A 57,671-nucleotide genomic window follows, 5' to 3' on the forward strand; every position below is an offset into this window, starting at 1 on the left:
AAGCTGGTGAACCCCACGGGGCGGCGCGCGCTGAACGCCCCGCAGCTGACGGTGGAGCGCACCCTCTACCTGACCTCGATCTCCCTGGACTACGGGGCGGACGGCGGGGCCACTCCCCCGTACGGCATGGGCCAGACGCCCGCCCGGGGCGGGCGGGCGCAGAACTTCGAGTGCCGGGGCGGGCTGCGGCTGGACGACGGCCGGTTCGGGGACGCGGTGGACTTCTACGGCGCCCGGTTCGTCCTCGCGGAGGAACAGGAGGTGTCGCTGCGACGGATCCAGACGCCCGAGTTCCGTTTCGTCGGGGGGTATCCGGAGCGGGGGCGGGTGGTGGTGTCCGGGGCGCGGGTGGACAAGCTGGTCGACCGGGCGACCAGCTGGCCGGGCCCGGGCCGCCTCTCCATGGTGGGTTTCGTCTACGGGAACCTGGCGCCGCGCGGGCACTTCCCGCTCGCCCGGCGGCTGGAGTGGGTGGCGGCGGCCACCGTGGAGTACTCCCCGGAGCCGTACGAGCGGCTGGCGGCCGTCCTGCGGGCCGGCGGGGAGGACGCGGACGCCCGGGAGGTGCTGCTGGCCAAGCAGCGGCGGCGCCGGGCGACCCTGCCTCCGGCCGCCAGGGCGTGGGGGTACCTGCAGGACTGGACGGTGGCGTACGGCTACCGGCCGGGGCGGGCGGCGGTGTGGATGCTGGTGCTGTGGGCGGCGGGGGCCGCGCTGTTCTCCCGGCACGAGCCGCCGCCGGTGAAGGAGGGCGAGGCCCCGCAGTGGAACGCGGTGCTGTACGCCCTGGACCTGTTGCTGCCGGTGGTGGACCTGGGCCAGCAGGGCCACTGGAAGGTGCAGGGCGGCTGGCAGTGGGGGGCGGCGGCGCTGGTGATGCTGGGCTGGATCCTGGCGACGACGGTGGCGGCGGGGGCCTCCCGGCTGCTGCGGCGCGGGTGACGGGCCCGGGCCCCGGGCCATTACCCTGTGGCTCGTGACCACCGTTCGCCTGCCGCTGTTCCCGCTGAACACCGTGCTGTTCCCAGGGCTCGTGCTGCCGCTCAACGTCTTCGAGGAGCGGTATCGCGCCATGATGCGCGAACTGCTGAAGTCGGGTGAGGAGGACCCGCGCCGCTTCGCCGTCGTCGCCATCCGGGACGGCCGGGAGGTGGCCGCGACGGCTCCGGGCATGCCGGACGAGACGGCCCTGCCGGAGCGCGGTCCGGCGGCCGGCTTCGGGGCGGACCCGATCCAGGCGTTCCACCGGGTGGGCTGCATCGCGGACGCGGCGACCATCCGGGAGCGGGAGGACGGCAGCTTCGAGGTGCTGGCCACCGGCACCATCCGGGTCCGGCTGCTCTCGGTCGACGCCACGGGCCCGTACCTGGTGGCGGAGCTGGAGGAGCTGCCGGAGGACCAGGGCGAGGGCGCGGGCGCGCTGGCGGACGGGGTGCTGCGGGCGTTCCGGAACTACCAGAAGAGGCTGGCGGGCGCGCGGGAGCGGTCGCTGGCCCACACGGGTGCGGAGCTGCCGGACGACCCGTCGGTGGTCTCGTACCTGGTCGCGGCGGCGGCGGTGCTGGACGTGCCGTCGAAGCAGCGGCTGCTGCAGGCGCCGGACACGGCGACGCGGCTGTCGGAGGAGCTGAAGCTGCTGCGGACGGAGTCCGCGGTGATCCGGCACCTGCCGTCGCTGCCGGCGGTGGACCTGACGTTCGCCCCGACGAGCCCGAACTGAGGTCGCCGCTGCCATGGCGAAGAAGAACAAGGCCGGTGGGGCGGGCGGCGGCGCCGGCACCCCCGCCCTGACGGTGGTCACGTCGGCCGGGGTCCCGCACACGGTCCACGCCTACGAGCACGACCCGGCGCACCCGTCGTACGGCGAGGAGGCGGCCGAGGCCCTCGGCGTGTCGGCCGACCGGGTGTTCAAGACCCTGGTGGCGGACGTGGACGGGGCGCTGACGGTGGCGGTCGTGCCGGTGTCCGCCTCGCTGGACCTGAAGGCGCTGGCGGCGGCGGTGGGCGGGAAGCGGGCCGCGATGGCGGACCCGGTGCTGGCGGAACGCACGACGGGCTACGTCCGTGGCGGCATCTCCCCACTGGGGCAGCGCCGTCGCCTCCGTACGGTCCTGGACGCGTCGGCGTCGGCCCACGCCACGATCTGCGTTTCGGCCGGGCGCCGCGGCCTGGAGGTCGAGCTGGCCCCGGCGGACCTCGCTTCGCTGACCTCGGCGGTCGTCGCCCCGGTGGCCCGCCCGTAGCCGCTGCTCGGCCGAAGCTGCTGCGCGGGCATTCTGCCCCGCCCCGCCCCGCCCCTTCCCGAAACCGGGGCTGTGCCCCGGACCCCCGCCACCGCCGGTGTGGGCAGGCGTCCCGCAGGGCGACGGGGGTCCCCCTGTTCGGGCGGCCCGGGTACGGGGCCAAGCCGTCGTAGCCGGCCTTCTGCCCGGACGTGGCCGGTCGCGCGGTTCCCCGCACCCCTGGCGGACCGGGGTGCAGCCCCGCCGCTCGCGGGGCGGGGCGCGGCCCGGCTAAGCGTCCGGGCCCGGCGGAATGGGGGGCTGGGCGCCCGGGATCCAGGGGGCCGGGACGGGGTCCCGGGGGCCCCAGAGAGCCGTCAGGAGCAGGTGGACGCCGACCGCGGCCGCCGCCCAGGCGAGCAGCGCCCCGTGCGCGAGCAACTGCAGCGGCGCATCGAACGGCACCCCCTTGCCCGCAGCCCTCGCCGCCGCGACCAGGTCCCGCGACGGCCCGAGCCACAGCCCCAGCCGCCATCCGACCAGCGCCGCGAACACCGAACCCACGGCCAGCCCGATCACCAGCGGGACACCGCCCCGGCGCCGCCACAGGAAGACCGCCACGGCGCTCAGCGCGCCCAGCCCGAGGGACAGCAGGAAGAAGGTTCCGTCGGCCCCGATCCGGGCCTCGCTCTCGGTGTCCCGCAGGAACACCGCCTCGCCGTTGGACACGTACTGCACGCGGGGTGCGAGCCACACCCACAGCAGGCCGAGCAGCACCCCGGCCACGCCCACCAGCAGGGTCACGGCCGCCGCGTCCCGTACGTCGGCAGCGGTGATGCCGGCGCCGGGGCCTGCGGGGTCGGGGCCGCGCTCCGGATCGGGCGCGAACGGTTCGGCGGGGGGCGGCGGGGTCACGGCTTCGGTCACCCTCACATCGTGCCAGGTGGCACCGGCAGGGGCAGGGACAGGGGCACCGGCCGGGGCGAGGACAGGGACACCGGCCCGGGCACCGGCACCGGCAGGGAGCGGCGCCCCCGCCGCATCAGCGGACCGCCGCCCGCCGGTACGCCCGGGTGGCGACCGCCAGCGACAGCACGCCGACCGCCGCACACACGCCCAGGTCGGCCGCGACGGTGGCCCAGTCCGGGTGCGGGGCGAAGGTGTGCGCGAAGGCCTCGACCCCGTACGTGGACGGCAGCAGGTCCCGCGCCCACGCGACCACCCCGGGCATCCGCTCCGGCGGCAGCACCCCCAGCAGCAGGGCGGCGGACATGCCCAGCTGCCCGGCCAGCGTGGCCAGCTCCTGCCGGGGCGCCAGCAGTCCCAGCGCCGCGCCGAGCCCGGCCAGGGCCGCCCCGGCCAGGGGCACCACCGCGGCGAGGATCCACAGCCCGCCCATCGGCAGTCCGAAGAGCACGCAGCCGAAGACCGCCGTGACCAGGGTGCCCGGCAGGGTGAACGAGGCGTACGCGGCGGCCGCGCCGAGCACCACCGAGGCGGGCGGCACCGGCAGGGTGGCGTAGTGGTCGAGCCCGCCGCTCGCCCGCAGCTGGCCGAAGTACTGGGCCAGCAGGTTGAGCGCGACGAACGCGACCACCAGCACGGAGGAGCCGGCGACCACGGCGCGGGCCTCCGAGCCGCCGTCCACCACCCCGCGCATCAGGACCATGATCCCGACGGACTGGAAGGTGGCCACGAACAGCAGCGGGATCCGGGCCACCCGGGCCCTGCTGAGCTGCGCCCGGTACACCGCGGCCAGGGCCGGGAAGAACCGCGCCCGGGGCGCGAGCGGCACCTGCTCCGCCGCCGCCCGCGTCGACCGCTCGGTCATCCCTTCACCAGACCCTTCGTCCGCCCGCCGAGGGCGAGGTACACGTCCTCCAGGCTCGGCGTGGCGAGCGTGAAATCGTCGAGGGCCGCGAAGGCCGGACCGCCGGTCACGGCCGCGACGGCCGCCCGCGCCTCCTCCGGGCCCATCCGCAGCACCCATCTGCGCCCCGCCTCGGTGGCCAGCGGCCGCAGCGCGGCCACCTCCGGCACGTCCAGCGGGGGCAGCGAGCGCCACACCAGGTCCAGCCGCACCTCGTCGGCGACCTTGGCCTTCAGCCCGGCGGGGGTGTCGCAGGCGATCACCCGGCCGCGGTCGATGACGGCGACCCGGTCGAGGACCGTCTCGGCCTCGATCACGTTGTGGGTGACCAGCAGCACCGTCGTACCGTGCTCGGCGCGCCGCCGGTCGACGGCCTGCCAGACGGCACGGCGGGCGACGGGGTCCATGCCCGTGGTGGGCTCGTCCAGCACCAGCAGCGGGCGCTCCCCCACCAGGGCGGCCGCGAAGCAGGCCAGCCGCCGCTGCCCGCCGGACAGCTTCTTCAGGGGCCGTCCGGCGATGTCGGTCAGGTCCAGTTCGGTCAGTACGGCGTCCCGCTCGGCGCGCGCCGCGCCGGTGGCGAGCCCGCGCAGCCGTGCGGTGGTCTCCACGGCGAGGGCGACGGTCAGTTCGTCCAGCGCCGTGGACTCCTGCCCGAGGTAGGCCAGGAGCCGGGAGGCCCGCTCGGGGTGTCCCACGAGGTCGTGGCCCAGCAGCCGTACGGTGCCGGAGTCGGGCCGCAGCAGGCCCGTGAGCTGTCGTACGAGGGTGGACTTGCCCGCTCCGTTGGGGCCCAGGAGGCCGAAGACCTCGCCGCGGTGCACGTCCAGGGAGATGCCGTCGGTGGCCCGGACGGACGGCAGGGCGGGGGCTCCGCGCCGGCCCCGCACCGCCGGGTACGTCTTGACGAGGTCGCGCACCACGCAGACCGGGTCGGCGGCAGCGGCGCCCGCCGTGCCGTGTTCCGCCTCTGCAGTGCCCGTACTCACGAGGGAGCAGCCTACGGGGTTACGGCACCTCCCCGACCCCCGGGGTCACCGGCGCGGCGGCCGGGGCGGCGGCGGCACGCACGTCGATCTCCCTCCAGAAGCCGGCCCGGATGGCGTAGCGGTCGTGCTCGTCGATCTGGTCGTCCTTGTGGGCGAGCAGGCCGAAGCGGGCGGCGTAGCGCAGCAGCTCGCCGTCGATGCGGTGCGGGATCCGCGGGTACATGATGGAGAGTTTCTGCAGGTGGACGTTCTCCGGGAGGCGTTCCATCCAGCGGCGGGCGAAGACCTGGCCGACCTCGAAGGGGTCGCCCCCGACGGTGGTGATGTCCTCCTCGCGGTCCGCCCAGCGCTGCTCGGCGCTGGTGAGCTGGGCGAGGGTGGGCAGGGAGGCGGTCTCGGCGGGCTCGCCGAGGGGACCGCCCCGGTCGATCCAGCCCTTGTCGGAGGACCAGCGCAGGGCGCTGCCGGCGGGCGGCAGCGGGCTGGGCACGGTGGCGGTGCCGCCGGGCGGGCGGAGTCCGGCGAGGTCCTTGGGCGTCGGGACGGTCCGGCCGGCCGCGGCGGGGACGGAGGGGGTGCCGGTTCCGGCCGGGTTCTCGGGGGCGGCGGGGCCGGCCAGGCCGGACACGGCCGGCACGGTGCCGTTGCGGGCGGCCTCGGCGAGCGCGGCCTCGGGCAGGGGCGCGGAGAGGATGGCGGCGATCTCGGGGCGCGGGGCGGGCGGGGGTGGGCAGAGCCCGGTGAGGTCCTTGGCGCGGACCGCGCGGGTGATCCAGGACCGGTCCAGGACCCGGCGTTCGTCGGCCTCGGCGACCAGGTCCTCGGACTGGTTGTAGTCGCCGTCGGCGGCCTGTACGGCCCACAGGTGGACGGCGACCCCGTGCTCCTTGGCGGACATCAGGCCGGGCAGCAGGTCCCCGTCGCCGGTGACGAGGACCACGTCGGAGCAGGCGCGGTTTCTGGCCAGTTCGGTGAGCTCGGCGTGCATGGCCGCATCCACGCCCTTCTGGGCCCAGCGGCCGTCGCTGCGGGTCAGGGCGCCGAGCCGGACGGTGACCCGGGGCATCACGCGGAGCCTGCGGTGCTCGGGCTGGGGCACCCGGTCGGGTGCGCCGTCGAACCAGTAGATGCGCAGCAGGGGCTGTGCGGTGTCGGCCTCGGCGCCTTCCCGGAGTCCCTGGATGAGGGAGGCGTGGTCGACGGTGATGCGGGAGCGGGACGGCTCCCCTGCGAGAAGGCTCGCGGCGGCGCCCAGCAGATAGCCGGCGTCCACCAGGACGACGCAGCGGTCCACGCTTTCCACCCTCTTCCGGGAGAGCTCTGCTTTTCACCGAGTCTGCCCGACGGCAAGGGTGTTGACGGCCGGAACTCGATCATCGGCGTGGCGGATCTCACTGCGGGCGCCCGGAGGGCGGCCACTACGCACGGCAATGATCCAAAATGCGGCGTATCCGGGGGTGTGTGAGGGTGAAGGCGGCCCTGGCCCCTACACCCCACATGGAGGCTTCACCATGGCCAAGAACAAGAATCAGAAGCAGCCCGCCAAGCAGCAGCCGCGTTCCGGGCAGCAGAGTTCCAAGGGCAGCACGGAGTCCGTCTCCGAACCCTCGTCGTCGGCACCGAGCCCCATGGACCTGGCGCACAAGAGCAAGCAGCGGAAGTTCGGGCACAACTGACGTCCGACCGCACCACGACGGCGAGGCGCCCCCGGCACACGGCCGGGGGCGCCCTGGTGTGCGGGGAGAGAGCCGGGGCGGGCGGGACCCCGCTCCCCCATGAGCCGGCCCCCTCCCGCGCGGGACTCCGCTCCTGCGACGGGGGCCGCTCCCGCCCCGTTCAGCCCGCCAGACAGCTCGGGCCGAGCAGTACCTTCAGGTCGCCGAAGAGGGCGGGGTCGGGCTGCACCCGGTGCCGGTCGAGCCGGAGCACGGTGGTGCTGCGCGGCCCCTGGAGCTTGATCCGCACCTCGGTGTTGCCCTTGTGGTGGCGCAGGATCTCCCCGAGGCGGGTGACCATCGGCGGGGTGACCTTCAGGGCCGGGATGGTGAGCACCACGGGGGCGTTGGTCCCGGCGGAGGACAGGTCGGGGACCATCAGCTCCATGGCGACCAGCCGGGGCACGTCCTCCCGCTTGTCCAGGCGTCCCTTGACGAAGACCACGGCGTCCTCGACCAGCTGGGTGGAGACCAGCTGGTAGGTGGCCGGGAAGAACATGCACTCGATCGAGCCGGCCAGGTCCTCCACGGTGGCGATGGCCCAGGCGTTGCCCTGCTTGGTCATCTTGCGCTGGAGGCCGGAGATGATGCCGCCGATGGTGACGACCGCGCCGTCGCTGTGCTCGCCGCCGGTCAGCTGGGAGATGCCGGCGTCGGTCTTGTCGGAGAGGACGTGTTCCAGGCCGAACAGCGGGTGGTCGGAGACGTACAGGCCGAGCATCTCTCGCTCCTGCGCGAGCAGGTAGGACTTCTCCCACTCCACGTCGGAGAACTCGACGTCGAGGCCGAAGCCGGGCTCGTCGCTGTCCTCCTCACCCATTCCGCCGAACAGGTCGAACTGCCCCTCGGCCTCCTTGCGCTTCACCGCGACCACGGTGTCGATCATCGACTCGTGGTGGGCGACCAGGCCCTTGCGGGTGTGGCCCATCTCGTCGTACGCGCCGGCCTTGATCAGCGACTCGACGGTGCGCTTGTTGCAGACCACGGCCTCGACCTTGTCCAGGAAGTCGGGGAAGGAGCTGTACTTCCCCTTCGACTTCCTGGTCTTGATGATCGAGTCCACGACGTTCTGGCCGACGTTGCGCACCGCGGTGAGGCCGAACAGGATCACGTCGTCGCCCTGGGCGGCGAAGTTGGACTCGGACTCGTTCACGTTCGGCGGGAGCACCCTGATGCCCATGCGCCGGCACTCGTTCAGGTAGATCGCGGACTTGTCCTTGTCGTCCTTGACCGAGGTGAGGAGGCCCGCCATGTACTCGGCGGGGAAGTTCGCCTTGAGGTAGGCGGTCCAGTAGGAGACCAGGCCGTACGCGGCCGAGTGGGCCTTGTTGAAGGCGTAGCCGGCGAAGGGGACCAGGACGTCCCAGAGGGCCTTGATCGCCTGGTCGGTGAAGCCGTTCTTCCGGGCGCCCTCCTCGAAGATGACGAAGTTCTTCGCCAGCTCCTCGGGCTTCTTCTTGCCCATGACGCGGCGCAGGATGTCGGCCTCGCCGAGGGAGTACCCGGCGATGATCTGCGCGGCCTTCTGCACCTGCTCCTGGTAGACGATCAGGCCGTAGGTGACCGCGAGCACCTCTTCGAGGGGCTTCTCCAGCTCCGGGTGGATCGGGGTGATCTCCTGCTGCTTGTTCTTGCGCAGGGCGTAGTTCGTGTGCGAGTTCATGCCCATCGGGCCCGGCCGGTAGAGGGCGGACACGGCGGAGATGTCTTCGAAGTTGTCGGGCTTCATCAGGCGCAGCAGGGAGCGCATGGGGCCGCCGTCGAACTGGAACACGCCGAGGGTGTCACCGCGGCCGAGGAGCTCGAAGGTCTTGGCGTCGTCGAGCGGGAGGGCCAGGAGGTCGATGTCGATCCCCTTGTTGGCCTTCACCATCTTGACGGCGTCGTCCATGATCGTGAGGTTGCGGAGGCCGAGGAAGTCCATCTTCAGCAGGCCGAGCGACTCGCAGCTCGGGTAGTCCCACTGGGTGATGGTGACGCCGTCGGTGTGCCGCACCCAGACGGGCACGTGGTCGGTGATCCGCTCGCTGGACATGATCACGCCGGCGGCGTGCACGCCCATCTGGCGCACCAGGCCCTCGACGCCGCGGGCGGTGTCGATGACCTTCTTCACGTCCGGCTCGTTCTCGTACATGCCGCGGATCTCGCCGGCCTCGCCGTAGCGGGGGTGCTGCGGGTCGAGGATGCCGGAGAGCGGGATGCCCTTGCCGAGGACGTCGGCGGGCATGGCCTTGGTGAGGCGGTCACCCATGGCGTAGGGGTAGCCGAGGACGCGGGCGGAGTCCTTGATCGCGTTCTTGGCCTTGATGGTGCCGTAGGTGCCGATCATGGCGACCTTGTCGGCGCCGTACTTCTCGGTCACGTACCTGATCACCTCGACGCGCCTGCGCTCGTCGAAGTCGATGTCGACGTCGGGCATGGAGACGCGCTCGGGGTTGAGGAACCGCTCGAAGATCAGGCCGTGCGGGATCGGGTCGAGGTCGGTGATGCCCATGGCGTACGCGACGATCGAACCGGCCGCGGAGCCACGGCCGGGGCCCACCGCGATGCCCTGGTTCTTGGCCCACATGATGAAGTCGGCGACCACGAGGAAGTAGCCGGGGAAGCCCATCGAGATGATCGTGTCCATCTCGTACTCGACCTGCTTCATGCGGTCCTCGGGGATCCCGCCGGGGAAGCGGCGGTGCATCCCCTTCATGGTCTCCTCGCGGAACCAGGTGACCTCGGTGTAGCCCTCCGGGATGTCGAACTTCGGCATCAGGTTCCGGAACTTGAACATGCCCTCGGTGTCGACCTGCTCGGCGACCAGCCGGGTGTTGGCGCAGCCCTCCTGCCAGGCGTCCGAGGAGTCGATGGCGTACATCTCGTCCGTGGACTTCAGGTAGTAGCCGGAGCCGTCGAACCGGAAGCGGTCCGGGTCGGAGAGGTTCTTGCCGGTCTGGATGCAGAGCAGGGCGTCGTGCGCGCCGGCCTCGCTCGCGTAGGTGTAGTGCGAGTCGTTGGTCACCAGCGGCGGGATGTCGAGCTTCTTGCCGATCTCCAGCAGGCCGTCGCGGACCCGGCGCTCGATCTCGATGCCGTGGTCCATCAGCTCCAGGAAGTACCGGCCCTCGCCGAAGATGTCCTTGTAGTCCGAGGCGGCCTTGATCGCCTCGTCGAACTGGCCGAGGCGCAGTCGCGTCTGGACCTCGCCGGAGGGGCAGCCGGTGGAGGCGATGAGCCCCTCGGACCACTGGGCGATGGTCTCCTTGTCCATCCGGGGCCACTTGGTCAGCCAGCCCTCGGCGTAGGCGTCGGAGGACAGCCGGAAGAGGTTGTGCAGACCGGTGCTGTTCGCCGCCCAGATCGTCTTGTGGGTGTAACCGCCGGAACCGGAGACGTCGTCCCGCTTCTGGTGCGGCTGGCCCCACTGGATCCTGCGCTTGTTCCGCCGGGACTCGGGGGCGACATACGCCTCGATGCCGATGATCGGGGTGATCCCCGCCTTCTGCGCGGAGTGGAAGAAGTCGTAGGCGCCGTGCAGGTTGCCGTGGTCGGACATGGCGATATGGGTCATGCCCATTTCGTTGCACGCGTTGAACATGTCCTTCAGCCGCGCGGCACCGTCCAGCAGGGAGTACTGGGTGTGGACGTGCAGGTGCGTGAACGGCGGCTTGGTCACGGCGGGTGGCTCCAGAGCGCGAGGGGGGGGCAGGGGGGCAGCTCTGAATCCTACGTCGATCCGAGCGGCCGGAGGGGGTGACGGGAACCGGGCACGCGGGAGTAGCGTCGCCCGTTGCACAGCCGGGACACCAGTCCCGGAATCGATCAAGCCTGCGCCACCAGGAGGCACCCGCCATGGCGGTCCCCGACACCACGAACGAGCAGCGCGCCGAGCAGATCCTCGACGTGTTCGACACCGCTTTCGGTGAGCTGCTGGCCGCGGACCCCGCCGCCTTCCAGGTGAAGTTCCGCAAGATGGCGGCCTCCGCGTTCGCCTTCTACCGGGGGACGGCCTGCCTCTTCTACGCGGACCTGGAGCACGAGTGCGCCGGGCGGGGCGCCGGGGGCCAGGGGGCCGGGCCGTACCTGGACGACCGGACCGGCCGGGTGTGGATCCACGGTGATCTGCACGCCGAGAACTTCGGCACGTACATGGACTCCACCGGCCGGCTGATCTTCAACGTGAACGACTTCGACGAGGCGTACGTCGGCCCCTTCACCTGGGACCTCAAGCGGTTCGCCGCCTCGATGGCCCTGATCGGCTATGCCAAGGCGCTCAGCGACGAGCAGATCAGCCGTATGGTGCGGGTCTACGCCGCCGCCTACCGGGAGCGCATCCACGTCCTGGCCACCGGCGCCAAGCACGACGACGTCCCTTCCTTCAGCCTGGACACCTCCGAGGGCGCCCTCCTGGACGCGCTGCGCTCCGCCCGGGCCCGGACCCGGTTCGCGCTGCTGGACTCCATGACCGAGATCCGCGACCACGAGCGCCGCTTCTCGGCCGGGGGCGGTTCGATCGAGCTGGACGCCGCGACCCGGTACAAGGTGCTGGCCGCCTTCGACGGCTATCTGGAGACCCTGCCCGAGTCGAGCCTGCTGCGCCCGGACTCCTACCGGGTCAAGGACGTCGTGGGGCGCCGGGGCATCGGTATCGGCTCGGCCGGCCTGCCCTCGTACAACATCCTGCTGGAGGGGCACAGCGACGCCCTGGAGAACGACGTGGTGATCTACGTCAAGCAGGCGCAGACCCCGGCGGTTTCCCGGCACATCACCGACCGCGAGGTCCGTGAGTACTTCCACCACGAGGGGCACCGCACGGTGATCTCGCAGCGGGCCCTCCAGGCGCACGCCGACCCGTGGCTGGGCTGGACCGAGCTGGACGGGGCCGGGCAGCTGGTCGCCGAGGTCTCCCCGTACGCCGTGGACCTGGACTGGTCCGACATCGACGACCCGGAGGAGATCGCGGCCGTGGTCGCGGACCTCGGCCGGGCGACGGCCTCCATGCACGCGGCCGCCGACGCGGACGAGAGCGGCCAGTCCCTGGTGCCCTTCTCCACGGAGCGGGCGATAGACGCGGCGATCGCGGCCGACGAGGAGGGTTTCGCGGAGCTGCTGGTGGACTTCGCCCACGCCTACGGCGCGCGGGCCCGCTCGGACCACCAGATCTTCGTGGACCTGTTCCGCAACGGCCGGATCATGCCCGCGTCGTGATCTGACCCGGCTGCCCACCGGCCACCTCGCCGAGTACCTCGCGCAGCCGTGCGGCCCAGGCCGCCGGGTGCGTGAGGTTCCCGTTGTGCCCGCCGGGGAACTCGGCCGGCTCCGTGCCGAGCAGTGTGCCGAGCTCCTCGGCACACCGGTGGTCGAAGACGGTCCGCGGGGTGGTGCGGCCGGTCACCGGCACGATCCGCGGGCCGGCCCCGCCCCGCGGCCCCGATCCTGCCGGGCCCGCCAGGGCCGCCGGGTCGAAGGTGTCCCCGACGATCGCCGCGAGGTCGTGGGTCAGGAAGAACTCGAAGTCGTCGGCGCGCTCGGTGAGGCCGGGCTGGGGGGTCAGTCCGGGCTCGCGGTCCTGGGAGGCGGGGTCGATGCCCAGCACCCGCGCGACCTCCGCCAGCGCGGGCAGCAGGCCCTCCCGCCGGTAGGTCTCCTGTATCTCCGTGAGCTCCCGCTCGTGCCGGTCCCGCTCCGCGGCGGGCAGCAGCCGCGGGGTCACCGGCTCGTGGGCGACCAGGACCGACACCTGTTCGGGGTGGCGGACGGCGAGGTGCAGTCCGATCGAGGCCCCGAGGCTGAGGCCGACCACGATCGCGGGTTCCGAGGTCAGCTCGGCCAGCAGCCGGTGGACGTCGTCCGCGTGCTCCTCCATCGTCACGCCCCGGCCCTGCGGGAGGGCGCTGCGGGACAGTCCCCGGCGGTCGTAGGTGACCACGGTGTAGTCCTCGGCCAGCCGGTCGACCAGGTCGACGCTCCGGCCGGCGGTCCCCTCGCCGCTCTGGGAGACGAGGAGCAGCGGCCCGCTCCCCCGCACCTCGTAGTACAGCTCGGCGCCGGACACCCGGAGCACCCCCTCCGTGGCCGCGTTCACCTTCACGTCCGACTCGGCCTTCACACCGGTCTTCGTCTCCGCGTCCATGTCCGCCCCCGCGTTCGTCTTCGTGTTCGCCTTCGTCATGCCTCCACGCTAATCCATCGATCTCGATACATCAAGAGAGATGGATCCAAAAAGATGAATCGACAGCGATGTACCGTGGGCCCGTGAGCGACAGCATGAGCGCGGTCGAGCTCTTCCTGCTCGGCCGGACCCTGATGAAGATCGGCGAAGAGGCGCTGCCCGCCCCCGGGGCGGACGGCGAGGGCCCGGCCGCCGCACAGGGCACGCGCGCGGTGCTCATCACGCTCAGCGACGTCACGACCTACCCCGGCAGTGCGGTCGGCGAGATCGCCCGCCGCACCGGGCTGCCGCAGAGCCAGGTCTCCACGGCCGTCGCCCGACTGAAGAAGACCGGTTCGGTGGTCACCTCCCCCGACCCCGCCGACGGCCGCCGCCTCCTGGTCCGGCCCGCCGAGGAGGTCTCCGAGCGGGTCGCACAGGTGCGCGCGACCCGGATCGAGTCCACGCTCGCCGCCGCCCTCGGCACCTCCGACGCGGCCGCGTTGAGCGAGGTCAACGCGGCCCTGCGGGTACTGGCCCGGCACCTCCCGCCGGGCGCGGTGGCCAATCTGCGTTCCTGAACCGGCCGCAGGGGGCGCCGGATCCCCACTGAATCCTCTTTTCACAGGAACGCATGGCACACTCGCCGGGATGGACATATCAGGGGCACGGCTCAGAGGGCTGCGGGCAGCGCTGTTCAGCGCGCTCGTCGTGCTGCTGTCCAGTTGCTCCCACGTCCTGCTGTCCCACGTGCCGCTGCCGCCCTCCCTGGTGCTCGGCGCCTTCGTCTCCGTGTTCGCCATCGCCTATGCGCTGGCCGGGCGCGAGCGCGGCTTCGGCCCGATCGCCGGCCTGCTCGTACCGCTGGAACTGGCCGCCGACACCGTCTTCACCGCCGGACAGCACGTCTGTTACGGCCCCGCGGGCGGTCCGGTCTCCGGGCCGCTGCGCGCCCTGGGGCTGGAGGAGCTCTGCGGCGGCACCCCGGTCGGCGGGCCGCTGGCCGAGGTGACCGGTCCGGCCCGCAGTGCCGCGGCCCTACTCGCGTCCGCCGGTCCGTGGACCCCCTGGCTGCTGCTGGCCGCACACGTCTCGGTCGGGCTGCTGGCCGCACTGTGGCTGTGGCAGGGCGAGCGGGCCCTGGGCCGGCTGCTCCGGACGGTGGCCGTGCTGGCCTTCCGCCCGCTGGCACTGGCGGTGGCCGCGGTCACCGCGGTGCCCCGGCCGGCCCGCCGGGCGCTCCGCACCGCGCGCGCCGCCGCGCGGGCCGTGAGCCGGTTCCCCGCGCACTCCGTGGGACGGCGGGGTCCGCCCGCGTTCGCCGCGTTCGCCACCGCGCCCTCCGGCGCCTGAGCGACGTCGCGACAGGACCCCTTCCCTCCCCCGGGCAGCGCCCGCGCGGGGAGACCCCGCACACCTCATTCACGGAGTACCACCATGAGCGCACGCAACAACAAGGCCAACAAGGCCGCCGCCCGCGACCGGCTGCGCCAGGAGCGCGAGGCCCAGGCGAAGAAGGACAAGGCGCGCCGCCAGGTCATCGTGGCCGGATCGGTCGTCGGCGTACTGGCGCTGGCCGGCGGCGTCGGCTGGGCGGTCATGGAGATGACCAAGCCGGACGCGTGGGAGAAGGCCGGGACCGCGGCCCTGGTGACGCCGAAGAACGCCACCGGGGACAAGGGCACCACCGTGGTCATCGGCAAGCCCGAGGCCAAGAAGACCCTCGACATCTACGAGGACCCGCGCTGCCCGGCCTGCGCCGCGTTCGAGCAGACCATGGGCGACCAGGTCAAGAAGGACGTGGACGCGGGCAAGTACAAGCTGCGGTACGTGGGTGCGACCTTCATCGACAAGGGCGTCACCGGCGAGGGCTCGAAGAACGCGCTGAGCGCGCTGGGCGCGGCGCTGAACGTGAGCCCCGAGGCGTTCCTGGAGTACAAGGCGGCGCTGTACTCGAAGGCGAACCACCCCGAGGAGACCAGCGACAAGTTCGCGAAGGACGACTACCTGATCAAGGTGGCCGACGGGGTGGCCGCGCTGAAGGGCAACACCGGGTTCCAGCAGGCCGTGAAGGACGGCACGTACGACCGGTGGGCGCTGGAGATGTCGAAGACCTTCGACGCGTCGGGCGTCAAGGGCACGCCGACGCTGATGATGGACGGCAAGAAGATCGAGATCCCGCAGACCGCGGCGGCGTTCAACGAGGCGATCGACGGCGCCCTGAAGGGCTGACCCGAGTGCCCTGAAGGGCCCGCCCGAAGGGCGCAGCCCGCATGGGAACGGCCCACATGGGAACGGCCCGAAAAGGGGTGACATACCCCCGCCGGACCGTGAATGAACCTCCTCGCCAACGGGCGGGCGGACTCCTGGAGTTCGCCCGCCCGTTGCCGTTCAGGGGGTGTTAAATTCGTCATACTGGCCAGTAATATGACCGGCCGTGACCAGTCAACCCCCCATTGATTCCGCGGCTTCGCCGCGTCGGCGCACGGTCGTGCTCGCCGCGGCCGCCACCGCTGCCCTCGCCCCGCTGGCCTTCACCGGCGGAACCGCGCAAGCGGCCGAGAACGCCCCGGCGTTCCTGCACGGAGTCGCCTCCGGCGACCCGCTCCCGGACGGGGTCCTGCTGTGGACCCGCGTCACCCCCACCCCCGAGGCGGTGCCCGGCTCCGGCATCGGCCCCGACCTCCAGGTCTCCTGGGAAGTGGCCGAGGACAAGGGCTTCTCCCGGACCGTGGCGCGCGGCAGCCTGACCGCCTCCGCCACCGAGGACCACACCGTCAAGGCCGACGTACGGGGACTGCGGCCCGAGACGGTGTACTTCTACCGGTTCACCGCCGGCACCACCGTCTCCCCGGTGGGCCGCACCCGCACCACCCCGGCCCACGGGGCCACCACCCCCGGGGTCCGCTTCGGCGTGGTGTCCTGCGCCAACTGGGAGGCCGGCTACTTCTCCGCCTACCGCCACCTGGCGGCCCGCGCCGACCTGGACGCGGTCCTGCACCTCGGCGACTACATCTACGAGTACCAGACCGGGGGTTACCCGGAGGCCAAGTACGTCGTCCGCCGGCACGAGCCCGCGCACGAGATCACCACCCTCTCCGACTACCGGACCCGGCACGGCAGGTACAAGACCGACGCCGACCTCCAGGCCCTGCACTCCGCGCACCCGGTCATCGCCATCTGGGACGACCACGAGTTCGCGAACGACGCCTGGTCCGGCGGCGCCGAGAACCACACCCCCGACACCGAGGGCGACTGGGCGGCCCGCGCCGCCGCCGCCAAGCAGGCGTACTTCGAGTGGATGCCGGTACGCGCCTCCGTGGCGGGCACCGTCTACCGGCGGCTGCGCTTCGGCACCCTGGCCGACCTCCACCTGCTCGACCTGCGGTCGTTCCGCTCGCAGCAGGTCAAGGTCGGCAGCGGCGGGGTGGACGACCCCGAGCGCACCATCACCGGCCGCGCCCAGCTGGACTGGCTCAAGTCGGGGCTGGCGGCCTCGGACGCGACGTGGAAGCTGGTCGGCACCTCGGTGATGATCTCGCCGATCGCCTTCGGCTCGCTGCCCGCGTACCTGCTGGCACCGCTGACGAAGCTGCTCGGACTGCCCGAGGGCGGCCTGGCGATCAGCGCGGACCAGTGGGACGGCTACACGGACGACCGCAAGGAACTGCTCGGCCACCTGAAGAGCCGGAACATCAGGAACACCGTGTTCCTCACCGGCGACATCCACATGGCGTACGCGAACGAGGTCCCGGTGAACATGGCGACCTACCCGGGGTCGGGCACCGCCGCCACCGAGTTCGTGGTGACCTCGGTGACCTCGGACAACATCGACGACCTGCTCCACGTGCCGGCGAACACCGCCTCGCTGGTGGCGGAGGCCGCCATCAAGGCCGCGAACTGGCACGTGAAGTGGCTCGACATGGACGACCACGGCTACGGCGTCCTCGACGTGACCGCCGAGCGGTCCCAGATGGACTACTACGTGGTCTCCGACAAGAGGCGGGCGGACGCGAGCTCCTCGTGGTCCCGCTCGTACCGGACCCTGAACGGTACCCAGAAGGTCGAGCGGGTGTACCAGCCCGTCCGTTGAACGGAAAAGACCTGACACAACCGTGACGGGCACTTGATCCTGACACCCTGTCAATTTTGCGGTCCGCAGCGGCACTCGGAAAACCTCCGGCTGCCGCTGTGCGCATTCGGCAACAAATCTTTTACGTCGGACGTCTTGACGTTTCGATGACATGCACACGTAAGCTTCGCGCCAACCGGGAGATCTTTCCCGGCCAGTAACCCCCCACCACTCGCGAGGAGCACACGTGCGCGCCGTCGCCCGCATATCCCCCACTCTCCGCCGCCGCCTGATCGGTTCCGCCGCCCTGGCGGGTGCCCTGGCCCTGTCCCCGCTGACCGGCACCACCTCGGTCGCCGCGGCCAAGACCCCGGCCCAGGCGTGCGTCGAGGCGGCCGATGCTCCGGCCAACGCCCGCGTGGCCAAGCCGCAGGGCCCCAAGACCGCCGAGCCCAACGAGGTCACCGACTCCCAGGCCAAGGCCATGGACGCCGACCTCCAGGTGAAGCTGGACAAGGCCCTCAAGAACCAGCCGCAGCGCAGCCTGCGCGCCGCCGAGGCCGTCAAGACCATCCCGGTCTACTTCCACGTCATCCACTCCGGCACCACCGGCAAGCTGACCGCGACGGACATCGGCAAGCAGATCGCCGTCCTGAACGCCGCCTACAGCGGCCAGGGCACCGGCAACGTGAACAGCAACTTCCAGTTCCAGCTGGTCTCCACCGACTACACGGACAACGCGAGCTGGTACAACCTGGCCGACGGTTCCACGGCCGAGACGAACATGAAGACCACCCTGCGCAAGGGCGGCTCCGACGCGCTGAACGTCTACACCGCCAACCTGTCCGGCGGCCTGCTCGGCTGGGCGACCTTCCCCAGCTCCTACGCCTCGCAGCCCAAGATGGACGGCGTGGTCCTGCTCAACTCCTCGCTGCCGGGCGGCGCCGCGGCCAACTACAACGAGGGCGACACCGCCACCCACGAGGTCGGCCACTGGATGGGCCTGTACCACACCTTCCAGGGCGGCTGTAACGGAAGCGGCGACTCCGTCTCCGACACCCCGGCCGAGAAGACCGCCGCGTACGAGTGCCCCGAGGGCCGCGACTCGTGCACCAGCAAGACCGGCAAGGACCCGATCCACAACTTCATGGACTACACGTACGACTCCTGCATGTACCAGTTCACCGCCGGCCAGGTGGCCCGCATGAACAGCCACTGGACCGCGTACCGCGGCGCCTGACCCGCGAGCGGGGCTTCGGGCCACGAGCGGAGCCTTGAGTCACGAAGGGGCACGGCCCGGCGAACGCCGGACCGTGCCCCTTCACCGTGAGCAGGCCGTAGCGGGCCCGGCCGTCAACCGGCCCGGCCGCGGCCGGCTCACTGCTCCAGCGAGTCCAGGAAGCCGAGCGCAATCATCCAGGTCCGCTCGGCGGCCTCCTCGTCGTAGTCCGGGAGTTCCGGGTCGGTGTACAGGTGCCCGGCGCCCGGGTAGCGGTGCACCTCCACGTCCGCGCCGGCCCGGCCCATCCGCAGGTACCAGGTGTTCAGCCAGTCGTGCGACTCGAACGGGTCCGGGTCGGCGACGTGCAGCTGCACCGGCAGCTCGTCCACCGAGGCGTTGTCGGCGATGTCGGAGGTGCCGTGCAGCAGGAGCAGCCCGCGCGCCTTCTCGTCGTGCAGGGCGAGGTGCTGGGCCATGGAACCGCCGAACGAGAAGCCCGCGTAGACCAGGCCCCGGTCCGAGTAGGGGGCGGCGGCCAGCACGGCCCGCTTGAGCAGCTCGTCCCGGCCGATCTCCTCCTGGTGGGCCATGCCCTCCTCCACGGTGTCGAAGGTCCGGCCCTCGAAGAGGTCGGGCACATGAACCCGGTGGCCGGCCGCCCGGAGCCGGTCGGCCGCGGCGTGCACCGCGGGGCGGAGGCCGTACGTGGAGTGGAAGAGCACGATGTTCATACGCACATCGTGCCAGCCGCCGCCGACAGCCGTCCGCTACGGTCGGGGGCATGGAGACGTCGCTCCGTACGCTGCTGCTGCGCCGCTGCCTGCCGCCGTCCCTGGTGCTGCTCTGCGCCGTCGGGCTGAAGGCGTACCTGCGTCCCGCCGACTGGTGGGGCAGGGCCCTGATCCTGGTGGTGATCGGCACGGCGGCCTGGCTGCTGGTCCGGATCGCCGACGCGGTCATCGACACCTGGTACGCCCGCTACGCCGCCGCCGCGGCCCCCGAACAGGACGCCAGGGTCCGCCGGGTCCGCACCCAGGTCACCCTGATCCACCGGGTGGTGACCGCGGTCGTGGTGGTGGTGACGGTCGCCGCGATGCTGCTGACCTTCCCCGCGATGCGCGCGGTCGGCGCGTCCGTGCTGGCGTCCGCCGGCGTGCTGGGCATCGTGGCGGGCATCGCCGCCCAGTCCACCCTGGGCAACCTCTTCGCCGGGCTGCAGATCGCCTTCGGCGACACCGTCCGGATCGGGGACACGGTGGTCGTCGACAAGGAGTGGGGACAGGTCGAGGAGATCACCCTGACCTTCCTGGTGGTGCGCACCTGGGACGAGCGCCGGATCACCATGCCTGTCTCGTACTTCACCTCGAAGCCGTACGAGAACTGGTCGCGCGGCGGTGCGGAGCTGACCGGCACGGTCTTCCTGCACCTGGACCACCGGGCTCCGGTGCGGCTGCTGCGGGAGAGGCTGGAGCTGATCCTCGCGGAGCTCCCCGAGTGGGACGGCCGGTCGAGCGGACTGCTGGTCACCGACACCACCCCGCACACCGTCCAGGTGCGGGCGGTGGTCACCGCGAAGGACTCCGACGACCTGTGGACCCTGCGCTGCGCGGTCCGCGAACGGCTGATCGCCTGGCTGGTGGCGGAACACCCCTACGCCCTCCCCCGGATCGCCACCGCCCCGGCCGCCCCGGGCCCCGGCGAAGTGCCGGGCGGGATTCCCTACGAGGCCCCCGGTCCGGAGTGACCGGGCGGGGGCGCGCCGCGCGCGTCAGCCGCCGAAGACCACCGAGCGGAGGAGGAGGGAGAGCGCCCCCAGGGCGGCGAGCGTGGCGTTGCGCAGGCGCATGGGTGGATCCTTCGGTTCGCACGGCGGAAGGGTGGTCGACACCTGCACGCCGCCCGACCGGTCGGCGCGGGCCCGCGTCCGCCGCCCGCGCCCGACCGGTCGGCGCGGGCCCGCGTCCGCCGCCCGCCGGATCGATCCGCCGTCACCCGGCCGGCTCAGAGGCCGCCCAGCAGTGCCTCCGTGCACTGTTCGGTGAGGTCCTCGGCGTGCGCCGGCAGCGGGTTGCCCGCGCGCAGGTGGCGGCGTACGACGGTCAGCGGCAGCTCGACGAGGGCCAGGGCGACCCGGTCGCGGTCCTGTTCGTCCGCGGCGCCCAGGGCTCCGGCGAGGCGGGCCAGGGCGCCGAACACCCGCCCGTTGCCCGCGTCGGCGCGCCGGACATGTTCCTCCGACCAGTCCGCGCGGCCGAAGTCGGCGGCGCCGTAGAGGAGGAGGGCGGCCTCGGCCGGGTTCTCCCGGCACCAGGACACCACGTGGCGGGAGGCCGCGCGGGCCGCCCGGTGGGGGTCGGGCTCGCCGTCGAGCACGTCCAGGTAACCCTGCTGGAAGCGCTCCACGGTGCGCAGCCAGAGCTCGGCGAGCAGGGCGGTGCGCCCGGCGAAGCGGTGGTACACCGAGCCGCTCGGCGCGCCGGTGGCCTGGGCGACGGCCGACATGGTCACGGCGGCCGGACCGCGGGCGGCGGCCAGGCCGACGGCGGCGTCGAGGAAGCGGCCGGTGTCGAAGCGGGGTGGTCTCGCCATGAATCAGAGAGTACCCTCCAATTTATTGGAGAGATGTCTCCAATACGGGTGAGGGGAGGGCGCGTGGGCGTCCACAACGTGCACGAGCGGCTGCTGGCGGCGACGGAGAGCGAGGTGGGAGAGCTGCTCGACACCCTGGCGAGCGGGGACGGCGACCGGCTGTGGCCCGTCCCGCACTGGCCGCGGATGGAGTTCGACCACCCGCTGGGGCCCGGCGCGGTGGGCGGCCACGGGCCGGTGCGCTACACCGTGGCCGGGTACGCGCCGGGGCGCTGGATCCGCTTCGAGTTCACCGGGCCGCGCGGCTTCCACGGCTTCCACGAGCTGGCCGTGCTGCCCGCCGGCCCGGACCGCGCCCGGCTGCACCACACCCTGTCCATGTCCACGCGCGGCGCGGCCCGCCTGACCTGGCCCCTGGCCTGGCGCCCGCTGCACGACGCCTGCCTGGAGGACGGCCTCGACCGTGCCGAACTCGCCTGCACCGGCCGGGTGGCCCGCCCCGCGCGCCGGTCGCCGTACGTCCGCCTGCTGCGCGCCGCGGCCGTGCTCGTGCTGCGGCCCCGGCCGTGATCCGCCGGACAGGCCCCTAGGGACTGCGCAGGCTGCGGACGTCCAGGTGGCGCAGGACGCTGTCCACGACCTCCGGGTCGGCGCCCGGTTCGCTGCGCGCCGCGAGCACCTCGTGGCGGGCGGCGGACAGCATCTCCCGCTGGACGTGCTGGATGTGGCGGAGGCGGGAGACCCGTTGCGCGTACGCCTCGCGGCGTTCCTCGTCGACCAGGTCGGGGCTGATCCGGGCGCCCATGTCGTACGCGCGCCGCTGGAGCTGTTCGAGGAGGTCCTCGGGGAGTTCCTCGACTTCCCCGATCTCCTTGAGGCGGCGCCTGGCCGCCTTGGCGGCGCGCAGGGCCAGCTCCCGGCGGAAGGCCCGCTCGGCGTCGGTGTCCGCCTGGACGCCCAGCCGGCGGACCAGCCAGGGCAGGGTCAGCCCCTGGAAGACCAGTGTGGTGATGATGACCGCGAAGGCGATGAAGACGATCTGGTCGCGGGCCGGGAAGGGCGCACCGGAGTCGGTCCGCAGCGGGATCGCCAGGGCCAGCGCCACCGAGGCCACCCCGCGCATCCCGGCCCACCACATCACCACGGTCTCCCGCCAGCTCAGCGGGATCTCCTCGTCGTAGTCGCGCCGCCCGTGCAGCCGCTTGGCCAGCCAGGTGGCGGGCAGCAGCCAGACCAGCCGTACGCCGACCACCACCGCGACCACGGCCGCCGCCCAGCCGGCCATCTCCTGCCATCGGCCCGCGGCCGCGCCGAACACGTGGTGCAGCTCCAGCCCGATCAGGCCGAACGCCACCCCGGTGACCAGCATGTCGACGACCTCCCAGAAGGTGTGCCCGGCCAGCCTCCCCAGGACGTCGTCGGCGTCGCTCGCGTATTCGGCGAGGAAGAGGGCGGTGGTGAGGACGGCCAGCACCCCCGAGCCCATCAGCTCCTCCGCCAGCGCGTACGCCACGAACGGCAGCAGCAGGGACAGCCCGATCTGCAGGGTGGCGTCCCCGAGCCGCCCCATCAGCCGCTGCGCCGACCAGCCCAGGGCCAGTCCGACGGCCACCGCCACCACCGCCGACAGCACGAACTCCAGGGTGGCCTCCGGCCAGGAGAAGCTGCCGCTGACGGCCGCGGCGATGGCCACGTGGTAGAGCACGATCGCCGTCACGTCGTTGAACAGGCCCTCGCCCTCCAGGATCGACACGAGGCGGCGCGGCAGCCCGAGCGAGCCGGCCACGGCGGTGGCCGCGACCGGGTCGGGCGGTGCGACCAGTGCACCCAGCGCCACGGCGGCGGCGATCGGCAGTCCGGGCACCACCGCGTTCGCGACGCCGGCGACGGCCGCGGTGGTGACGAAGACCAGCGCGACGGCGAGCAGCAGGATCGGCCGGACGTTGGCGGCGAACTGGCGCCACGAGGTGCGCTGCGCGGAGGCATACAGCAGCGGCGGCAGCACCAGCGGCAGGATGAACTCGGGCGGGATGTCCACGTTCGGCACGGCCGGCACCAGGGCGAGCACGATCCCGCCGAGGGTCATCAGCACCGGCGCGGGCAGGCCCAGCCGGTCTCCGACCGGCACGCTGACCACGGCACCCAGCAACAGCAGGAAGAGGAGGAGGAGCTGGTCCACTCCCCCACACTGCCAGCTGTGCCCGGTCCGGCCCCTTAAGGCAGGGTGCGGCGCATCGCGCGGTGCGGCATTCCGGCGTCCTCGAACTCGGGGCCGTACGCCACGTACCCGAGCCGCTCGTAGAAGCCCAGGGCGTGCGTCTGCGCGCCCAGGTCCACGGCGGTCAGGCCCAGCCGGACGGCCTCCGTCTCCAGCGCGCGGACCAGGGCAGCGCCCACGCCGAGGCCCCGCGCGGACTTCAGCACGGCCAGCCGGCCGAGCGAACCGACGCCGGGCGTGCCGGTCTTGCCGAGGGCGGCCTGGCCGTGCAGCAGCCGGCCGGTGCCCAGGGGGCCGTCCGGGCCGGACGCCAGCACGTGCACGGCGTCCGCGTCGTAGGCGTCGTACTCGATCTCCTCGGGCACGGACTGCTCGACGACGAAGACCTCGGTGCGGACGGCGAAGCAGGCCGCGAGGTCGGCCTCGCCGACGGCGACCCTGACCTCGTAGGGCGCGGACCCGGGCACGGGTACGGACTCGGGCGAGGTCACTCGCTCTCCGCCCGGATCACGTCCAGGGCGTGCTGCAGGTCCTCCGGGTAGTTGCTCGCGAACTCGACCCACTGGCCGTCCGCCGGGTGCTCGAAGCCGAGCCGCACCGCGTGCAGCCACTGGCGGGTGAGCTTCAGGCGCTTGGCGATGGTCGGGTCGGCGCCGTAGGTGAGGTCGCCCACGCAGGGGTGCCGGTGCGCCGACATGTGCACGCGGATCTGGTGGGTGCGGCCGGTCTCCAGCTTGATGTCCAGCAGGGAGGCGGCGCGGAAGGCCTCGATGAGGTCGTAGTGGGTGATCGAGGCCTTGCCGTCCTGGATGACGGCCCACTTGTAGTCGTGGTTGGGGTGCCGGCCGATGGGAGCGTCGATGGTGCCGCTCATCGGGTCCGGGTGCCCCTGGACCAGGGTGTGGTAGCGCTTGTCCACGATCCGCTCGCGGAACTGCTGCTTGAGCGAGGTGTACGCGCGCTCGGACTTGGCGACCACCATCAGGCCGGAGGTGCCCACGTCCAGGCGGTGCACGATGCCCTGGCGCTCGGCGGCGCCGGAGGTGGAGATCCGGTACCCGGCGGCGGCCAGGCCGCCGATCACGGTGGTGCCGGTCCAGCCGGGGCTGGGGTGCGCGGCAACCCCCACCGGCTTCATGATCACGACGATGTCGTCGTCGTCGTGGACGATCTCCATGCCCTCGACCGGCTCGGCGACGATCTCGACCGGGCGGGGCGGGGCGGGCATCTCGACCTCGAGCCAGGCGCCGCCGTGCACCCGCTCGGACTTCCCGACGACACTGCCGTCGACCGCGACCTTTCCGGCTGCGGCCAGCTCGGCCGCCTTGGTCCGGGAGAACCCGAACATACGGGCGATCGCGGCGTCGACGCGCTCGCCTTCGAGGCCGTCGGGAACGGGCAGGGTGCGGATCTCGGGAATCGTACTCACCCGTCGAGTATGCCGGACTCGCGTGGCGGCCCGTTCTGGATCCCGTTCCGGCGGACACCGCACGGGGCCCGGACACCGTCCGGGACCCGCCCGGCGCCGGGCCCGCCCGGGTCCGGTCAGTCCTTGTGGATCGTGCCGTCGGGGTCCAGGCCCCGGAAGGACAGCAGCACGATCAGGATGCCGCCGCACACGATCGCCGAGTCCGCGAGGTTGAAGACCGCGAAGTGGGCGGGCGCGATGAAGTCCACCACGGCACCGCGGAAGACGCCCGGCGAGCGGAAGATCCGGTCGGTGAGGTTGCCCAGCGCACCGCCGAGCAGCAGGCCGAGCGCGATGGCCCAGGGCAGGCTGTAGAGCTTCCGGGCCAGCCTCACGATCACCACGATCACGGTGGCCGCGATGATGGTGAAGATGATCGTGAACGCCTCGCCGAAGCCGAAGGCGGCGCCGGGGTTCCGGATCGCCTCGAACTTCAGCAGATCACCGACGATCCTGATGGGCGCCTGGTGCTCCAGCTTGGCCACGACGACCATCTTGCTGCCGAGGTCGAGCAGGTACGCGAGCACGGCCACGACGAGCAGCGCCGTGATCCGCCGCCGCCCCTTGGGCTGCGCGGGCTCCGGCTGCGTGTCGTCCCCGACCTCCGGCGTACCGATGATGCGCTCCGCCTCTGCCACGTGCGTCCCTCGAACTCGCTCGACAACTGAGACGAGAGTACGTCAGCCGCGTGCGGGCCGGGGGCCCCAGGTCCCCGCCCGGCCGGACACCGCCCGTCCGCCGGACACGCCCCGCGCCCGGCCCGACACGCCCGGCCCGGCCCGCCCCTCACGGCCCGTCCTGCCCGGGGCACGTCCTGCCCTGCCCGGCCCGGCCCCCTGGGGCCCGTCCGGCACATCACGGCCGGGGCCGACCCCGATCCGCCGGACAGGCCCTAGTGCCGCCGCTCCTGCTTCGCCTTGCACTCCACGCACAGGGTGGCGCGGGGGAACGCCTGCATCCGGGCCTTGCCGATGGGGTTCCCGCAGTTCTCGCAGACGCCGTAGGTGCCCGCGTCCAGGCGGTCCAGGGCGCGCTCGGTCTGCTCCAGCATCTCCCGGGCGTTCGCGGCGAGGGCGATCTCGTGCTCGCGGGTGATGTTCTTGCTGCCCGTGTCGGCCTCGTCGTCGCCGGCACCGGCACCGCCGTCCCGCATCAGGCCGGTGATGGCCAGCTCGGACGCCTCCAGCTCGGCCCGCAGCCGCAGCACCTCCGTCTCCAGCTCCGTACGGGCCTCCGCCACCTCGGCCGGGGACCACGGCTCCTCGCCGGGGCGTACCGCCAGCTCGCCGGGGGTGGCGGCGGTACGGGCGGCCGCCGTCGTGGTCTTGGGCAGCCCGCTGGTGGCCGCCGTGGCGGTCTTCCTGGCCTTGCTCGTGCCCGTGCTCTTCTTGGCAACCACTGCTCCGGCTCCCGTCTCTTCCGCGGCCTGCGCCGCCCCCTCGGCCGCGGCACCGCTCGGGGCCGTGGCCTTCTTCGTGGTCGTCCTGCGCGCGCTGCTCTTCTTCGCCGGGGCCGCGGTGGACCCGGTCTTCTTCGCCGCCGCCTTCCGGGCCGGGACGGCCGGGGCGGACTCCCCGGCCGCGGCCTCCTCCGCCGCGGCCTTGCTCGTGGCCTTGGCCGTGGTCCCGGCCGTGGCCTTCTTGGTCGCGGCCTCCTTGGTCACGGCCTTCCGGGGCGGCGCCTTCCCTGCCGCCGCCTTCCCGTCGGCCACCGTCTTCCCGGCGGCCGAGGCCGTGCGCGCCGGAGCCTTCCCGGCCACCGCCTTCCCGGGGGCCGGCTCCTCGGCCGCAGTCGCGGCCACCGCCTGCTTCTTCGCCACCATGGCCGCGGCCCCTTCACATATGGTGATCTAGCACGCAAATCGTGCTGGGACGATAAATCGGCTCCATCCCCGCGGCAACGGGTACGCGCCCGCCGCGACCAACCTGCATCCGTTGTGCCCAGCCCCGGGCCAGGTATTCCGCCACTCGCATGCACATCGAGACCATTCGGATGTATCGGTCCATTCGGGTCACCGTAAACCGGTCTGCCGACCCGGCCCCCGGCCCTTACACTGGGCCCAGCGAAAGGCATGGATGGGGACGAGTAGCGTCGTACGCAGCCAGGAGCGACCCGGGGACGGTGAGAGCCCGGGGGCGAGCGCGCCGCGAAGGATCACCCCGGAGCCGCCGGAAGAACGCCAGGGCCCCGGCCCTGGCCAGTAGAACCGGCTTCGCACCCCAATGAGGGGGCCACCGGACCCGTCCGGCGGCCAAGGAGGGTGGTACCGCGGGAGCCGAGCGCTCTCGTCCCTCCGGACGGACAGACGAAGCCCGCCGGAGGAAGACGAAGACCCTCATGACGAACCCGCCTCAGTACCGCCCGGTACCCGCCCAGGTCGACCTGCCCGCCCTGGAGCACGCAGTCCTCGACTTCTGGCGCGAGAACAAGACCTTCGCCAAGACCCTGGAGCAGTCCGAGGGACGCCCCGAGTGGGTGTTCTACGAGGGCCCGCCGACCGCCAACGGCATGCCCGGCGCCCACCACATCGAGGCCCGCGTCTTCAAGGACGTCTTCCCCCGCTTCCGCACCATGCGCGGCTACCACGTGGCCCGCAAGGCCGGCTGGGACTGCCACGGCCTGCCCGTCGAGCTCGCCGTCGAGAAGGAGCTCGGCTTCAACGGCAAGCAGGACATCGAGGCGTACGGCATCGCCGAGTTCAACGCCAAGTGCCGCGAGTCCGTGACCCGCCACACCGACGCGTTCACCGAGCTCACCACCCGCATGGGCTACTGGGTGGACCTGGACGACGCCTACCGGACCATGGACCCGGAGTACGTCGAGTCCGTCTGGTGGTCGCTGAAGGAGATCTTCGGCAAGGGGCTGCTGGTCCAGGACCACCGCGTCGCCCCCTGGTGCCCCCGCTGCGGCACCGGTCTCTCCGACCACGAGCTCGCCCAGGGCTACGAGACGGTCGTCGACCCCTCCGTCTTCGTCCGCTTCCCGCTGACCTCCGGCCCCCTGGCCGGCGAGGCCGCGCTGCTGGTCTGGACGACCACCCCCTGGACCCTGGTCTCCAACACGGCCGTCGCCGCCCACCCCGAGGTCACCTATGTCGTGGCCACGAACGCCGGCGGCGACAACACGGAGAAGATCGTCGTCGCCCAGCCGCTGCTGGAGAAGGCGCTCGGCGAGGGCTGGGAGTCCACCGGCCAGACCTTCACCGGCAAGGAGATGGAGCGCTGGACCTACCGGCGCCCCTTCGAGCTGGTCCCCTTCGAGGCCCCGGCGCACTTCGTGGTCAACGCCGAGTACGTGACCACCGAGGACGGCACCGGTCTGGTCCACCAGGCCCCGGCCTTCGGCGCCGACGACCTCGCGGTCTGCCGCGCGTACGGCCTGCCGGTCGTCAACCCGGTCCGCCCCGACGGCACCTTCGCCGAGGAGGTGCCCCTCGTCGGCGGCGTCTTCTTCAAGAAGGCCGACGAGAAGCTGACCGCCGACCTCGACGCCCGCGGCCTGCTGTTCAAGCACATCGCCTACGAGCACAGTTACCCGCACTGCTGGCGCTGCCACACCGCGCTGCTCTACTACGCGCAGCCGTCCTGGTACATCCGCACCACCGCCGTCAAGGACGCGATGCTGCGGGAGAACGAGAAGACCAACTGGTTCCCGGAGTCGGTCAAGCAGGGCCGCTTCGGCGACTGGCTGAACAACAACATCGACTGGGCGCTGTCCCGGAACCGGTACTGGGGCACCCCGCTGCCGATCTGGCGCTGCGAGGACGGCCACCTGACCTGCGTCGGCTCCCGCGCCGAGCTGTCGGAACTGTCCGGCCGGGACCAGTCGGCCCTGGACCCGCACCGCCCGTACATCGACGACGTGACCTTCTCCTGCACGTCCGAGGGCTGCTCCCACACCGCGGTGCGCGTACCCGAGGTCATCGACGCCTGGTACGACTCGGGCTCCATGCCGTTCGCGCAGTACGGCTACCCGTACAAGAACAAGGAGCTGTTCGAGCAGCGCTATCCCGCGCAGTTCATCTCCGAGGCGATCGACCAGACCCGCGGCTGGTTCTACACGCTGATGGCCGTCGGCACGCTCGTCTTCGACAAGTCCTCGTACGAGAACGTGGTCTGCCTGGGCCACATCCTCGCCGAGGACGGCCGCAAGATGTCCAAGCACCTGGGCAACATCCTGCAGCCGATCCCGCTGATGGACCAGCACGGCGCCGACGCGGTGCGGTGGTTCATGGCGGCCGGCGGCTCGCCGTGGGCGGCGCGCCGGGTCGGCCACGGCACCATCCAGGAGGTCGTCCGCAAGACCCTCCTGACGTACTGGAACACGGTGGCCTTCCAGGCCCTGTACGCGCGCACCTCCAACTGGGCGCCGTCGGCGGCCGATCCGGCGCCGGCCGAGCGCACGGTGCTCGACCGCTGGCTGCTCTCCGAGCTGCACGCGCTGGTCGGGGACGTCACCGAGGCGATGGAGGCGTACGACACCCAGCGCGCCGGCAAGCTCCTGTCGGCCTTCGTCGACGACCTGTCGAACTGGTACGTGCGCCGGTCGCGCCGCCGGTTCTGGCAGGGCGACGCGGCGGCGCTGCGGACGCTGCACGACGTGGTCGAGACGGTGACCCGCCTGATGGCCCCGCTGACCCCCTTCATCACGGAGCGGGTCTGGCAGGACCTGGTCGTCCCGGTGACCCCGGACGCCCCGGAGTCGGTGCACCTGACCTCCTGGCCGGAGGCCGACGCCTCGCTCGTGGACCCGGTGCTGTCCCGGCAGATGCTGCTGGTACGGCGGCTGGTCGAGCTGGGCCGCGCCACGCGCGCCGAGTCCGGCGTGAAGACCCGCCAGCCGCTGTCGCGCGCGCTCGTCGCCGCGGCGGGCTTCTCCGAGCTGTCGGCGGAGCTCCAGGGGCAGATCACGGAGGAGCTGAACGTCTCCTCGCTGGCCTCGCTGTCGGAGGTCGGCGGCTCGCTGGTGGACACCACGGCGAAGGCCAACTTCCGGGCGCTGGGCAAGCGCTTCGGCAAGGGCGTGCAGGACGTGGCCAAGGCCGTCGCCGCGGCGGACGCGGCGGCGCTGTCGCTGGCGCTGCGGTCGGGCTCCGCGGCGGTGGAGGTGAACGGCGAGACGGTCACCCTCACCCCGGAGGAAGTGATCATCACGGAGACCCCGCGCGAGGGCTGGTCCGTGGCCTCGGACTCGGGCGCGACGGTGGCGCTGGACCTGGAGATCACCCCGGAGCTGCGGCTGGCGGGCCTGGCCCGTGACGCGATCCGGCTGATCCAGGAAGCGCGGAAGAACTCCGGGCTGGACGTCGCGGACCGGATCGCACTGCGGTGGTCCTCGACGGAGCCGGAGGTCGTGACGGCGCTGACGGACCACGCGGCGCTGATCTCCGACGAGGTGCTGGCGACGGACTACGCGTCCGGCGACGCCGATGCGTCCTACGGCGACCCGTTCACCGACGAGTCCCTCGGCCTGACCTTCCGCCTCCGCAAGGCGTAGCCCCCTGGGCCCGGCCGGCCCACCCGCAACGGCGCCCCTCCGGGGGCGCCGTTCTGCATTGCCCCTCCCCACCCCTTCCCCCGTCAGGGGCGCGGGGAACTGCGCGACCGGCCCCCACCGGCCCGCAGGTGAAGAGGGGGTCCGGGGCGGAGCCCCGGTTTCGGGAAGGGGGCGGGGAGGGGACATGACACCGCTCAGCGCACAGGCAGGCGCACGGGCAGGCAGCACAGGCAGACCCACGAAAACGGGCCGGGCCCGGATCCCCTTGAAGGGGTCCGGGCCCGGCCCGTGGAAACTGCCGGCGGCGGCGCCGCGACTAGTTGTCGTCCTCGTCGATCAGGAAGCCCCGCATCGGCGACGGTGCCTGCTGCATCGGCTGCGGCGCAGCCGGCCGCACCGGAGCCATCGGCTGGGTCATCGCCGGGGACATCTGCTGCTGGCCGCCGTAGGACGGGCCGCCCGACATGGGCGACGGACCGCCCGACATCGGGGAGGAGTGCCCCATCGCACCGGCCGGAGCCATCGACGGCGCCGGGCTCGGCGGCAGCGAGGCCGTCGCCGGGGTCCGCGGCGGGGCGAGCGAGTCGTCCGCCTGGGTCTCCAGCTGGCGCAGCTGCGACTCGAGGTAGGACTTCAGACGCGTGCGGTACTCACGCTCGAAGCCCCGCAGGTCCTCGACCTTGCGCTCCAGCGTGGCGCGGGCGGACTCCAGCGAGCCCATCGCGACGCGGTGCTTCTCCTGGGCGTCCCGCTCCAGCGCGTCCGCCTTGGCGCGGGCGTCCCGCTCCAGGCCCTCGGCGCGGCTGCGCGCCTCGCCGACGATCTTGTTGGCCTCGGAACGGGCCTCCGCGATCGCCTGGTCTGCGGTCTGCTGGGCGAGCGAGAGGACACGCGCGGCGCTGTCGCCACCGGGGCCCTGGCCGGGCGCCGGCAGCTGCGGCTGCTGCGGGGGCATGCCCATCGGCTGACCCATGGGCTGCATCTGCTGGCCCATGGGCTGACCCATGGGCTGCATCGGCTGGCCCATCGGCTGCATCTGCTGCCCCATGGGCTGCATCTGCTGGCCGAGCGGGTTCTGACCGCCCATGGAGGGGTTCGGACCCATGCCCGGGTTCGGACCCATGCCGGGGTTCGGACCCATGCCGGGGTTCGGGCCCATGCCCGGGTTCGGACCCATGCCGGGGTTCGGACCGCCCATCGGGTGCTGCTGCATCGGACCGCCCATGGGGCCGCCCATCGGGCCGGGACCCTGCGGGCCCTGCCCACCGGGGCCGGGCGGCAGCTGCGGGGCGCCGCCCGGCAGCTGCGGCGGGCCCATCTGCGGCGGGCCCTGCTGGGCCGGCGGGCCGGATATGGCGGCGGGCACGGGAGCACCCGGACCTCGCTGGTCCTGCGGCTCGGGCTTGCGCATGTTGGCCTGCTGCTGGCTCTGGGCCGCGGCCCGGGTCGCAGCGGCGAGCTTGGCGCGCAGGTCCTCGTTCTCCCGGAGCAGACGCGTCAGTTCGGCCTCGACCTCGTCGAGAAAGGCATCGACCTCGTCCTCGTCATAGCCTTCTCGGAGACGGACGGTCGTGAACTGCTTGTTCCGCACGTCCTCGGGGGTCAGCGGCATGTCTTCTTCACCTCTACGTAGTCGTCGGCAGTCGGCAGGCCCGTGTCGTCCATGTCCGTCCTCATCTCGTGAAGCCGCTCACGATGCTGATCAGGACGTAGACGATGATCATCAGCACGAAGAAGGACAGGTCGAGTGCCACGCCCCCGAGACGCAGCGGCGGGATGAATCGCCGCAGAAGCTTGAGCGGTGGGTCGGTGACAGTGTAGGTGGCCTCCAGAACGACCACCATGGCCTTCCCCGGTTCCCATGAACGTGCGAACTGGAAGACGTAGTCCATGACGAGCCGGAAGATCAGCACGATGAGGAAGCACATCAGCGCAACGTAGATCACATCCAGTGCGACGCCCATCCCGTGCTTCCCTCTCCCCTTGCTCTCGCCTGTCCGGTCTAGCTCTGGTTGAAGAACCCGCCCTCAGCAATGCGGGCCTTGTCCTCCGCCGTGACATCGACGTTAGCAGGCGACAGCAGGAACACCTTCTGTGTCACGCGTTCAATGCTGCCGTGCAGACCGAACACGAGACCCGCCGCGAAGTCGACCAGACGCTTGGCGTCAGTGTCGTCCATCTCGGTCAGGTTCATGATCACCGGGGTGCCCTCACGGAAGTGTTCCCCGATGGTACGGGCCTCGTTGTAGGTCCGGGGGTGCAGCGTCGTGATGCGGTACGGCTCCCGCTCGGAGACGACCTTGGGCATGATCACGGGGGCGTTCTTCTCCAGGCTCGGGCGTTCGGGTGTGATGGATGCCACGGGGGCGATTCGGGCGGGACGTCCGCTTTCGACAGGCAATGAGATGGGTTCACGCGGAGCCGGAGGCTGCACCACCCGTACCGGTTCGTCCCTTACGGGCGGTTGGTGTACCGGCTGGTCCCGGCGGTCCCGCTCCCGGGGCGCCAGCTCCGGCTCGGGCTCGAACTCGTCATCGGGGTCGTAACCCGGGTTGTCGTACCGGTCGTCCTCCACGAGGCCGAGGTAGACCGCCATCTTGCGCATTGCGCCGGCCATTCTCTGAGTCCTCCGCTCTGTGGTGGATCGCCCACCGACAAATCTCGCAGTGTCACAAAAGTCACCAACTGCCCGCGATCCACGTGGTCTGCCCGCTCAGCGGCGGTAATGACCATATTTTCTGCTGTGGTCCGACTTTCTTCGCGACGTTACCCGAGCCGGGGTCTCCCGCCGAGTACCGCAGTGCCGACGCGTACGTGTGTCGCTCCGGCGGCCACGGCCTGCTCCAGATCGGCGCTCATCCCGGCCGACACCATGGTCGCAGTCGGATGGGCCCTGCGCAGGCCGCTTGACAATTCCACCAACCGCTCGAACGCGGCCTGTTCGCGTCCCGCGTAGCGGCCGGCGAGCGGAGCCACCGTCATGACCCCGGCCGGCCACAGTCCCGGGGCCTCCTCGATGAGTCCGGCCAGCTCGGCCAGCTGCTCGGGGGCCGCGCCGCCGCGCTCCCCGCGCTCCCCCGACTCCGCGTCAAGGGCGATCTGCACCAGGCAGCCGAGCTCCCGCCCGGCCTTGACGGCGGCCGCCGAAAGTGCGGACACCAGCCGGGGCCGGTCGACGGACTGCACCAGATGCGCGTATCCCGCCACGGAACGGACTTTGTTCGTCTGCAACTGGCCGACGAAATGCCAGGTGAGCGGCAGATCCGCACAGACCAGGGCTTTCGGGCCGGCCTCCTGGTCGCGGTTCTCCGCCACATGACGGACACCCAGCTCCGCCAGGAGGCGTACGTCGCTCGCGGGGTAGGTCTTGGTGACCACGATGAGGGTCACCTCTTCCCGCTCGCGCCCGGCGGCGGCGCAGGCTGCGGAGATTCGTTCCTCCACCCGCGCCAGGTTGGCGGCGAGCTCGGCCTTGCGATCTGTCATTCCTCAGTCCAACCAGACATATCCGGCAAGCCGGCCGGTCACCCGGTCGCGGCGGTACGAGAAGTGGTCGAGCGATTCCAGCGTGCAGACGGGGGACCGCTGAGCGTCCGTCACCCCCAGCCCGGCGAGCTGGGCGTGGACCCCGGCCACCACGTCGACCGCCGGGGTGCCCCAGCCGGTCTCGGCGTACGCGGCCGGCACCACCGCGGCGACCTCGTCCCGCATCGCGGCCGGCACCTCGTAGCAGCGTCCGCACACGGCGGGTCCGGTACGGGCGACCATGCGGGCGGGGTCCGCGCCGAGCGCGGTCATCGCCTCCACGGCGGCCGGCACGACCCCGGCGACCAGGCCGGGCCGGCCCGCGTGCGCCGCGGCGGCCACCCCGGCGACGGGGTCGGCCAGCAGGACCGGGACGCAGTCGGCGGTGAGGACCGCGAGGGCGAGCCCCCGACGGGCGGTCACCACCGCGTCCACGGAGGGGATCCGTGCCGGATCTCCCCACGGTCCGTCCACCACGGCCACGTCCCGGCCGTGCACCTGGTTCATCCAGACCACCCGGTCCGGGTCGACGCCCAGGGTGCCGGCGGCCCGCGCCCGGTTCTCCCGTACGGCTGCCGGGTCGTCGCCGACGGCGCCGCCGAGGTTGAGCTCCTCGTACGGAACGGCGCTCACCCCGCCCCACCGGTCGGTGAAGGCGAAGTGGGCGCCGCTCACGGTGTGCTGCCCTATCGTCACTTCAAGAAGTCCGGAACGTCCAGTTCCTCGGCCGGGCTGTCCTGGTAGGGACGCGGGACCGTCGGGGGTGCGACCGGGGTCTGCGCGATCTCGCTCACCGGGGCCGGCTCGACCGGCGCCGGGGCCTCTTCACGCGGGGTGACCGTACCGAGGCCGCCGAAGGAGGAGCGGACCGGCTCGGGCCGGCTGACCGGGGCCGGGGGCTCCTCGCGCTTGGTCGAGGCGGCGCCGATCACGTTGTCCCGGCGGGCCGGGGGCTGGCCCCCGTCGAACCCGGCCGCGATGACGGTGACCCGCACCTCGTCGCCGAGCGCGTCGTCGATGACGGCACCGAAGATGATGTTCGCCTCGGGGTGGGCGGCCTCGCTGACCAACTGGGCGGCCTCGTTGATCTCGAAGAGACCGAGGTCGGAGCCGCCGGAGATGGAGAGCAGGACGCCGCGGGCGCCGTCGATGGACGCCTCCAGGAGCGGCGAGGAGATCGCCATCTCGGCGGCGGCCACCGCGCGGTCGTCGCCGCGGGCGGAGCCGATGCCCATCAGGGCCGAGCCGGCTTCGGACATCACGGACTTGACGTCGGCGAAGTCCAGGTTGATCAGACCCGGGGTGGTGATGAGGTCGGTGATGCCCTGCACACCGCTCAGCAGCACCTGGTCGGCCGACTTGAAGGCGTCGAGCACCGAGACCTGGCGGTCCGAGATGGACAGCAGCCGGTCGTTGGGGATGACGATGAGGGTGTCAACCTCTTCGCGGAGCTCGGCGATGCCGTCCTCCGCCTGGTTGGCGCGACGGCGGCCCTCGAAGGTGAACGGCCGGGTGACCACACCGATCGTCAGGGCGCCCAGGGAGCGCGCGATGTTGGCGACGACGGGTGCGCCGCCGGTGCCGGTGCCGCCGCCCTCGCCGGCGGTGACGAAGACCATGTCGGCCCCCTTGAGGACCTCCTCGATCTCCTCACGGTGGTCCTCTGCCGCCTTGCGACCGACTGCCGGATTGGCGCCGGCGCCGAGGCCCCGGGTCAGTTCACGGCCGACGTCGAGCTTGACGTCGGCGTCGCTCATCAACAGCGCCTGCGCGTCCGTGTTGATGGCGATGAACTCGACGCCCTTGAGACCGACCTCGATCATTCGGTTGATGGCATTGACACCACCGCCGCCGACACCGATGACCTTGATGACTGCGAGGTAGTTCTGCGGTGCTGCCACGTCGAAGGCCTCTCGCCTCGATTTACGTGTCGTCGCCCCGCGGGCCTGCGGTGCGCCGACTGATGCCGAAACAGGGACGGTCCGCTACGCGCCGACCCGAACCCTAACCCTGAAGTTTAGGGTTAAGACTGTGTCTGTTCCTTGGACTCTTCCGAACAGGACACTAAGTCGACAAGTAGCGCGTGTTCAACGAACACGCCGAACCTCCCGTTTTTCTTTTCACCCTATGTGATCACCCATATCGCTGGCCAACCAGGGTGCGTCGCTGTTCGACCGCGCGTCAACTCCCGGCCACCGAGGGCGCCGTGGGCGCGCTCACATCGAAGTGCGCGGCCCTGGGCGCGGCCTTCAGCAGCGCCGTCAGCGCACGGGCTTTCGCCGGTCCCTGCTCGGCGCTGCCCCAGACCACGGTGCGGTCCCGGCTCAACTCCAGTTCCACGGAGTCGTACGAGGTCACGCGGATCCGGAGGGTCTCCCTGGCGACCGCCGCGGGAACGGCCCCGGCGATGCCCACCGCCTCGTGCAGCAGGCGTTCTTCGTCGAAACGGCGCAGACTGGGCGCGTTCGCCGCGTTCAGTTCCAGAACGGGCACGCCGGCGGGGGCTTTCGCCACCGTGTCGAACCGCACGCCCGAAGCGTCCACTTCGACGAACTTGGCGTCCTTCCTGATGAGCAGGACGGGTTTGCGCTCCGTGACGGCGATCGCGATCCCGTGCGGCCAGGACCGCACCACGTCGGCCGATTCGATGCGGGGCAGCCGGCCGCGCAGCCGCGCCTCGATCTCCTCGGTGTCGACGGTGGCCAGCGGGGCCCCGACGGGGACCGCCGCCGCCCGGAGCACCTGGTCCGGGGTGAGCACCCCGGTCCCGGTGGCGGTGACCTTCTCCACCCGCAGCCAGTCCGAGCCGTACAGGATCCAGCTGCCGCCGCCGGCGAGCAGTACGGCGGCCCCCAGGGCGGCCAGCACCGGGCCCCGGCGGAGTCGTCCCGCGCCGGGGCCCCGGGGGGCGGGGCCGGACTTCTTCGGCTTCGGCTGCTTCGGCGCTCCCGCGGGCTGCGGCGCCTTCGGCTGCTTCGTCGGTCCGGCCACGTGCGGTGCCTCCTGCGTCTGTGCTGTCCCGCCTCAGCGGGTCCGGTGCGCCGCGATGGCCTCGTACACCATGGCGACCAGCAGTTCGTCGGCGTCCCGGCGGCCGAACTCGGCGGCCGAGCGGGACATCTCGTAGAGCCGGTGCGGATCGGCGAGCACCGGGAGGACGTTGCCCTGGACCCACTCGGGGGTCAGTTCGGCGTCGTCCACCAGCAGGCCGCCGCCGGCCTTGACCACCGGCTGGGCGTTGAGCCGCTGTTCGCCGTTGCCGATCGGCAGCGGGACGTAGGCGGCGGGCAGTCCCACGGCGGAGAGTTCGGCGACGGTCATCGCGCCCGCGCGGCACAGCATCATGTCGGCGGCGGCGTACGCGAGATCCATCCGGTCCAGGTACGGTACCGGGACGTACGGCGGCATTCCGGGCATGTTGTCCACGCGCGGCAGTTCGTTCTTCGGGCCGACCGCGTGGAGGATCTGGATGCCGGAGCGCTGGAGCGCCGGGGCCACCTGTTGCACGACCTCGTTGAGCCGGCGCGCGCCCTGGGAGCCGCCGGAGACCAGGAGGGTGGGCAGGTTCGGGTCGAGGCCGAAGGCCGCACGGGCCTCGGGGCGGGCGGCGGCCCGGTCGAGGGTGGCGATGGTGCGGCGCAGCGGGATGCCGACGTAGCGGGCGTTGCGGAGCTTGCTGTCGGGCGTGGAGACCGCGACCCCGGCCGCGTACCGGGAGCCGATCTTGTTGGCCAGGCCGGGCCGGGCGTTGGCCTCGTGGACGATGATGGGCACGCCGAGCCGCTTGGCGGCCAGGTAGCCGGGCAGGGCGACGTAGCCGCCGAAGCCGACGACGATGTCGGCCTTGGTGCGCTCCAGGATCTGCTCGGCGGCCTTGATGGTGCCGCGCAGCCGTCCGGGGACGGTGATCAGCTCGGGAGTGGGCTTGCGGGGCAGCGGGACGGCCGGGATCAGACCGAGTTCGTAGCCGCGCTCCGGCACCAGCCGGGTCTCCAGGCCGCGCTCCGTGCCGAGGGCGGTGATCCCCACGGTCGGGTCCTGCCTGCGCAGGGCATCCGCGAGGGCGAGCGCCGGCTCGATGTGGCCGGCGGTCCCCCCACCGGCGAGTACGACATGCACCGAAATTCACCGCTCTCCGGACGGACGCTTCTTGACGCGCCGTCTCATCGACTTCCAGATCGGCCCGGTCCGCTTCCAGCCGAACCTCGGCTGCCGCATCGCGAGCGCCGCGCGCGCCGCGGGCTCCTCCCGCGCGAAGGCGATGAGCAGTCCGACGGCGAACATGGTCGGCAGCAGGGCGGACCCTCCGTAGGAGAACAGCGGGAGCGGGACCCCGGCGATCGGCAGCAGACCGAGCACCGCACCGATGTTGATCACGGCCTGGGCCGTGATCCAGGTGGTCACGCCTCCCGCGGCATACCTCACGAAGGGGTCCTCCGTGCGTCCGGCCACGCGGATACCCGCATAGCCTAGGGCCGCGAAGAGACCCAGGACCGACAGCGTCCCCGCCAGTCCCAGTTCCTCCCCGGTGACGGCAAAGATGAAGTCGTTGTGCGCTTCGGGCAGTTCCCCCCATTTTTCCACACTGGCACCCAGCCCGGAACCGAACCATCCGCCCGATGCGAGGGCGAAGATTCCGTGAACGGCCTGCCAGCATTCACCTTTGGGCCCCAGATCGGTCGCGCCGATGCAGGAGAGTCGCTGCATCCGGTGGGGTGCGGTCTTGATCAGAACCGCTCCGATCACCGCGGCGACGGCCAGGACCCCGACGAACATCCGGGTCGGGGCCCCCGCCAGCCACAGCAGTCCGAAGAGGATGGCGCAGAGGATCATCGCGGTGCCCATGTCGCCGCCGAGCATGATCAGCCCGAGCAGCAGGAAGGCCACCGGCACCAGGGGGACCAGCAGGTGCTTCCACTGGACCAGGAGGCCCTTGTCGCCCTTGCGGGCCAGCAGGTCGGCACCCCACAGGATCAGGGCCAGCTTGCCGAACTCGCTGGGCTGCAGCATGAAGGGGCCGCCCAGGGAGATCCAGTTCTGGTTGCCCTGGATGGAGACCCCTATCCCGGGGATCTGGACGAGCACCATCAGGAAGACGGTGGCCGCCAGCACCGGATAGGCCAGCGCCCGGTGCAGTTTGACCGGCATCCGGGAGGCGGCGAGCAGCAGGCCGGCGCCGATGGCGGCGGCCAGGAACTGCTTCTGGAAGAAGTACGAGGGGGCCAGGCCCAGCTGGAGCGCCTTGATCATGGAGGCGCTGTAGACCATCACCAGGCCCAGCACGGTGATCAGCAGCGAACTACCGAAAATCAGGTAATACGCAGTGAGTGGCCGGTCCCAAGTCCGGCGCATCCGGCGGTAGGTGCGCCGGATCCCGTCCAGCGGCCCGCGCCCGGCGAGCCCCTTGGCGGTCGCCGAGGGACGCTTGCGACCCTGCGCCCGGACGGCGGCGGGCCGTCGTCCGGGCAGCATCTGCTTGGCCGGCATCTGTCGTCTTCCCCTCCACTCGTACGAGCAGCCGGTCGGACAGGCCCTAGGCGCTCTGCTCCGCGGCCAGTTCGCGCACCGCTCCGGCGAACGCGTCGCCGCGCTCTCCGTAGTTCACGAACATGTCCATCGAGGCGCAGGCGGGTGCCAGCAGGACCGTGTCACCGGGCTCGGCGAGCCGGGCCGCTTCCCGGACCGCTGCGAGCATCGCCCCAGTGTCGGTCCGGTCGAGGTCGACGACCGGGACCTCGGGGGCGTGTCGCGCCAGAGCGTCCCGGATGAGCGCCCGGTCGGCGCCGATCAGCACGGCTCCGCGGAGCTGCTTCGCCGAGGTGCGCACCAGCTCGTCGAAGGTGGCGCCCTTGGCCAGACCGCCGGCGATCCAGACGACCGGCTCGTAGGCGGCCAGCGACGCCTCGGCGGCGTGGGTGTTGGTGGCCTTGGAGTCGTCGATGTAGGTGACCCCGCCGACCTCGGCGACACGGGCGATCCGGTGGGCGTCCGGCCGGAAGGCGCGCAGGCCGTCCCGGACCGCCTTGGGCTCCACGCCGAAGGCACGGGCCAGGGCGGCCGCGGCGAGGGCGTTGGCGATGTTGTGCGGGGCCGGCGGGTCGACGTCCCCGACCTCGGCGAGCTCCTGGGCGTTCTTCTGCCGGTTCTGCACGAAGGCCCGGTCGACCAGGACCCCGTCGACCACGCCGAGCATGGAGGGGCCGGGGGCGCCGAGGGTGAAGCCGATGGCGCGGCAGCCCTCGACCACGTCCGCTTCCTCGACCAGCTTCTCGGTGGCCGCGTCGGCCACGTTGTACACGCAGGCGACGGTGTTGCCCTCGTAGATCCGGCCCTTGTCGGCGGCGTACGCCTCCATGGAGCCGTGCCAGTCGAGGTGGTCGGGGGCCAGGTTGAGCACGGCCCCGGAGTGGGCGCGCAGGCTGGGCGCCCAGTGCAGCTGGTAGCTGGACAGCTCCACGGCCAGGACGTCGTACGTCTCCTCGCCGAGCACCACGTCGATGATCGGCGTCCCGATGTTGCCCACGGCGGCCGTGCGCAGCCCGGCGGCCCGCAGGATGGAGGCGAGCATCTGGGTGGTGGTGGTCTTGCCGTTGGTGCCGGTGATGGCGAGCCATTCCGCCGGCGCGGCGGGAGCCGAACCGGCTTCTGCCGACCCGGACCCGGCCGCGCGGGCCGCGCGCAGGGCCGCGCCCGCGTCGCGGAGGCGCCAGGCGATCTCGACGTCGCCCACGACGTCCACGCCGGCCTCGGCGGCCTCCAGGAAGAGCGGGCTGTCCGGCTTCCAGCCGGGCGAGGTCACCACGAGCTCGGTGCCCTCGGGGAGGCTCTCGCCGGCCCTGGCGCCGTCGGCCAGGTGCCCCAGGCGGGTCCGGATGCCGAGCTCCGCGAGCTCGGCGGCGCGCGCCCGGTGGGCGTCCCCGTCACCGTTGTCGACCACGGTGACGGCCGCGCCGAGCCGGGCCAGCGCGCGGGCGGCACTGATGCCGCTCACGCCCAGCCCGGCCACGGTGATGTTCCGCGGCAGGCCGTACCGGGCCCGCGCATCGGGGCCCAGCAGGGCCAGGTACTCCGCGTTGCTCACTTGTCCGCTGCCCATCCGGCGTAGAAGATGCCCAGACCCACGATGACGCACATGCCCTGGATGATCCAGAACCGGACCACCACGAGGACCTCGGACCACCCCTTGAGCTCGAAGTGGTGCTGCAGCGGAGCCATCCGGAAGACGCGCTTCCCGGTGAGGCGGAAGGAGCCCACCTGGATGACCACGGAGAGGGTGATGAGCACGAAGAGGCCGCCCAGCAGCGCGAGCAGCAGCTCGGTGCGGGAGCAGATGGCCAGACCGGCGAGCGCGCCGCCGAGGGCCAGCGAGCCGGTGTCACCCATGAAGATCTTGGCGGGCGAGGTGTTCCACCACAGGAAGCCGAAGCAGGCGCCCATCAGGGCGGAGGCGACCACCGCGAGGTCCAGCGGGTCCCGGACCTCGAAGCAGGCGGCCGGGTTCATCAGGGTCTCCGCGTTGGCGCAGGACTCCTGGTACTGCCAGACGCCGATGAACGTGTAGGCGCCGAAGACCATCACCGAGGCACCGGTGGCCAGGCCGTCGAGGCCGTCGGTGAGGTTCACGCCGTTCGACATCGCCAGGATCATGAACAGCGCCCAGACGACGAACAGCACGGGTCCGATGGACCAGCCGAAGTCGGTGACGAAGGAGATCTTGGTGGAGGCCGGGGCGAGCCCGCGCGAGTCCGAGAACTGCAGCGCGAGCACCGCGAAGGCGATGCCGACGATCAGCTGGCCGGCCATCTTCGCCTTGGCCCGCAGGCCCAGCGAACGCTGCTTGACGATCTTGATGTAGTCGTCAAGGAAGCCGACCAGGCCCATGCCGGCCATCAGGAAGAGCACCAGCAGACCGGAGAAGGTCGGCTCGCTGGAGGTGATCACCTTCGTCAGGGCGTACGCGGCGAGCGTCGCCAGGATGAAGGAGATGCCGCCCATGGTGGGCGTGCCCTTCTTGCCGGCGTGGCCGCGCGGGCCGTCGTCCCGGATGAACTGGCCGTAGCCCTTGCGGGCCAGCAGCTTGATCAGCAGCGGGGTGCCGACGATCGTGAGGAACATACCGATGACGCCGGCGAACAGGATCTGCCTCATCGGCCGGCACCCTCGCCCTCAAGCAGCGCCTGCGCGATCCGCTCCAGGCCGACCGACCTGGATGCCTTCACCAGCACGACGTCCCCCGGGCGCAGTTCTCTGCGCAACAGGTCGACCGCCGCCTGCGCGTCGGACACGAGCACCGACTCCTCACCCCACGAACCCTCGTTATATGCGCCCAGTTGCAGCCAGGACGCTTCCCTGCCCCCGACTGCGACGAGCTTGCTCACGTTGAGCCGGACGACAAGCCGTCCGACCGCGTCGTGCTCGGCGAGCGAGTCGTCACCGAGCTCGGCCATCGGGCCGAGCACCGCCCACGTGCGTCCCCCCCGCTCCCGGGCGGTGCCGCCCATCGCGACCAGCGCGCGCAGTGCGGCCCGCATGGACTCGGGGTTCGCGTTGTAGGCGTCGTTGACGACCGTCACGCCGTCCGCGCGCTCGGTGACCTCCATACGCCAGCGGGAGAGCGTGCCCGCACCGGAGAGCGCGGTGGCGATCTCGGCGGTGGACATGCCCAGCACGTGGGCGACGGCGGCCGCGGCGAGCGCGTTCGACACGTGGTGCTCACCGTACAGCCGCAAGGTCACATCGCTGCACCCGGAGGGTGTGTGCAGTGTGAAGGAAGGCTGTCCGCGGTCCGTCATCCGTACGTCGGTGGCCCGGACTTCCGCGTCCTCCGCCTCTCCGAAGAAGACCGTACGGGCCTTCGTACGGGCGGCCATGCCGCGTACCAGCAGGTCGTCGGCGTTGAGTACGGCGACGCCGCCCTCGGCCGCGCTCGGCAGGGCCTCGACCAGCTCTCCCTTGGCCTGGGCGATGGCCTCGCGGCCGCCGAACTCGCCGATGTGGGCGGTGCCGACGTTGAGCACGACGCCGACCCTCGGCGGGGTCAGGCCGGTGAGGTAGGAGATGTGGCCGATGCCGCGGGCGCCCATCTCCAGCACCAGGTGCCGGGTTTCCGGGGTGGCACTGAGGGCGGTGAGGGGCAGGCCGATCTCGTTGTTGAGCGAGCCGGGGGTCCACACCGTGGGCGCGTGCTGCTGCAGCACCTGCGCGATGAGGTCCTTGGTGGAGGTCTTTCCGGCGGAACCGGTCAGGGCCACCACGTCGGTGCCGAGCCGGGAGACGACGGCGCGGGCGAGGGCACCCAGCGCCTCCTGGACGTCGGGGACGACGACCGCGGGGACCCCGACGGGCCGGGTCGCCAGAACGGCGGCGGCGCCGGCGGCGACCGCGCGCTCGGCGTAGTCGTGGCCGTCCACGTGCTCCCCGTTGAAGGCGACGAACAGGCTGCCCCGTTCGACCTCCCGGGAGTCGCGGACCACGGATCCGGTGACCAGGTCCGACGGATCCGGTATGTCGTGGAGCTGCCCGCCGGTGATGTCGGCGATCTCGGCGAGGGAGAGGGGGATCACTTAGTTCACCTCGGCCTGTCGGGCCTGCTGGAGCGCGTCTTCTTCGGGCACGGCGTTTCCGGAAGCGGCCGCGATGGCGGCGCGGAGCACCTCGCGGTCGTCGAAGGGGCGTACCACGCCGGCGGTTTCCTGGCCCTGCTCGTGGCCCTTGCCCGCGACGAGGACGGTGTCGCCGGGCTCGGCTCGGGCGACCGCGGCGGCGATGGCCGCGGCCCGGTCGGCGTCGACGAGAACGGTGCCGCGCTCCTCCGCGGGCACCGATACGGCGCCCTCGAACATGGCGGCGAGGATCCTCAGCGGGTCCTCGGAGCGCGGGTTGTCGGAGGTCAGCACGGCGGTGTCGGCGTACCGGGCGGCGGCGGCGCCCATCGGGGCGCGCTTGGTGGTGTCGCGGTCACCGCCGCAGCCGAGCACGATGTGCAGCCGGCCGGTGGTGACTTCGCGCAGGGCGCGCAGCACCGAGACGACGGCGTCGGTCTTGTGGGCGTAGTCGACCACGGCGAGGAAGCCCTGGCCGGCGTCGACCCGCTCCAGCCGGCCGGGGACGCCGGGGACCGCGGCGACGCCGTCGGCGGCGGTCTGCGGGTCCACGCCGGCGGTGGCGAGCGTGACGACCGCGGCGACGGTGTTGGCCACGTTGAACGGGCCGGGGAGCGGCGCGGTGGCGGTGATCCGCTGTCCGTCGGGGCCGAGCAGGGTCAGGGTGGAGTCCATGTGGCCGGAAACCACGTCCTGCGCGCGCCAGTCGGCGGCCGGGTCGCCGGCGGCGGAGAAGGTGACCACGGGGATCGCGGACTCCTTGGCCAGCCGACGGCCGTACTCGTCGTCGATGTTCACCACGCCGACGCGGGCCCGGGCGGGGGTGAACAGCTGTGCCTTGGCCTGGAAGTAGTCCTCCATGTCGGAGTGGAACTCCATGTGCTCCGGGCTCAGGTTGTTGAAGACGGCGACGTCGAAGACGCAGCCGTCGACCCGGCCGAGCACCAGCGCGTGGCTGGACACCTCCATGGCGACCGCGTCGACGCCGCGCTCCCGCATGACGGCGAAGAGGGCCTGGAGGTCGGTGGCCTCGGGGGTGGTGCGCTCGGACTTGATGCGCTCGTCGCCGATCCGCATCTCGACCGTGCCGACCAGGCCGGTACGGCGCCCGGCGCCGCGCAGGCCGCCCTCCACCAGGTAGGCGGTGGTGGTCTTGCCGGAGGTGCCGGTGATGCCGATCTGGAGGAGGGCCTCGCCGGGCCGTCCGTAGATCTCGGCGGCGAGCTCGCCCATCCGGCCGCGCGGGTCGTCGACCACGAGCACGGGCAGGCCGGTGGCGGCGGCCCGGTCGGCGCCGGCCGGGTCGGTGAGGACGGCGGCCGCGCCCAGGGAGGCGGCCTGGGCGGCGAAGTCGGCGCCGTGCAGGCGGGCGCCGGCCAGGGCGGCGTAGACGTCGCCGGGGCGGACCGCGCGCGAGTCGTGCGTGATGCCGGTGATCCGTGCCTCGGGTCCCGGGGCGGCGGTGCCCAGCAGGGCGGCCAGCTCGCCGAGCGGGATCGGGCGGGCTGCCGCGGGCCGGGGCGCTCCCGGCGGCGCTGCCGGGGCCTTCTGGGCGGTTCTGGGCTGATCAGCGTGTGACACGGCGGTGAGCGTACCGGGCCCGGCGGGCGCGGCAGGAATCGAGGGGGCCGGGGTGTTCTGATTCCCCGGGTCCGGGGTGATGGTTGTCACTGGGGGTGCCTCACGCATTTCTCGGTCGCCGGGCGGCGGGTCACTGTCCTGCTCCGAAGGTGACCGGCAGTCCGGCGGGGGCGGTTCCGGTGGGGGCGACCTGGAGGGTCTTGAGGGCGAACTCCATCACGGTCTTGTAGATGGGGCCGCAGATCTGGCCACCGAAATAGCTGCCCTTGGTCGGGTTCTGGATGGCGCAGTAGACGGTGATGCGCGGGTTGTCGGCGGGTGCGAAGCCGGCGAAGGAGGCGGTGTAGCCCTTGTAGCGGCCGGTGGCCGGATCCACCCGGTTGGAGGTGCCGGTCTTGCCGCCGACACGGTAGCCGGGGATGCGGGCCTTGGTGCCGGTGCCCTCCTGGTCGTCGACGACCGATTCGAGCATGGCGGCGAGGGTCTTCGCGGTCTCCTCGCTGACCACGCGGGTCTTCTCGGGGGCGGGGGCGGGGGTGAAGCGACCGTCGGGGCCCTTGTGGCCGCGGACCAGGGTCGGTTCGATGCGGACCCCGCCGTTGGCGATGGTGGAGTACACGGAGGCCGCCTGCATGGCGTTGAGGGACAGGCCCTGGCCGAAGGGGATCGTGTACTGCTGCGAGGTGGACCAGTCCCCGGGTGCGGCGAGGATGCCGCGGGACTCGCCCGGGTAGTCCAGGCCGGTGGGGCGGCCGATGCCGAACCGGGTCAGGTAGGAGTGGAGCACCTTGTTGGCCTCGGCCTGGTTCTTGCCGAGCTGGCCGGTGGCGAGGATGGTGCCGATGTTGCTGGACTTGGCGAGGACGCCGTTGAGGGTCAGGTACCAGGTCGGGTGGTCGATGTCGTCCTTGAACAGCCGGTCGCCGCGGTGCAGCCGGTTGGGGACGGTGACGTGGGTGGCGGGGGTGGCCTTCTTCTCCTCCAGGACGGCGGCCATGGACATCACCTTGGCGGTGGAGCCGGGCTCGTAGACGTCCTGGAGGGCGGCGTTGCCCATGGCGGCGGAGCGGGCCTTGGACAGGTCGTTGGGGTCAAAGCCGGGGGCGTTGGCCATGGCCAGGACCTCGCCGGTGCGAGTGTCCTGGACGATCACGTAGCCGCGGTCGGCGGCCGACTCCTGGACCTGCTTGGTGATGGCGCTCTGGGCGGCCCACTGGATGTCCCGGTCGATGGTCAGCTCGATGTCCTGGCCGGGCTCGGCGGGCTTCTCGCTGGACCCGGCGGTGGGCACGCGGCGGCCGCCGGACTGCGCGTAGGTGACCTCGCCGTCCTTGCCGGCCAGCCGCTTGTCGAAGGAGGACTCCAGGCCGCCGGCGCCGTGGCCCTCGGCGTTGACGTAACCCAGTATCCCGGCGGCGAGGGTGCCGTTCGGGTAGATCCGCTTGCTGCTCTCCTCGTTGAAGATCCCGGCGAGCACGTTGGCGCCCGGGCCGTTGCCCTTCTTGTCGGCCGTCGCCTTGTCGGCGAAGACGCGCTTGAGGTCGCGGATCTGGTTCCAGACCTGCGGGGTCTGGCGGCGGGCGAGGACGACGTAGCGGGTGTTCTTGGTGCGCAGCCGGTCGGCGAGTTCGCGCGCGTCCTTGCCGAGGATGGGGGCGAGGAGGGCGGCGGCCTGCTGCGGGGCGTCGGGGGCCTTGCTCTCCTCGGGCGTGAACATCGACGGGTCGGCGGTGATGTCGTACGCGTCCACGCTGGTGGCGAGCGCGACGCCCTTGCGGTCGGTGATGTCGCCGCGTTCGGCGGCCAGCGTGTAGCTGGCGTAGCGGTTCTTGGAGGCGACGGCGGAGAAGGTGGAGGCGTCCACGGCCTGCACCTGGAGCAGCCGGACCACGAAGGCGAGCATGACCAGGGTCAGGCCGATGCCGACCAGGCGGAGCCGGGGGCGGGGGCTGCCGAGCGTGATGGTGTGCGGGGCGCGGGGGGCCGCGGGGCGGCGGGTGGCGGGGCGGGTGGTGCTCCTGCCCGCGGGGCGGGTGCCGCCCTGCGCGCTCCTGCCGGAGCCGGGGGTGCGCGGGCGAGCGGGGCCCGGGACCCGCTTGCGCGGGGTCTCCTGGGGGCTCATGCGAGGGCCTGCCGGCGTCCGCTGCGCGGGGCGTTTGCCCCGCCCCGCCCTCCCCCTGGCTTCGCCGGGGGGACCCCCATCCCGAAACCGGGGGCCGTGCCCCCGGAACCCCGGAGCCTGTGGTCCGCACAGGGGCGAGGGGCAGTGGGGCCTGCGGCCCCGGACCCCGCTCGTGGGGCTGTGCCCCACACCCCCTCGGGTCCGCACGCTGCCCGGGCCGCAGCCTTCCAGGGGCGCGGGGAACTGCGCGACCAGCCACGGTCGGCCCGCAGGCCCGCCGGCGCCGATCCGCTCCGGACCGGGGCGGGGGTCCGGGGCCTCAGGCCACGGTTTCGGGAAGGGGCGGGGTGGGGGTGATGCCCCGCAGGGCACACCACGGCTGCGGGGTGGGTCACGTCGTCACCGTCCGGGTGTCGGAGTGGACTGCGCGGGAGCGTCGGGGTTCGCGGGGGCGGAGCCGCCGGTCGCGGCGGGCTCAGGCTGGGTCCCGGGCACGGAGCCCGAGGGTGTCTCGGAGGCGGGGCCCGCCGGGGCCGCGGAGCCGGTCGGCGCGGCGCCGCCGGGCGCGGCCGGGGGCCCCGCCGGGGCGGTGGGCGGGGGGCTCTGCGCCGGGGTCGGCGTACCCGCCGTCCTGCCGTCGGCGCCGAGGAAGACCGGGCTGCCCCCGGGCACCATGCCCAGCTCGCGAGCCCGCCGCTCCAGCGCGTCGGGCGCCGAGTGTGCGTCGACGTCGCGCTGCAGGGCCTGCTGCTCGTCGGTGAGCGCGGTGGTCTCCTTCTTCAGCCGGCTCAGCTGGAAGGAACCCTGGTTGAGGGCCGAGTTCAGCAGCAGCAGGCTGATCAGGCCGCCGCCGAGGAGGACCACGACCAGCAGGACGAAGGGGGTGCGGGCGGCCTGCCCGGCAGCCGCTCCCCCGCCGGTCCGGCCGCCGCCGGGCCGCGGGCGGCGCGACCCCAGCCGCGCCACCCGCAACCGCGTCGCGGTGGCCACCCTGTTCACAGGTGCGCCTCGCGGATGCGCTGGACCCCGCGCAGGCGGGCCGGGGCAGCGCGGCGGTTCTCCGCGACCTCCTCCTCCGTGGGCAGTTCCGCACCGCGGGTCAGGAGTTTCAGCTTGGGCTGGTACTTCTCCGGCACGACGGGCAGGCCGGGCGGTGCGGTGTTCGCGGCGCCGGCCGCGAAGACCGTCTTGACCAGGCGGTCTTCCAGCGAGTGGTAGGAGAGGACGGCGATCCGGCCGCCGACCGCGATCCGGTCCACCGCCGCCGGGATGGCCTTCTCCAGCCCGGACAGTTCGCTGTTGACCTCGATGCGCAGGGCCTGGAAGGTCCGCTTGGCGGGGTTGCCGCCGGTCCGCTTCGCCGCCTGCGGCAGCGAGTCGCGGATCAGTTCCACGAGCCGGGCGCTGTTCGAGAAGGGCTCCTTGTCGCGCTCGCGCACGATCGCCGACACGATCCGCTTGGCCTGCTTCTCCTCGCCGTACTGGCGCAGGATGCGGACCAGCTCGCCGGGGGCGTAGGTGTTGAGGACCTCGGCGGCGCTGATGCCCGTCGTCTGGTCCATGCGCATGTCCAGCGGGGCGTCCTGCGCGTACGCGAACCCGCGGTCGGCCTCGTCGAGCTGCATGGAGGAGACGCCGAGGTCGAAGAGGATGCCCTGGACGGCGGGGATGCCCAGCCCGTCGAGGACCTCGGCCAGGTCCGCGTAGATCGCGTGGACCAGGGTGACCCGGTCGCCGTAGGGGGCGAGCCGTTCACCGGAGAGCAACAGGGCGTCCTTGTCGCGGTCCAGTCCGATCAGCCGTGCCTCGGGGAACCGCTTGAGCATGGCCTCGCTGTGGCCGCCGAGCCCGAGGGTGCAGTCGACGACGACCGCACCGGGCTTCTCCAGCGCCGGGGCCAACATGTCCAGGCACCGCTGGAGCATCACCGGGACGTGTCGGGATTCGCTGGTCAATGCGCCCTCTCAGACAACGGCGCGGCAGGCGTATGCGTAGGCGTACGCACCGCGCACGCGGATTATTTTCCGTGTACGGCCCTGCGGCCGGCTCGGCACGGCCGTCCTCCGGCCGGTTTCGCGTCACTTTAGTCCAACGGTCGGCGCGGTCAACGAACCGGCCCGCGCCCGGTGTGCCCCGCCCCGAACGAACCACCAAAAGCCGCGAATCACCCGAACGGCCGGATCCTCCCCACCCTTGTGGGTTAGCTCACATCAAGGTTCATTGACGTTCTTTGTCCAACCTCACACACGGCCCACCAGGCCGGTGACCACTAACGTCGTACACATGACGACTTCCGCTCACCTGCCCGCAGACTCCTCCGCCGAGCCCACGGCCCAGGACCCCGGGCACACCGTCATCGACAGCCTCGTCGACCACAACCGCACCTACGCCGACCGCTTCACCGACCCCGGCATGGACGCCAGCCCCGTCCTCCACGTGGCCGTGGTGGCCTGTATGGACGCCCGCCTCGACCTGCACGCCGCGCTCGGCCTGGAGCTCGGCGACTGCCACACCATCCGCAACGCCGGCGGCGTGGTCACCGACGACGTGATCCGCTCCCTCACCATCAGCCAGCGCGCCCTGGGCACCCGCAGCGTCATACTCATCCACCACACCGGCTGCGGCCTGGAGCGTCTGACCGAGGACTTCCGGCACGAGCTGGAGGACGAGGTCGGCCAGCGCCCGTCCTGGGCCGTGGAGGCGTTCCGCGACGTCGACCAGGACGTCCGCCAGTCCATGCAGCGGGTCCGCACCAACCCCTTCCTGCTGCACAAGGACGATGTGCGAGGCTTCGTCTTCGACGTGCACACCGGCCTGCTTCGGGAGATCGACCCCGCTTCGTGAGTGACACGGGGCGGGAACGGCGTCAAGAATGCGGGTTGAACGCCGCCCGGACACCAGTCCGTGCACCCGTCCGTGCACGCGCTGCCGTCCCGGGCGGGCGTCCGCGTTTCTGATCGCTTTTGGGTGTTTGGGGTGGAGAACCAGGTGACGACCTATGACGACCGTGCCGGACATGGGGGTGCCCCCGCTCAAGCGCAGTCGAGCGTGGGGGCTGATCTGACCAGCACCGCGGAGCGGATCCGCAGGTCGGTGGAGAGCGTGATCGAGGGCAAGCCCGAGGTCGTACGGATCGCGCTGACCGTCCTGCTCGCCGAGGGCCACCTGCTGATCGAGGACGTCCCGGGCGTCGGCAAGACCATGCTCGCCAAGTCCCTGGCGAAGTCCATCGACTGCTCGGTGCAGCGCATCCAGTTCACCCCGGACCTGCTGCCCTCCGACATCACCGGCGTCAGCATCTACGACCAGCAGCGCCGCGAGTTCGAGTTCAAGCCGGGCGCCATCTTCGCGCAGGTCGTGATCGGCGACGAGATCAACCGCGCCTCCCCCAAGACCCAGTCCGCGCTGCTGGAGTCGATGGAGGAGCGCCAGGTCACCATCGACGGACAGACCTACGAGCTGCCCTCCCCCTTCATGGTCGTCGCCACCCAGAACCCGGTGGAGATGGAGGGCACCTACCCGCTCCCCGAGGCCCAGCGCGACCGCTTCATGGCCCGGGTCTCCGTCGGCTACCCCAACGCCGCCGCCGAGCTGCGGATGCTCGACGTGCACGGCGCGGTCAACCCGCTCGACGACCTCACGGCCGTGACCCACGCCCACGACGTCCTCAAGCTGATCGACACGGTCCGCGAGGTGTACGTCGCGGAACCCGTCCGGCGCTACGTCGTCGAGCTGGTCTCCGCCACCCGCAACCACCCGGACCTGCGCCTGGGCGCCTCCCCGCGCGCCACCCTGCACCTGCTGCGCGCCTCCAAGGCCTCCGCCGCCCTGGCCGGCCGGGACTACGTACTGCCCGACGACGTGCAGGCGCTGGCCGCCCCGGTCCTCGCGCACCGGCTGCTGCCCACCGCCCAGGCCCAGCTGAACCGGCGCACCGCCGAGCACGTCGTCACCGACATCCTGCAGCGCACCCCGGTCCCCGCCGCGCACCCGAACGGCCGGCCGCAGCAGCCGGGCGTCCGGGGCTTCTGATGACCGCCGGTACCCCTGGCGGTGCCGGCGGGGAGAGCGCCGGACTGCGCGCGGCCCTGTCCGGGCTCACCACCCGCGGCCGTTCCTTCCTGGCCGCCGGCGCCGCCGCGGCCGTGTGCGCCTTCGTGCTCGGCCAGACCGCGCTGCTCCAGGTCGGCCTGCTGATCACGGTCCTCCCGCTGATCTGCGTGTACGCCCTGCACCGCACCCGCTACCGGGTCTCCGGCAGCCGCCGGCTGACCCCGGTGCGGGTGCCCGCCGGCGCCGAGGCCCGGGTGCAGCTCCGCATGGACAACGTGTCCCGGCTGCCCACCGGCCTGCTGATGCTCCAGGACCGGGTGCCCTACGTGCTGGGGCCGCGGCCCCGCTTCGTGCTGGACCGGGTGGAGCCCGGCGGCCGCCGGGAGGTGTCCTACCGGGTCCGCTCGGACCTGCGCGGCCGCTACCCGCTGGGCCCGCTGCAGCTGCGCCTGGCCGACCCGTTCGGCCTGGTCGAGCTGACCCGCTCGTTCAGCACGTACGACACGCTCACCGTGATCCCGCGCACCGAGCCGCTGCCGGCGGTGAAGCTGGCCGGGGAGTCGAGCGGCTACGGCGAGGGCAACCAGCGCTCGCTGGCCCTGGCCGGCGACGACGACGTGATTCCCCGCGGGTACCGGTACGGCGACGACCTGCGCCGCGTCCACTGGCGTTCCACGGCCCGCTACGGCGAGCTGATGGTGCGCCGGGAGGAGCAGCCGCAGCGGGCCCGGGCCACCGTCCTGCTGGACACCCGGCACGGCGCCTTCGACGGTGCCGGGCCCGACTCCGCCTTCGAGTGGGCGGTCTCCGCGGCCGCCTCCACCCTGCTCCACCTGCTCGAACGGGGATTCTCCGTACGGCTGCTGACCGACGCCGGGGACGCACTGCCCGGGGACGGCGGCGGGTTCTCCGCGGGCGGCGGGGAGTCCGCCGAGGCCGCCGGACTGATGCTGGACACCCTGGCGGTCATCGGGCATTCCGACGGACGCGGCCTGGACCGGGCCCACGAGGCGGTCCGGGGCGGCCAGGCGGGGCTGCTGGTCGCCTTCTTCGGCGACCTGGACGACGAACAGGCCGGGCTGGCCGCGAGGATGCGGCAGCGCGGCGGCGGAGCGGTCGCCTTCGTACTGGACCAGGACGCCTGGACCGGGCGGGCGCCGTACCGGGCCGCCCGGGGCGGCCCGGCGGCCGAACCGCTGGACCGGCTCCGCGAGGCCGGCTGGACGGTCCTGCCGGTGCCGCCGGGCGCCGGCTTCGGTGACATGTGGCGGCAGGCCGGGGCCGGCGCCCCGGACCTGTCCTCGGGCCCGGCGGCCGCCACCGGGACTTCGGCGGGAGGCCGGTCGTGAGCGGCATGGCGAGACTGACGCTGTTCGCGTGGCTGGCGACGCTGCTGACGGCGGTGTCCCTGTCCCCGCTGGTGGACTCGCAGGGCTGGCTGCTGCAGGCGGGCGGGCTGCTCGCGGTGCAGAGCGGGATCGGCGCACTGGGCCGGCGGGTGCCGCTGGCGCGTCCGCTGACCGTCGCCGCCCAGGCGCTGGCCTCCCTGGTCCTGCTGGTCCTGCTGTTCGCCGGGCAGGGCCGCTCGGTGGCGGCCTCCGACGGGATCGGCAGCCAGCTGCTGACCGGGCTCGGCTCGCTCTTCCAGGAGGGCGTCGCCGACGTCGGCGAGTACGCGATACCGGCCCCGCAGACCGACGGCATCCGGCTCATGCTGGTCTCCGGCGTGCTGCTGATCGGGCTGCTGGTCGACCTGCTCGCGGTGACCTTCCGGACGGCCGCGGCCTCCGGACTCCCGCTGCTCGCGCTGTACTCGGTGGCCGCCGGTCTGTCCGGCGGCGACGGCTGGCTGCTGTTCGTGCTGGCGGGCTGCGGCTATCTGATGCTGCTGCTGGCGGAGAGCCGCGACCGGCTGGCCCAGTGGGGCCGGGTCTTCGGCGGCAGCCCCGGCGGGGGCGCCACCAGGGCGGGTGCCCACCCGGTCGCACCGCTGCGCACCGGCCGGCGCATCGGCGCGGTGGCCGTGCTGGTCGCGCTGGGCGCCGCGTACGTGCTGCCCACACCGGCCGGCGGGCTGCTGGGCGAGAACGGTCCGGGCGGCGAGGGCGGCGGCACCGGTCCCGGCGGCGGGACCATCTCGGCGGTGAACCCGCTGGTCGCCCTGCAGTCCAGCCTGAACGCCCAGGACGACCGGACGGTGCTGCGCTACACCACCGACAACCGGCCGGCCGACCAGTACCTGCGGATCGTCTCCCTGGACGAGTTCAACGGCGTCGAGTGGAAGTCCTCCGGGCGCAGCCTGACGGAGGTTCCGGAGCGGTTCCCGCAGCCGCCGGGGCTCAGCGGCCAGGTGCGGCTGAACGCCACCGAGGTGCGGACCAGCGTCTCCACGGCCAAGGACTACGTACAGCGGTACGTGCCGATGCCGTACCCGGCGACCGGGGTGGAGATCGGGGGGCGCTGGCGGTTCGAGCAGGTCGGCCGGACCGTGATCGGCGACGAGCTGGGCAAGAACCGCAAGCAGACGGTGCAGGACGCCCGGTACACGGTGACGAGCCTGGTGCTGCGTCCCACCGCCCGGCAGCTGTCGTCGGCGCCGAAGCCGTCCGCGGAGTTCCTGCAGGAATTCACCCGGCTGCCGGACGACATGCCGCCGGTGGTCGCGGAGACCGCCCGGCAGGTCACCCGCGGGGCCCGGGACGACTACTCCAGGGCGCTGAAGCTGCAGAACTGGTTCGCGCTGAAGGAGCAGGGCGGCTTCACGTACAACACGAAGGGCTCCTCCGGCACCGGCAAGAACGCCATCGTCCGGTTCCTGCAGGACAAGGAGGGCTTCTGCGTCCACTTCTCCTTCTCGATGGCGGCGATGGCGCGGTCGCTGGGCATTCCGGCCCGGGTCGCGGTCGGCTTCACCCCGGGCACCCGGCTGTCGGACGGCAGCATGGAGGTGACCATGAAGGACGCGCACGCCTGGCCCGAGCTGTACTTCGAGGGCGTGGGCTGGACGCGCTTCGAGCCGACCCCGACCCGGGGCACCACACCGGACTACTCCCGGCCCGAGGCGCCCGCCGTGCAGCCTTCGGCCCCGGCGCCGCTGCCCTCGGTGAGCGCGAGCGCCCCGGCGCCGGCCCCGTCGAAGAGCGCCGACCGGTGCCCGCCGGAGCTGAAGCGGCTCGGCGACTGCGACAGCGCCGCCGCACAGGTCACCGGAGGGGACGACGAGGACTTCCCGTGGGGTCCGGTCCTCGGCTTCACCGGGCTGGGCCTGGCCGTGCTCGCCCTTCCGCTGCTGCCGCTGCTGTGGCGCGGCCGGGTGCGGGCGCGCCGGCTCGCGACCGGGGACCCGCTGACCGCCTGGCTGGAGCTGGGTGACGCGGCGTGGGACGTGGGCGTCGCCCCGGACGGGGCGCTGTCCCCGCGCCGGGCGGCCGCCCGGGTCGTGGAGCTGGGCGGGCTGGATCCGGTGGCCGCGGCCTCGGCGCACCGGGTCGCCTCCTCGGTGGAGCGGGCGCTGTACGCGAAGCCGGGCGCGGCCACCGGATATCCGGAGCTGGCCCCGGACGTCCTGCTGGTACGGGCCGGGCTGCTGGCCGCGGCGGGCCGGGCCGGCCGGCTGCGCGGGCTGCTGCTGCCGCGGTCGGCGGCGCGGGTCGGCTGGGCGGTGTCCGCCCGCTGGTCCGCCCTGTCCGGGCGGGTGGCGGCGGGTGCGGCCCGGATCGGGGCGGCCCTCCCCGGGCCCGAGCGGCTGAAGCGGCTCAAGCGGGGCTGACGGGCGGCGCACGGGAGGTGCGCCGCCCCGCGGCCCCGTGGGCGCATACGAGAACGCCGGTGCGGCAGGACCCGTTCCCCCTGGGTCCCGCCGCACCGGCGTTCCGCTTTCCGGGTCCCCGTACTCCCCTGTACCTCTCCCGGAACGGCCGAGGGCACCGGTCCTGCTCCGCAGCCCCGTGTCGGCGGTGCGGGACCGGTGCCCCTGTCCATGGCCTCCAGTCTGCTGTTTCCGCAGATGGGAGCCCATCCGTACGCATACTCATCTCTGCGTCTAGGTACGGATACCTAGGTGACGGAAACCCAGTTCTACGCGGATCCGGCGGCGGGTGGCACCGCCGACCGGGGGGCAGCCGGGTTTCCCCGGCTGCCGGACCGCTTCCGTTTCTGCGTCTGTGTCTGCTTCCGCGACCGCTTCTGCATCTGCTCCGGCTCCGGCTCGGGCTCCGGCTCCGGCTCCGGCTCCGGCTGCTGCCTCAGCTGCCGCTCACCCGTCCGCGCAGCAGCAGCGAGAGCGCGGAGTGGACGTCGTCCAGGGACCGCTCCCGCTGGAAGGACTGCCAGTCCAGCGCGGCCACCAGCACCATGCCGACCAGGGCGGCCGCGGTGAGCGGTACGTCGATCTCGGCACTGAGCTCGCCGCGCTCCACGCCCTCGCGCAGCACGCCCTCGACCACCGCGACGGCCTCCTGACGGACCACCATGAGGGTGGACTGCCAGGCCCGGTTGGTGCGCCAGAGTTCGGCGACGTACATCTGGGTGAAGGACGGGTAGCGTTCGATGAAGACCAGGCCGGCGCGGATCATCGCGTCGAGCGCCTCGACCCGGTTGCCGCCGCGCGCCTCGGTCTCCTCCGCGGCGGTCCGCAGCGAGTGGGTGAGCAGGCCGACCCCGTGCCTGAGCAGCTCTTCGAAGAGGTCCGTCTTGCTCGCGAAGTTGTAGTAGACGGTGCCTTTCGCGACGCCCGCGCGTTCCGCGATCTCGTCGACCGTGGTGGCCGAGAAGCCCTGCTCGGCGATGAGCGTGACGGCCGCTTCGTAGAGCTTCTGGCGGGTCGCCTGCCGGCGCGTGCTGGTGCTGCTTTCCATGGCGCTGATTGTCACAGGTGTCACCGGTCCCTACAGGCTGAGTTCAGGGTGCAGACGGTCCATGGTCCAGACCTGCTTGCCGCGCGCGGCGAGGGTGGTCAGGGCCAGGGCGCCGAGGGTGAAGGCCACCAGTACGGCGGACCCCTGCCAGACCGGGGTGAGGTCACCCCCGGTGATGAGCCGGCGCAGGCTCTCGACCACGTAGGACATCGGCAGGTACGGGTGGATGGCGTTGAAGAAGCCGGGGCTGGTCTGCACCGGGTAGGTGCCGCCCGCCGAGGTCAGCTGGAGCATCAGCACCACGAGGACCAGGATCCGGCCGGCCGCGCCGAACTTGGCGTTGAGCCACTGCACCATCGCGGCGAAGCAGCCGGTGACCAGGGCGAGGAATCCGATCGTGACGGCCGGGTGGGCCATCTCCAGGCCGAGGCCGAAGTGGAGCACGGACATCAGCAGGGCGACCTGGAGCACGCCCAGGGAGGCCACGGGCAGCCAGCCGGCCAGCGCGATCCGCCAGGCGGGGGCGCCGGCGGCGAGCGCCCGGCGGTTGAGCGGGGTGATCAGCATGTAGGCGACCATCGCGCCGACCCAGAGGGACAGCGGGATGAAGTACGGGGCGAAGCCGGTGCCGTAGTTGGGCGCCTTGTGCAGGGACTCGGCGGCGAGCCGGACCGGGTCGGCCATGACCTCGGTGCGGGCGTCGCGCTGCTGCCGGTCGTAGTCGGGGATCTTGTCGACGCCGTCCTGCAGGCCGGAGGCGAGTTCGCCGGAGCCGTCGACCAGTTTGTAGATGCCGCCGTCCAGGCTGTGCGCGCCGTCCCCGAGCTTGCCCACTCCGGTGTCGATCTTCGCGGAGCCCTTGCTCGCGGAGCTGATGCCGGTGTGCAGCTTGTCCATGCCGGTGGCGACCTTGTGGGCGCCGCTGTTGAGGGCGTTGACCTTGGCGACGGCGGCGTCGAGGTCGGAGGAGAGGCCGGGGGCCTTCCTCACCACGTCGCGGGCCGTGTTCTCCAGGTCGGTCAGCTGCTTCTTGAGCGTGCCGAGGTCGCCCTTGGAGGTGGTGACCACGTTGTTGACGTCACCGGCGAGTTCTGCGGCGGTGGCGGCTTCGGTCTTGAGCCGCTTCATCTCGGGGCAGGTGGCCGGGACGGGCTTGGGGCCCTTGACGCAGGTCTTGGTGTAGACGGAGTCGGCGCGCTCGGACACCTTCCTGGTGACGGTGGCGGTGGCCGGGGCGTGCTTGGCGACGTCGTCGAGGTGGCCCCGGACGGTCCGGGCGGAGTCGGCGACGAGCTCGGCCTGGGCGGCCAGGTTCTTCGGGTCCTTCAGGAAGGGGCGGGCCTTGGCGGCCGCCCCGTTGACCGTGTCGGCGAGGGTCTGGGTGCCGGAGGCGATCTTCCGGGTGCCGGTCTCCAGCTCGCCGGCGGCCGAGTCGAGGGTCTTGAGGCCTCCGGCCAGCTCGCCGGTCTTCTCCTTGGCGGTGTCCAGGCCGTCGGCCAGGTCCTTGGCGCCCTTCTTGGCCTTGACCGTGCCGTCCTTGAGCCGGCCGGCGCCGTCGGCGGCCTCGGCGGTCTTGTCGTGCAGGTCGGAGAAGGAGACGAAGATCTTGTCGAGGAAACCGCGGGAGGCGTTGCTGGACGCGGCCGCGCGGACCTCGGAGAAGACGGTCTTCGAGATGGAGCCGACGACGTAGTTGTTGGAGTCGTTGGTGCGCACCCGGAGGGCGCCGGTGGTCGGGTCGTCGCCGGAGCTGGAGGCGATCCGCTCGCTGAAGTCGGCGGGCATGGTGAGGGTCAGGTAGTACGTCCCGTCCTCCAGACCCTCGGCCGCCTCCTCGGCGCCGACCTCCTTCCAGCCGAAGGTCTTGCTGTCCTTGAGCTTCCGGGCGATCTCGTCGCCGGCGTCGATGCGCTTGCCGTCGACGGTGGCTCCGCG

48 protein-coding genes (2 of these 48 running past the window's edge) are annotated in these 57,671 nt (G+C 72.4%); 17 read left to right on the top strand and 31 right to left on the bottom strand.

Annotation, left to right across the window (positions count from 1 at the left end):
* The 3 genes in view from AB0O36_RS15970 to ybaK are tightly spaced (at most 34 nt apart) and all read left to right on the top strand, a layout consistent with a single transcriptional unit that may run on beyond the window.
* On the top strand, positions 1-942 hold the 3' portion of the coding sequence (locus AB0O36_RS15970; RefSeq protein ID WP_365109841.1) for an oxidoreductase. It extends 651 nt beyond the left edge of the window; the window shows 942 of its 1,593 coding nt (coding positions 652-1,593); its start codon lies off the left edge, out of view; it ends in the stop codon at positions 940-942.
* 34 nt (positions 943-976) lie between these two features.
* Positions 977-1,720 carry an LON peptidase substrate-binding domain-containing protein gene (locus AB0O36_RS15975; RefSeq protein WP_365109843.1) on the top strand — a complete coding sequence of 248 codons (744 nt, stop codon included), beginning with the start codon at positions 977-979 and terminating at the stop codon, positions 1,718-1,720.
* Between the two features lie 13 nt (positions 1,721-1,733).
* Positions 1,734-2,243, top strand: coding sequence for a Cys-tRNA(Pro) deacylase (gene ybaK / locus AB0O36_RS15980; protein WP_365109846.1), 510 nt, complete (start codon positions 1,734-1,736; stop codon positions 2,241-2,243).
* A gap of 270 nt (positions 2,244-2,513) precedes the next feature.
* On the opposite strand, the gene AB0O36_RS15985 is transcribed toward ybaK, so the two are convergent.
* The 4 genes from AB0O36_RS15985 to AB0O36_RS16000 form a co-directional block, all read right to left on the bottom strand.
* Positions 2,514-3,149, bottom strand: coding sequence for a hypothetical protein (locus AB0O36_RS15985; protein ID WP_365109849.1), 636 nt, complete (start codon positions 3,147-3,149; stop codon positions 2,514-2,516).
* A gap of 115 nt (positions 3,150-3,264) precedes the next feature.
* On the bottom strand, positions 3,265-4,053 hold the full coding sequence (locus tag AB0O36_RS15990) for an ABC transporter permease (protein ID WP_365109851.1): 789 nt from the start codon (positions 4,051-4,053) through the stop codon (positions 3,265-3,267).
* A complete protein-coding gene (locus AB0O36_RS15995; protein ID WP_365109854.1) occupies positions 4,050-5,081 on the bottom strand; it encodes an ABC transporter ATP-binding protein in 1,032 nt (343 codons plus the stop codon). Before AB0O36_RS15995 ends, AB0O36_RS15990 begins: the two co-directional genes overlap by 4 nt.
* 19 nt (positions 5,082-5,100) lie before the next feature.
* Positions 5,101-6,375: an NYN domain-containing protein gene (locus AB0O36_RS16000; protein WP_365109857.1), complete on the bottom strand. Its 1,275-nt coding sequence runs from the start codon at positions 6,373-6,375 to the stop codon at positions 5,101-5,103.
* A 217-nt stretch (positions 6,376-6,592) separates the two neighbouring features.
* Here AB0O36_RS16000 and AB0O36_RS16005 point away from each other — a divergent pair, with 217 nt between their 5' ends.
* Positions 6,593-6,757 (top strand): hypothetical protein, encoded by a 165-nt coding sequence (locus tag AB0O36_RS16005; protein WP_365109859.1) that lies wholly within the window; start codon positions 6,593-6,595, stop codon positions 6,755-6,757.
* Between the two features lie 160 nt (positions 6,758-6,917).
* On the opposite strand, the gene dnaE is transcribed toward AB0O36_RS16005, so the two are convergent.
* The gene (gene dnaE / locus AB0O36_RS16010) at positions 6,918-10,457 is read right to left on the bottom strand and encodes a DNA polymerase III subunit alpha (protein ID WP_365109862.1); all 3,540 of its coding nucleotides are present in this window, start codon (positions 10,455-10,457) and stop codon (positions 6,918-6,920) included.
* Between the two features lie 176 nt (positions 10,458-10,633).
* On the opposite strand from dnaE, the gene AB0O36_RS16015 reads away from it, so the two are divergent.
* The gene (locus AB0O36_RS16015) at positions 10,634-11,989 is read left to right on the top strand and encodes a DUF2252 domain-containing protein (protein WP_365109865.1); all 1,356 of its coding nucleotides are present in this window, start codon (positions 10,634-10,636) and stop codon (positions 11,987-11,989) included.
* On the opposite strand, the gene AB0O36_RS16020 is transcribed toward AB0O36_RS16015, so the two are convergent.
* A complete protein-coding gene (locus AB0O36_RS16020) occupies positions 11,973-12,953 on the bottom strand; it encodes an alpha/beta hydrolase (RefSeq protein WP_365109868.1) in 981 nt (326 codons plus the stop codon). The genes AB0O36_RS16015 and AB0O36_RS16020 overlap by 17 nt on opposite strands.
* 95 nt (positions 12,954-13,048) lie before the next feature.
* On the opposite strand from AB0O36_RS16020, the gene AB0O36_RS16025 reads away from it, so the two are divergent.
* The 5 genes from AB0O36_RS16025 to AB0O36_RS16045 all read left to right on the top strand — a co-directional run bounded on the left by AB0O36_RS16025 (position 13,049) and on the right by AB0O36_RS16045 (position 18,244).
* Positions 13,049-13,513 (top strand): helix-turn-helix domain-containing protein, encoded by a 465-nt coding sequence (locus AB0O36_RS16025; protein ID WP_365110133.1) that lies wholly within the window; start codon positions 13,049-13,051, stop codon positions 13,511-13,513.
* A gap of 70 nt (positions 13,514-13,583) precedes the next feature.
* Positions 13,584-14,285 (top strand): hypothetical protein, encoded by a 702-nt coding sequence (locus tag AB0O36_RS16030; RefSeq protein WP_365109870.1) that lies wholly within the window; start codon positions 13,584-13,586, stop codon positions 14,283-14,285.
* An 84-nt stretch (positions 14,286-14,369) separates the two neighbouring features.
* Positions 14,370-15,164, top strand: coding sequence for a DsbA family protein (locus AB0O36_RS16035; protein ID WP_365109873.1), 795 nt, complete (start codon positions 14,370-14,372; stop codon positions 15,162-15,164).
* Positions 15,165-15,369: 205 nt separating this feature from the next.
* Positions 15,370-17,025: an alkaline phosphatase D family protein gene (locus AB0O36_RS16040; RefSeq protein WP_365109875.1), complete on the top strand. Its 1,656-nt coding sequence runs from the start codon at positions 15,370-15,372 to the stop codon at positions 17,023-17,025.
* A 226-nt stretch (positions 17,026-17,251) separates the two neighbouring features.
* Positions 17,252-18,244 (top strand): zinc metalloprotease, encoded by a 993-nt coding sequence (locus AB0O36_RS16045; protein WP_365109877.1) that lies wholly within the window; start codon positions 17,252-17,254, stop codon positions 18,242-18,244.
* 137 nt (positions 18,245-18,381) lie between these two features.
* On the opposite strand, the gene AB0O36_RS16050 is transcribed toward AB0O36_RS16045, so the two are convergent.
* Positions 18,382-18,957, bottom strand: a complete 576-nt coding sequence (locus AB0O36_RS16050; protein WP_365109880.1) for a dienelactone hydrolase family protein — start codon at positions 18,955-18,957, stop codon at positions 18,382-18,384.
* Positions 18,958-19,007: 50 nt separating this feature from the next.
* Here AB0O36_RS16050 and AB0O36_RS16055 point away from each other — a divergent pair, with 50 nt between their 5' ends.
* Positions 19,008-19,970 (top strand): mechanosensitive ion channel domain-containing protein, encoded by a 963-nt coding sequence (locus AB0O36_RS16055; RefSeq protein ID WP_365109881.1) that lies wholly within the window; start codon positions 19,008-19,010, stop codon positions 19,968-19,970.
* Positions 19,971-20,227: 257 nt separating this feature from the next.
* On the opposite strand, the gene AB0O36_RS16060 is transcribed toward AB0O36_RS16055, so the two are convergent.
* Positions 20,228-20,815, bottom strand: a complete 588-nt coding sequence (locus AB0O36_RS16060; RefSeq protein ID WP_365109884.1) for a TetR/AcrR family transcriptional regulator — start codon at positions 20,813-20,815, stop codon at positions 20,228-20,230.
* Positions 20,816-20,878: 63 nt separating this feature from the next.
* Here AB0O36_RS16060 and AB0O36_RS16065 point away from each other — a divergent pair, with 63 nt between their 5' ends.
* The gene (locus AB0O36_RS16065; RefSeq protein ID WP_365109886.1) at positions 20,879-21,385 is read left to right on the top strand and encodes an SRPBCC family protein; all 507 of its coding nucleotides are present in this window, start codon (positions 20,879-20,881) and stop codon (positions 21,383-21,385) included.
* Positions 21,386-21,401: 16 nt separating this feature from the next.
* Here the strand turns inward: AB0O36_RS16065 and AB0O36_RS16070 are convergent, their stop codons facing one another.
* The 5 genes from AB0O36_RS16070 to AB0O36_RS16090 all read right to left on the bottom strand — a co-directional run bounded on the left by AB0O36_RS16070 (position 21,402) and on the right by AB0O36_RS16090 (position 26,323).
* Positions 21,402-22,994 (bottom strand): Na+/H+ antiporter, encoded by a 1,593-nt coding sequence (locus AB0O36_RS16070; RefSeq protein WP_365109889.1) that lies wholly within the window; start codon positions 22,992-22,994, stop codon positions 21,402-21,404.
* Between the two features lie 35 nt (positions 22,995-23,029).
* On the bottom strand, positions 23,030-23,524 hold the full coding sequence (locus AB0O36_RS16075) for a GNAT family N-acetyltransferase (protein WP_365109892.1): 495 nt from the start codon (positions 23,522-23,524) through the stop codon (positions 23,030-23,032).
* Positions 23,521-24,462, bottom strand: coding sequence for an RluA family pseudouridine synthase (locus AB0O36_RS16080; protein ID WP_365109895.1), 942 nt, complete (start codon positions 24,460-24,462; stop codon positions 23,521-23,523). The genes AB0O36_RS16075 and AB0O36_RS16080 overlap by 4 nt, the downstream gene beginning before the upstream one ends.
* Positions 24,463-24,578: 116 nt before the next feature.
* Positions 24,579-25,139 (bottom strand): signal peptidase II, encoded by a 561-nt coding sequence (gene lspA / locus AB0O36_RS16085; protein WP_365109898.1) that lies wholly within the window; start codon positions 25,137-25,139, stop codon positions 24,579-24,581.
* A 254-nt stretch (positions 25,140-25,393) separates the two neighbouring features.
* The gene (locus AB0O36_RS16090) at positions 25,394-26,323 is read right to left on the bottom strand and encodes a TraR/DksA family transcriptional regulator (RefSeq protein WP_365109901.1); all 930 of its coding nucleotides are present in this window, start codon (positions 26,321-26,323) and stop codon (positions 25,394-25,396) included.
* A gap of 515 nt (positions 26,324-26,838) precedes the next feature.
* On the opposite strand from AB0O36_RS16090, the gene ileS reads away from it, so the two are divergent.
* Positions 26,839-29,997 (top strand): isoleucine--tRNA ligase, encoded by a 3,159-nt coding sequence (gene ileS / locus AB0O36_RS16095; RefSeq protein WP_365109904.1) that lies wholly within the window; start codon positions 26,839-26,841, stop codon positions 29,995-29,997.
* 316 nt (positions 29,998-30,313) lie between these two features.
* Here the strand turns inward: ileS and AB0O36_RS16100 are convergent, their stop codons facing one another.
* From AB0O36_RS16100 to rsmH, 16 genes are all read right to left on the bottom strand, one after another.
* Positions 30,314-31,609 carry a DivIVA domain-containing protein gene (locus AB0O36_RS16100; protein ID WP_365109907.1) on the bottom strand — a complete coding sequence of 432 codons (1,296 nt, stop codon included), beginning with the start codon at positions 31,607-31,609 and terminating at the stop codon, positions 30,314-30,316.
* Positions 31,610-31,670: 61 nt separating this feature from the next.
* Positions 31,671-31,961 carry a YggT family protein gene (locus AB0O36_RS16105; protein WP_365109909.1) on the bottom strand — a complete coding sequence of 97 codons (291 nt, stop codon included), beginning with the start codon at positions 31,959-31,961 and terminating at the stop codon, positions 31,671-31,673.
* Between the two features lie 38 nt (positions 31,962-31,999).
* Positions 32,000-32,614: a cell division protein SepF gene (sepF, locus tag AB0O36_RS16110; RefSeq protein ID WP_365109912.1), complete on the bottom strand. Its 615-nt coding sequence runs from the start codon at positions 32,612-32,614 to the stop codon at positions 32,000-32,002.
* Between the two features lie 149 nt (positions 32,615-32,763).
* Positions 32,764-33,483, bottom strand: coding sequence for a YggS family pyridoxal phosphate-dependent enzyme (locus AB0O36_RS16115; RefSeq protein WP_365109914.1), 720 nt, complete (start codon positions 33,481-33,483; stop codon positions 32,764-32,766).
* Between the two features lie 3 nt (positions 33,484-33,486).
* The gene (pgeF, locus tag AB0O36_RS16120) at positions 33,487-34,218 is read right to left on the bottom strand and encodes a peptidoglycan editing factor PgeF (RefSeq protein ID WP_365109916.1); all 732 of its coding nucleotides are present in this window, start codon (positions 34,216-34,218) and stop codon (positions 33,487-33,489) included.
* Positions 34,215-35,423 (bottom strand): cell division protein FtsZ, encoded by a 1,209-nt coding sequence (gene ftsZ / locus AB0O36_RS16125; protein WP_365109919.1) that lies wholly within the window; start codon positions 35,421-35,423, stop codon positions 34,215-34,217. The genes pgeF and ftsZ overlap by 4 nt, the downstream gene beginning before the upstream one ends.
* 280 nt (positions 35,424-35,703) lie before the next feature.
* Positions 35,704-36,513 (bottom strand): FtsQ-type POTRA domain-containing protein, encoded by an 810-nt coding sequence (locus AB0O36_RS16130; RefSeq protein WP_365109921.1) that lies wholly within the window; start codon positions 36,511-36,513, stop codon positions 35,704-35,706.
* Positions 36,514-36,546: 33 nt separating this feature from the next.
* On the bottom strand, positions 36,547-37,641 hold the full coding sequence (gene murG / locus AB0O36_RS16135) for an undecaprenyldiphospho-muramoylpentapeptide beta-N-acetylglucosaminyltransferase (RefSeq protein ID WP_365109923.1): 1,095 nt from the start codon (positions 37,639-37,641) through the stop codon (positions 36,547-36,549).
* Between the two features lie 6 nt (positions 37,642-37,647).
* Entirely contained in the window at positions 37,648-39,009 is a 1,362-nt protein-coding gene (gene ftsW / locus AB0O36_RS16140; protein WP_365109926.1) for a putative lipid II flippase FtsW, read from the bottom strand.
* Positions 39,010-39,055: 46 nt separating this feature from the next.
* Positions 39,056-40,618, bottom strand: coding sequence for a UDP-N-acetylmuramoyl-L-alanine--D-glutamate ligase (gene murD, locus AB0O36_RS16145; protein WP_365109929.1), 1,563 nt, complete (start codon positions 40,616-40,618; stop codon positions 39,056-39,058).
* Positions 40,600-41,670: a phospho-N-acetylmuramoyl-pentapeptide-transferase gene (mraY, locus tag AB0O36_RS16150; protein ID WP_365109932.1), complete on the bottom strand. Its 1,071-nt coding sequence runs from the start codon at positions 41,668-41,670 to the stop codon at positions 40,600-40,602. Before mraY ends, murD begins: the two co-directional genes overlap by 19 nt.
* Positions 41,667-43,085, bottom strand: coding sequence for a UDP-N-acetylmuramoyl-tripeptide--D-alanyl-D-alanine ligase (murF, locus tag AB0O36_RS16155; protein ID WP_365109935.1), 1,419 nt, complete (start codon positions 43,083-43,085; stop codon positions 41,667-41,669). The genes mraY and murF overlap by 4 nt, the downstream gene beginning before the upstream one ends.
* A complete protein-coding gene (locus AB0O36_RS16160; protein WP_365109938.1) occupies positions 43,086-44,795 on the bottom strand; it encodes a UDP-N-acetylmuramoyl-L-alanyl-D-glutamate--2,6-diaminopimelate ligase in 1,710 nt (569 codons plus the stop codon).
* A 40-nt stretch (positions 44,796-44,835) separates the two neighbouring features.
* The gene (locus tag AB0O36_RS16165; RefSeq protein ID WP_365109941.1) at positions 44,836-46,827 is read right to left on the bottom strand and encodes a penicillin-binding transpeptidase domain-containing protein; all 1,992 of its coding nucleotides are present in this window, start codon (positions 46,825-46,827) and stop codon (positions 44,836-44,838) included.
* Positions 46,828-47,226: 399 nt separating this feature from the next.
* The gene (locus tag AB0O36_RS16170; RefSeq protein ID WP_365109944.1) at positions 47,227-47,826 is read right to left on the bottom strand and encodes a hypothetical protein; all 600 of its coding nucleotides are present in this window, start codon (positions 47,824-47,826) and stop codon (positions 47,227-47,229) included.
* Positions 47,823-48,782, bottom strand: coding sequence for a 16S rRNA (cytosine(1402)-N(4))-methyltransferase RsmH (gene rsmH / locus AB0O36_RS16175; protein ID WP_365109947.1), 960 nt, complete (start codon positions 48,780-48,782; stop codon positions 47,823-47,825). Before rsmH ends, AB0O36_RS16170 begins: the two co-directional genes overlap by 4 nt.
* A 328-nt stretch (positions 48,783-49,110) precedes the next feature.
* On the opposite strand from rsmH, the gene AB0O36_RS16180 reads away from it, so the two are divergent.
* The 4 genes from AB0O36_RS16180 (at position 49,111) to AB0O36_RS16195 (ending at position 54,649) form a co-directional block, all read left to right on the top strand.
* Positions 49,111-49,671, top strand: a complete 561-nt coding sequence (locus AB0O36_RS16180) for a carbonic anhydrase (protein WP_365109949.1) — start codon at positions 49,111-49,113, stop codon at positions 49,669-49,671.
* Positions 49,672-49,875: 204 nt separating this feature from the next.
* Entirely contained in the window at positions 49,876-50,859 is a 984-nt protein-coding gene (locus AB0O36_RS16185; RefSeq protein ID WP_365110136.1) for a MoxR family ATPase, read from the top strand.
* Positions 50,859-52,229, top strand: coding sequence for a DUF58 domain-containing protein (locus AB0O36_RS16190; RefSeq protein ID WP_365109952.1), 1,371 nt, complete (start codon positions 50,859-50,861; stop codon positions 52,227-52,229). Before AB0O36_RS16185 ends, AB0O36_RS16190 begins: the two co-directional genes overlap by 1 nt.
* Positions 52,230-52,234: 5 nt before the next feature.
* Positions 52,235-54,649: a DUF3488 and transglutaminase-like domain-containing protein gene (locus tag AB0O36_RS16195; RefSeq protein ID WP_365110138.1), complete on the top strand. Its 2,415-nt coding sequence runs from the start codon at positions 52,235-52,237 to the stop codon at positions 54,647-54,649.
* A gap of 475 nt (positions 54,650-55,124) precedes the next feature.
* Here the strand turns inward: AB0O36_RS16195 and AB0O36_RS16200 are convergent, their stop codons facing one another.
* Positions 55,125-55,736 (bottom strand): TetR/AcrR family transcriptional regulator, encoded by a 612-nt coding sequence (locus AB0O36_RS16200; RefSeq protein WP_365109955.1) that lies wholly within the window; start codon positions 55,734-55,736, stop codon positions 55,125-55,127.
* 30 nt (positions 55,737-55,766) lie between these two features.
* Positions 55,767-57,671, bottom strand: the 3' portion of a protein-coding gene (locus AB0O36_RS16205; protein WP_365109957.1) for a YhgE/Pip domain-containing protein. The gene runs 180 nt beyond the window's last position; only the last 1,905 of its 2,085 coding nucleotides appear in the window; its start codon lies off the right edge, out of view — the gene reads right to left on this strand; the stop codon is at positions 55,767-55,769.

This window comes from Streptomyces sp. NPDC089799 (assembly GCF_040684755.1).
GTDB lineage: Bacteria > Actinomycetota > Actinomycetes > Streptomycetales > Streptomycetaceae > Streptomyces.

Coding starts and splice junctions, on each gene's coding strand:
- ybaK (WP_365109846.1), top strand. CDS start 1,734: ATGGCGAAGAAGAACAAGGCCGGTGGGGCGGGCGGCGGCGCCGGCACC.
- AB0O36_RS15990 (WP_365109851.1), bottom strand. CDS start 4,053: ATGACCGAGCGGTCGACGCGGGCGGCGGCGGAGCAGGTGCCGCTCGCG.
- AB0O36_RS16005 (WP_365109859.1), top strand. CDS start 6,593: ATGGCCAAGAACAAGAATCAGAAGCAGCCCGCCAAGCAGCAGCCGCGT.
- AB0O36_RS16015 (WP_365109865.1), top strand. CDS start 10,634: ATGGCGGTCCCCGACACCACGAACGAGCAGCGCGCCGAGCAGATCCTC.
- AB0O36_RS16020 (WP_365109868.1), bottom strand. CDS start 12,953: ATGACGAAGGCGAACACGAAGACGAACGCGGGGGCGGACATGGACGCG.
- AB0O36_RS16025 (WP_365110133.1), top strand. CDS start 13,049: ATGAGCGCGGTCGAGCTCTTCCTGCTCGGCCGGACCCTGATGAAGATC.
- AB0O36_RS16030 (WP_365109870.1), top strand. CDS start 13,584: ATGGACATATCAGGGGCACGGCTCAGAGGGCTGCGGGCAGCGCTGTTC.
- AB0O36_RS16035 (WP_365109873.1), top strand. CDS start 14,370: ATGAGCGCACGCAACAACAAGGCCAACAAGGCCGCCGCCCGCGACCGG.
- AB0O36_RS16050 (WP_365109880.1), bottom strand. CDS start 18,957: ATGAACATCGTGCTCTTCCACTCCACGTACGGCCTCCGCCCCGCGGTG.
- AB0O36_RS16055 (WP_365109881.1), top strand. CDS start 19,008: ATGGAGACGTCGCTCCGTACGCTGCTGCTGCGCCGCTGCCTGCCGCCG.
- AB0O36_RS16060 (WP_365109884.1), bottom strand. CDS start 20,815: ATGGCGAGACCACCCCGCTTCGACACCGGCCGCTTCCTCGACGCCGCC.
- AB0O36_RS16090 (WP_365109901.1), bottom strand. CDS start 26,323: ATGGTGGCGAAGAAGCAGGCGGTGGCCGCGACTGCGGCCGAGGAGCCG.
- ileS (WP_365109904.1), top strand. CDS start 26,839: ATGACGAACCCGCCTCAGTACCGCCCGGTACCCGCCCAGGTCGACCTG.
- AB0O36_RS16100 (WP_365109907.1), bottom strand. CDS start 31,609: ATGCCGCTGACCCCCGAGGACGTGCGGAACAAGCAGTTCACGACCGTC.
- AB0O36_RS16105 (WP_365109909.1), bottom strand. CDS start 31,961: ATGGGCGTCGCACTGGATGTGATCTACGTTGCGCTGATGTGCTTCCTC.
- sepF (WP_365109912.1), bottom strand. CDS start 32,614: ATGGCCGGCGCAATGCGCAAGATGGCGGTCTACCTCGGCCTCGTGGAG.
- AB0O36_RS16115 (WP_365109914.1), bottom strand. CDS start 33,483: ATGACAGATCGCAAGGCCGAGCTCGCCGCCAACCTGGCGCGGGTGGAG.
- ftsW (WP_365109926.1), bottom strand. CDS start 39,009: ATGCCGGCCAAGCAGATGCTGCCCGGACGACGGCCCGCCGCCGTCCGG.
- murD (WP_365109929.1), bottom strand. CDS start 40,618: ATGGGCAGCGGACAAGTGAGCAACGCGGAGTACCTGGCCCTGCTGGGC.
- mraY (WP_365109932.1), bottom strand. CDS start 41,670: ATGAGGCAGATCCTGTTCGCCGGCGTCATCGGTATGTTCCTCACGATC.
- AB0O36_RS16165 (WP_365109941.1), bottom strand. CDS start 46,827: ATGAGCCCCCAGGAGACCCCGCGCAAGCGGGTCCCGGGCCCCGCTCGC.
- AB0O36_RS16180 (WP_365109949.1), top strand. CDS start 49,111: ATGACGACTTCCGCTCACCTGCCCGCAGACTCCTCCGCCGAGCCCACG.
- AB0O36_RS16190 (WP_365109952.1), top strand. CDS start 50,859: ATGACCGCCGGTACCCCTGGCGGTGCCGGCGGGGAGAGCGCCGGACTG.
- AB0O36_RS16195 (WP_365110138.1), top strand. CDS start 52,235: ATGGCGAGACTGACGCTGTTCGCGTGGCTGGCGACGCTGCTGACGGCG.
- AB0O36_RS16200 (WP_365109955.1), bottom strand. CDS start 55,736: ATGGAAAGCAGCACCAGCACGCGCCGGCAGGCGACCCGCCAGAAGCTC.